A 57,160-nucleotide genomic window follows, 5' to 3' on the forward strand; every position below is an offset into this window, starting at 1 on the left:
GAACTATGCGCATGTTCTTGAATCAGTGCAATCCAATGCTGTTTTTCTTTTGATATATCGCCCTTGTCTTCTTTAACCTTAATCTCAGGTATAGTAGGCAGATTTTGTTTTATTGGGTTTGCGTCTCCTATTAAATCCTTCAAAGCAACTTTTCCAAAAATTCGGCCAAGGAACATTCGTTTAACGCTCATTTTTCCCAATAACATTTCTTCATACAAAGTACAATGTTTTAGCATCTGGTAAATATTCATTTTACCCCATTGAGCTTTACTGTTCACGGGAAGTTGATTAATCCTGGCAATCAATTCTTCTCTTGTTGTTTTGTCAAAGATTGTTTTCATGTTTCCTGGAAGTTTTTGAAATTAAAAAAGTTCACCTCTTTTGCGTTTAAAGTTGTTTACGCAAAGAACAGGTGTTAATTAAAATTTCATTACTCCAAAATTGCTGTTTTTTAGTCCACCCGCATTTTTTTAGCAAAAACAACCCGGAATAAAGGCGAAAAGTGATTGGCTAGGTCCGGCTTGGGGAATGGGGTAAATTTCGCTTGCAATTTAGTTGAATGATTGCCTGAATTTTAATGGAGATAAATTGGTTTTTCTTTTGAATAATTTATTAAAGGATTGCGGGTATTCGAATCCTAATTGATAGGATACTTCGGCAACCGATAAATTACTGGTGGACAACATTTCCTTGGCTATCTCAATCACCTTATTGTGAATGTGCTGTTGTGCATTTTGCCCGGTCAGGGAACGAAGCAAATCGCTTAAATAATGCGGCGAAACATTTAGTTGCTCTGCAAGGTATTGCACCGTAGGCAAGCCTTTGGTCAAAGCTTTATCTTTGTTAAAATAGTCATTCAGTAGGTCATCTGATTTCGACAACAAATCATTATTCACTGTCTTCCTGGTGATAAACTGGCGCTTATAAAAACGATTGCTATAATTCAGCAGCAGCTCGATTTGCGATATAATTACATCCTGGCTAAAATCATCTATGTTCGATTGTAATTCATCCTCGATATCCTTGAAAATATTAAGGATGGTAGCTTTTTCTTTTTCAGACAGGTGCAATGCTTCATTCGTATCGTACGAAAAGAATCCAAAATTTTTAATGTTTTTCCCTAACGGGTAATTCCTGATAAAATCGGGATGAATGAGTAAAGTATTTCCCAAATACTCCGTATCGTCGGTAGTGGCCAGAACCTGGTTGGGAGCCGTAAAGACAAGACCGCCTTCATCAAAATCATAATAGTTTTGACCATACCTAATTTTGCCACGAAGGTTCATTTTATACGAAATCTTATAAAAATTAAATAAGAAGGCCTCAGGCAATTTATTCTTATCTATTACTATCAGGGTATTATCCACCAGGCTTACCAACGGATGCAAAGGCTTTGGTAAACCCAGCATCCGGTGTAAGTCGGAGATAGAATTGATTTTTTGCGGAATATGGTCGTTTTTCACTTTAATAGTTGGTTGATTTAGCTTCCCAATAACGCCTGTTCCATTTGTTTCCTGAATCCTTCATCGCCCAATTGCAAACGTTGGGCATAGAATGCCTTCGCATCTTCGCCTGCAACATACCTTAATTTATCTTTACCGTCCGTAGCAGCTTCATAAACCACTTCGGCAATTTCTTCTGCCGGCGTAAAATGATCTTCATTAATACCTGCAAACATAAGCGATACCCATTTTTCGTAAGCAGGATGTGATGACATATCAGCGGACCGGCTCAGGAAATCCGTTTGAATGCCACCGGGAGAAACAGTTTTAATCCCAACGCCGATTTTCTTTAATTCAAAAGCCATGCTTTCACTCCAACCTTCCAAAGCCCATTTTGTAGCATGATATACCGAGCTGAATGGAAAGGTAATAAGCCCACCTATCGACGTGGTTGTTATAAAAAGTCCTTGTTTTTTTTCCCTGAAATAAGGAATGAATGCCTGTGTAACACGAATAACGCCTAAAATATTGGTGTCTAACTGGCGAACCAATTGTTCGTCGGTGGTCGATTCCAAAGGTCCCATCAATCCATAACCTGCATTATTAAACACGACATCAATATTGCCTGCTGCAATTGCCTTCTGTGTTGTTTCTTTAATCTGTTTAAGGTCGGTAACATCCAATGGCAACAGGGTAATGTTGTCAATCAAAGTTAACTCTTTTTCAATTTCAGGCTTACGCATGGTTGCAATAACCTTCCAACCCCTGGAAGCAAATAATTTTGCTGCTGCTTTTCCTAAGCCTGTGGAGGCTCCTGTGATAAAAATTGTCTTCATTTTTTCTAATTTGAAGTACAAAATTCTATTATTTGGGTTTCCGGTAAGTGTCCAAACCGGCGATTATTGTAGCCAAAATGACCCTTTGAAAATGACACCCTGGCTATGACAAAATGAGGGCAATTTTAAGCATTGCGTAGAATATGAAGCCATTTTCACCTTTTATTTCTTTTTTTTGCTATAAATAACCAAAAAAGGAAATAAAATGACATATGTTAAACTCAATAACATTTCCTATAAAAATTTGCCGGGGGGAGAGGTAACAACATAATTGCCTAAATTTATTAGGTTATAGACAATCAATATTCGCCTGAGGCGGTTTGACTATTTCTGGCGGGGTTTAGACATCCAAAACCTAGAATAATATATCATGATTTTCAGCATAAAAGAAAATTTCAATTTGGCCCTTTACGGAATTACCGGTGTGGCGACAAATAGAAATTGGGCTGCTACTGGCATGATGCTAATGAATAAAATGTGGCAGCAGGTAAAAGCCAATAATTTGGAACATAAAGGGATTAACATTTGGGTATATGAAGAGGGCGATAAAATGTTTGCGGGGGTTGAATTAATGACCCCTCCCCCACCGGGTACGGAGTTGGAGCTAAAGCAGGTCCGTATGACAGGATATGTCTACTACAAGCATATCGGCCCCTATAATAAAATTGCAGAAGCTTGTTCCCGCCTGCAGGAGGAACTGCGGCAGGAAGGAATAAAGACGCATCTACCCTACCTGGAGATCTATGGCCATTGGACGGAAAATCCTTCTCAACTGGAAACGGAAATATTGTGGAGCCTGAAGTAAATATATTATTCCGGTTTCAGAAATAAATGCTCCAAACGTTTGCCGATGAAAGGCTTTTTAACTGGCACGCCGCAATGTTTCCGACAGGACGAAGCGGGATGCACAAAATTGTTGTCGGCGACTATCGGGATAATTCTAAAGAAGACCCGATACAAGTCATGTCTGGCCCGATGGGCAGAGAAAAAGTACATTTTCAGGCTCCGGATTCCGAATTACTGAGAGAAGAAATGTCTGAATTGATAGGTTGGTTCAATAATGTTCAGTCCGGAACTGTAGCTTGGTTTGGTTTTAATAATGAAGCTAAATTAAAAACTGACCCGTGCTGAAAAGTCACCATTTAGAATAAGTAAGCGGCGGACCTACTCTTTTTAAACCATATTCATGAAAGAATTTGTCCTTGTCCTCGTCCGTCTTTATATTCTTGGCAGCGCCTTCGCTGATATCTTTAAACATCTTTTCCATTTTGCCGGCTGGCTGAAAAAACATCAATAGCTTGGATTCCCCTTCGCCGATCTTTGCAAAAGCGTGGGGAACATTCCTCGGCCCAAAAACCGTGTCACCCGCTTTGGCCGTAAAAGTTTCTTCGCCTATTTTAAATAAAAATTCCCCTTTTAGTATATACCAAAATTCATCTTGCTCGTAATGCAGATGAAATGAAGGGCCACCTTCTTTTACCCTTGTCGATTCAAATACATATGCATCACCATCAGTGTCGGTCGTGGACACCTTTGTGTAAAAGGTATCTCCTTCAAATAAAGAAATGGGTTTACCGAAGCGGTCTTTTCCGGAGTCAACTTTAATACCCTTATCTCCTCGTTTTTTCCTATTGTATTTTGCCATACCGGCAAAGGGGGCAGCCAGGGATGCGGCAGCAGCTAAAGAAATTTTCAAAAATAGATTGCGTTTCATAAAAAATGGTTTAAAGTATTTGTTTTTTGGGAGGAGAATGCCTGCTTGTGATATGACGCACAATTCCCAAATGTACACAATGATATAAAAAAAAATTTCGTAAATACCCCTTTTAAATCATCCCAAAAATACAAAAGCCTTGAAATTCGTTAGAATCAAGGCTTTTATTATATAACGGTGGTCCCGACAGGAAAACTCTATACTATTGAAGATCAGTATTTTGTCTTGTTTGTCGATAGTTTTGTCGATCTGCGCCAAAGAACTTAGGTATTTCTTACCTTAATTTATTCCGGTAAACTTGTCTGTATAAAAATAGGAGAAAAGCCACTATTGAGGAAATAACGATCTTTTGTAGCAATGGTTCGAATTCTGTCTTCCCGGCCAATGACTGGCAAGAGGCTGAATCAAAAGGTCGATACAGCCTCTTTTATTCGGGTCCCTGATGAAGGCAATTTCCGTTTAAGCGATTCTCAGGCCTCCTGGTATTGTCTGTAAAAAGTTACCCTGTATAAAAAGCTGAACGATACCGCAAGTCCTATTCCCAGGTACACATACTGGATAAGAGGAGTAAGATAGTGTATACCTTCACTTGAGGAAAATTCCGGCAGGCTGTATTTAACAATTCTATAATATTTATTTTGATCTGACTTGCCTCTGTTTTGGTATCCTTATCCGAAAATTCCCTGAAGTCGAATCGGATAAGGAAGCATTTATTGGATTTGATATTACAGGAAAAGAATGCGATGGCGGATTTCATGCTTTTCATTGCCATGATATCTCCAGCATCCTTAGTGAAAAATTCGGTTTAAAAACAAATGAATATGGGCTTTCCCAGGAAAGGGATGATTGGACTGCCGTCATAGATTTTATAAACGATCAGAAAAATGGGTATGAGCCTGTACCGTGGTTCTTTTGTAAATCTAAATTAATAATCAAAGCACACTATGACATTTGAAAAATATCAAAACTGCCTGTACAAGCCGGAAAATTTGTTAGAGGGATATAACTATCAAGTTAAACTCGGAATAGATCTATTTGAGAATTGTGCTGATATTGAGGCGTTCAAGCAATGCCTAAAGAAAGCATATCCGCGCTCTACGCCAGAATCAGTCACACTAATCAGATTATCACATACCGATTTTTGGAAAGAAATAAATATCGGAATGTTTTATCGTGGTGATTCTGCGGCGGGAGTGGAACTATCGGAAAAAAGCCAGGAGCAATTCGAAATATTGCACAAGGAATACATAGACTTTATCAGCGGATATATTGATCCCGACACCAATATATACAGCTACCCGGATGAAACCGGAATACCTGGGTATCCTGTATGGTGGGACTATCGGTTTATCCTTCTATCTCAAACGGGCAATAGTCTTTTCATTTATGGCTCAGCATCCGATTAAACTGTGGAACATCTAACATGCAAGCGTCTATATCTCCAATTTCTCTCCTTGTACGGTATTGAAGTGGTTTGACAAGTTCCATGAAAGTACTTAGGCAACGAAGTCGTATCCCTCCGGTGAAGCTCCATCTAGGGGAAATCGAAGTAACTTATGCGCTTGTGCAAAAAGTAAGATTTAATTCAATGGCTTCATCTTACTACCTTTTGATAATTTAGACAGCAGTTTCCGAGAACCTAATGCGAGATTGGTTTTTCCCCTATTATAATTGCGCAGCAGAATAGCCGCGTAAACGTTGTTCTTTTCTATTGAAAATTGTGCAAGGTACCCCCGAACGAGGCCGCCGTGACCTATAAAGTCCAACTTTTTATATCTTGCAAGCATAAAACCCAACCCATAATAACTGCCACCTGGGGGAGTAACTTGCATTTCCCGAAGGCTTTCCGGCTCGAGCAAGGTTGTCTTTCCCATCAGTGCTATTACAAATTTTGCCAGATCAAGGGAAGTTGAGTAAATACCACCACAGGGTACTGTGTAACCACCCAATGTGCTGTCTAACCCCCCCTGCGAGGAATGGTTTTTGTTTATTTTGTCTTTTAAATTCTTCTTGGAATTAACGAAACCCTCTGCAAGTTCGGCCATCTTATTTTCGGGCATCAAAAAAAAGGTTTTATCCATGTGTAGCGGCGTAAATATCCTTTGTTGCACCATTTGAATATATGGGACACCCGAAGCCCGTTCGAGGGCTAGCCCAAGCAGGGCATACCCTATGTTAGAATACTGATAACTGGTTCCGGGGCTACTGTTGAACGAAGTATAAGGAATACTGGATAATAATTTACTTTCCCATTGGTCCACCGGGCCCAAACTCGCACCGGGCATATCCGGCTCGCGTTTCAGCCCTGAAGTATGCGACGCCAATTGACGAAAGGTGATGATTGTCTTGTCTGAATAACCTTTCAGGGATTTTATTTCCGGCAGATATTTTTCGACAGGATCATCCAGCTTTACCTTTCTTTCTTCTACAAGTTGCATTAATATAGCAGCCGTAAATGTTTTGGTAATAGAGCCGATACGATAGATAGTGTTGGTGTCTGCAGCAATATCTTTGTCCCGGGTTGCGTAGCCAAACGCACCCGCCCATATGACCTTGCCGTTTTTTATTATCGCTGCGGATATACTGCCATGAACGTCGTCTTTCTTTGTAGCTCTACTTAGCCGATTAGCAAATTCTGTAATTACACGGGAATCTCGGGAACTCTCCTGACCAGTGCAAAATTGGTAAGGCGCAATTAAAGCACAAATAAACATGAACACGATAGATAAAGCTTTTCTTTTCATGATACTAAAATAATTAATTCTAAGAGAATTATTTACGATGGGTAAGGTAAAGTCGCTGATAGATTGGACGGAAAATCCTTCTCAATTGGAAACGGAAATATTGTGGAGCCTGAAGTAAATATATTATTCCGGTTTCAGAAATAAATGCTCCAAACGTTTGCCGGCGGAAGATTTGTGGTGCTAACCCGAGAATTATCTAACCAGTTACTAACTGATTTCGAGTCATTTACCACCCTTTCATTTGAAAGTCAGCGAAATATAGTAATATTGTATCCCACAATATTTGATCCCCTAAAGTCATGAGACTGTTACTGCTTTTGTTCTTAACACTGACGAGCTCCATGCTCTATTCACAACAAATAAAAATCCGTACTCCTGACAAAAGGCAAGTTGAAGTAGAAATTTTTAATAAAGCGGCAGTGAACCAACTCTTAGTACAATTCAATGGCAAACAGGATAACTCCCTTCGCAAGCAATGGACAGCAAGGACTTTTGTTCTTTCGAATGGAAAAATTCTTATCGAGTTCTATGACAGGCAAGCGGCCTTAATAGGTGATCTTAATGATTTTAAAAAGTTAGTGAGAGTGCGATTTGTAAAGAATAATATAAGTTTTCTCAAAAAGAATATCTCTTATAAAATTGAAATGAGTGTTAAAGAAGGGAATGATATCTTAAAAAATGAGCATCCTAAAAAACTTGACAGTTTGAAAAGTGACATGCCTGAATATTTTTATTTTGAAGTTTATGAGTTAGCGACAGGCCAAATTCTCCTTCTCGACAAATCTCAAAACCGGGAAAAAGCAACCATATACGAAAACTTAAAGGCTTTGTCTTCAGAAAACTCTACAATACAGGAGCAGGTTTACGGCTCAACGGATGACGAATATTTAATGAAGAGATTAGCATCTGGTGATGCCTTATTCGATTACGAGACCAATGGACAGATTCTATACCCAAAGTACATAAACGATTTGGTTAAGAACCATCGGCTGACTCTCTTCGAAAAGAAGGTTTATGTTGAACAGTTCTATGGAAATTTGTACAAATCTGAAAGAGGATATTATGTCCTTGTTAACGAAGTAGATCAAGAGAACGGAGCAGGAAGTAAAATGCAGATATTGACCGTGCGTATCTATAAAAAATTACAGCAAGTAAGAGATGCACAAAAGGCCTATGAACAATTCAAGGAGTTAGGTGTAAGATCGGAACATTTTTATCAGAAAGTTTCAGATAAGTATGGAGAAAAATTCCCGGATTTTGTTCCGCAACTAATCGACTCACTACCCTAATTATTAAACTTCGACAAAGCCCAGCTTTTATTTGACAGCGCCGGAATCGACTTAGTTGATGAAGCTATTGAATGGAACAGCGATAACTATAGATTGTTTGACACGCTATTTCCTTCAGTACTTGCATATTATGGCTATTGTTATATGACCGACAAAAAAGATGGTAAATGGTCGATGTACTTTGATAAAGAATCCAACGTTTGGGTGCCAGAAGTAAAACTTAATGACGGAAGCTCAGCATGGGATTGGATCGATTTTTATAAGGACTTGTCTGAAGGACCTATTCCGTTACGTTCGGTAGGAGACTGGGACGGGAAAAGGAAAGAAATGCGTAAACGCCTTAATGAAGAATCCAGCAACTAGAAAGATTATTTATAAATGGTTGCCGCAAAATATGCCATATAATGGCTTACAATCAAGTGTGGTCCCGGCAGGACCGACAACCCCTTAATTTGTTATTTCGTCTAACACCTACAGAGTCCCACCAAAGCCAATATAGATAACGGTTATACAAATTTCTCCTTTTATATTTCAGTTAAGTAGGGTTCCAATAAATTAAGATGGATTAAGAAAAAACGACAACAAAACCGACAACCGTATTATATATTAACTATCTTCAATATACAATTAAGATAATATGATACGGGTAAAGTTTAACCTTAGACGAATGAAAAGCGAAAAGCCGGAAGCAATTTATCTTATTGCCCGGTGGAATGGCAACCGGCTTGTTTACCCAACCCGGTTAAGCATAATACCTAAAAATTGGAATATTAAAGCCCAGGAAATCAGGAACGTAATACAAGAGCCAAACCGGGACAGTTTTAACCGTACCCTGAAAGACTTAAAAGCGGCTGTATCCCGGCTCTATGCCCTATCTATTGAATGCCAGGACCCTTTAACAGTTGAAGTATTAAGAGATCGGTTAAATGAACATACAGGCCGAAATGATGCCCCGGATAAACATTTTTGGGGATTCCTGGACAATTTCATTACTAATGCCGGTAAGCGCACAGGTAGGAGCGGCAAACTTTTAGCCATGCCTACCATACGCAAATATAAAACAACGGTTTCTGACCTTAGAGCCTTCGAAAAGGAAACCCGCCGCCGCATTGATTTTAATATCATCGACACGGATTTCTACACCGATTTTAAAGATTACCTGACCCAGGTAAAAAAGATGAAAACAAATTCAGTCGGCAAGACTATTGCCATTCTCAAAGTCTTTTTGAATGAGGCTGCAATAGCTGGAATAGGGGGAATGAATATTGAACGGATAAAAAGAAACTTTAAGGTTATTTCAGAAAGCGTGGCGTCCGTTTACCTGAGTGAAAGCGAATTAGAAGCCCTCTACAAACTGGACCTTTCAGAGAATAAACGGCTGGACCGGATACGTGATCTTTTTTTAATCGGATGCTACACCGGGCTAAGGGTAAGTGACTTTACAAACATTAAAATACACAATATTAAGAGTGGAAACCTGGATTTACATGAGACCAAAACAGGAGAACGGGTTGTAATTCCGATCCATGAGACGGTTGAAATGATATTGCAAAAATACAATGGCATTCCCCCGCCGAAAATATCAGATCAGAAATTGAATGAGTATGTTAAGGAACTATGCAAAGAGGCTAAAATAAGTGAACAGATGGAAATACAAGCCACTAAAGGAGGCCAGCGCATTACAGAGGTGTTTGAAAAATGGCAATTGGTAAGCAGCCATACTGCTCGCCGGTCCTTTGCTACCAATATGTATAAAGCCGGTATTCCGGCACAAACTATAATGAAAATTACCGGCCATAAGAAAGAAAGTACCTTCCTAAAATATATTAAGTTATCGGGAAGTGAACATGCCGAAATAATGCGCACACATTGGCATACAGCTACAGAAAAAAAACGGCAATTAACCGCTAGTAAATAGTATCCAAAATGATAGATATTGAAAAGATTGCCGATATCATAAGGCCAAAGGAGACGGTAATTAAGCTGATACCTGACACTGACCCCACGAAGGAAGCGCAAGGACCAATATTTCAAGATAAGCCATTTAATAAAAAAATATATCAGGCAAGAGATATAAGGGATTTTGCCAAACGAAAGGAGTATTTGTTATCGGTCATAGAGAAAGAAAAGGAAAAGGAAAATACCCCTCAATTTACATCCTTCCCACAAATTATAATTAATGGGGAAACCTTAAATTTTGAAAAATTCGGTCTTCCGAAAGAGATACGATTAAAACCAAACTTGGAGTTAATTAGCCAATGCGAAGTGGAAATTAAGCAGGTAAATGATTTAATTCGTATTAAGCAAATAGTTGCCGAATACAGTGCTATAGAGGGCGAAAATGAAAGGATTTATTATTTGCTACATGCTTCGGACGGAATTACAGATAATGGCTATTATCCGCCTCAATATTATTCGAAAAATGAATTTTCTCAAATCCTTGCGGCTGCAACCTACGACCTTAGACAAATTAATAGTAATAATATACAACTGCAGGTCGGTGAGCCACTCAAACCCGAAATCACAACACGGGGAATTGCTTTGTATTTCTATTATTTAGCCCGTTGTGGTGCGGGGCCGGTAACAACAAATAATGCCGGGCCATTGGCTGCAAAATTTGGAAAGACCTCACCCAATAGCGGAAAAGATTTATATAATCATTACTTAAAAATATTGAAAGATGAAAAGGCGAGAATGGGAATTTCAGGCAACGCGAACGCCGACAATTCCAAGGTGAATAATCTAAAAATTGCCATTGAATTACTTAGAACAGGCGATAATAAACAGGCCTTAAAACTTGCTATTAGTGAATTTGATAGTTTAAAAAATGGCTATGACAAAAGGCATTGACCCCTTTACTGCTAACTTAATTTATTATATGTATATCTCTGATAATCATTTATATAATACTCGTAAAAAGGTTTTACCCACTTGATGCCTCCTTACCATTTAACGCCCTTTGCATTTTGCAGCAGAAATAAAAATCATTTCAGCTATGCAAAATCAATCAAAAATTTTACATGTAGAAAGCGTCACCAGTAATTCACTGCTAGACGCCCTCAGTGACCTATTAGACCAAAAATTCTCAAAGTTTAACGGATCATCCACGCCAAAGAACCCGGACGCATTTATTACCCGCCAGGACGTAGCCGACCTATTTAAAATTTCCCTACCTACGGTCCATTCCTGGATGAATGTGGGTATCCTTACCCCGTACAAGATCGGCAACAAGACCCGGTTCCTGCTAAGTGAAGTAAAAGCCGCCGCCGTCCTTGCTGGCGGTAAAAGGGAGGTAAGTCATGTATAATTCAACCACGATTTTAACCCGGAAGGAAGGGGCTATTATCACCGCCCTAGATGAACTGTCCCTGTTCATAGCCCTTTCAAAAAGAAAACACCGTTCACAAGTAGCAACGGCAATAACATGCCTTCATACTTTCCCTACAAATCTAAGGGCATACGCGCCCTGCACAATTGGTAACGGTCGCCGGGAATGGGCCGCAGATTGTTATGTAACTATGGCGAAGGAAGTATTGGTATTGGCAATTCTGGGCCGTGGCAGCAAGCTAAACTCCGCCGCTTGTGCCCGGCGATACCTTGGCAATGCCTTGCAAGAGATACAAACCCTATTGAGCAAATAAAACCACCTGGACAAACAATAGGGCCATGATTGACGGTATCCAACTTACTTATTACGCTCCTTGTAATACCCATTTAACGGGCTTGTCATGCTGGGAGGTAACCGTAAATGAGCAGACCGGGGAAAAGGTAGACGATATACGCCGGACCTCCTTCCGGGGGCTGAACCTGGAACTAAAACCCGCGGCCACCGGCCACCGCCTTACTATTAATGGCAGTTTGCACAAGTACCACAACGGAGGAAGCCATAATACAAATGATTTCCCCTTTGCCGGTCTACAAAATGTAGTTAGCGGTCTTTCCTTTGCTCTTGGTCTACAGCCGGGAGAAATGGAGATACACGGTATCGAAATCGGGATAAACGTCCCTTTGCCCTTTCCACCGCTCAGGGTGTTAAATAATGCCGTTTGTTTTAAAAATAAAGCCTTTCGGCCTATTCATAAGCGGAACAAGCGTAAAGGGCTGGTTTGCTGTCTTTGGGACTATGAGGTAAAACTGTACGACAAGGCAGAACAAAGCGGGATGGATTGCGGCGATATTTTACGAGTCGAAGTGAAGGTTAACAAAATGCGATACCTACAGGGGTATGGCCTTTTTACCCTGAATGATTTAACCGATCAAAGTAAAGTATACCCGCTTGCCCAGGTGCTTACCGGTCTACTTGATGGGATAATTTGGACGGATAAGACCGCCGATTTAAACAGAATGAGCAACCGGGAACAAAAACAATGGCTTTATCTAGGTAACCCGATAAGCTGGGAAGGAATGAATAAATACCAGCTAAGGGATAATAGAAAGAAGCTGACCGGGTTGTTTACCCGTTATGCCGGTAACCCAGTTGCTGAGATCGTTTCCCCCCTTTTAGTTGACACCTGGAACCGGCAATTTATATACGGTTTTGAAGCGCATAACCCGCCACCTTTTCACCGGCAGGTAAATAATTCGGAAGCGGATAAAATCCCCACCTTTTCACCGCTTGAATGTATCAGGGAAAAAGTGATTGATCGACCTGCAAATTCTATTCAACGCCTTACAGGTTTTTGTATTGAAGAAAAGGGAATAAACAGTGAACGTATATTTTGTGCGAAAAATGCACAAACGGCTCATAGTTGTATTTCGTGTGGGCGGGATATATCCATTCAGCAAAACCATAGCCGTTTTTGTTCTGAACTACTTTACGGGCAAAGGGCAAAACAATGCCGTAATAAGGACAGCAATAGGCGGCGGGATTTGAAACGGATGATTACCCAGGCCATGAGGCGAAACTGCTTAGTTACGGTTTATCGTGGAATCAGTCACGCTACTTGTACCCTGCATCCCAGGGAGATAACTATTTGCCGGGAATGGTTGGATAGTGTACAGCGAATTGAAATCCTCCCAGGAAACCGGAAAGAAAGCACTTACCTAAAAATTAACCATTATTCAAAAAAACAAAATCATGAGAAATTACAAAGTTCACACCCCCCACGAAATTGAACGTTATAAAAAACAATTCGCCATTTTAAAAAGTCGGGGAATGTTACAAAGGGATATTGCTAAAGCGTTAGGCGTATCCATAACGACAATCAGCAAATGGGCAAATGATTTACCTATGGGACTATATTTTACCATTCGGAAGGGGATGCAAAAGAGATTGATTGCTTTAAATGAGGACAAAGGGACACCCGCAATGGACATTTATAATCTTGCTAATGCCCTGAGCGGAATCGAGAAAACGATAAGCAAGTTATCTAAAGATGAATAGCCTATTTGACCGTAAGGATATAGCCCGATCAAAGGGTTTTCCCTGAGCAGGAAGGCGCAAAGAACGATTTAACCCACCGGGGGTATGCTTCAAAAAGAGTTCAATAAAGTGCGCATTTTGGCGGTTCATATTTACGAAACAAAAAAGCTCATTTCAGTTAAATTTTGGTTTGAACACATGGCAAAGACAATACAAGTCTGTAAAGACGAAAAAATGCCTCCGGGCGTACTTAGAGCCTACCATTACTATTTGAAGGGCTTAACGGCCAAAGAAACCGGTAAATTGATTAACGTATCCCCCCGGACGGTCCAACGTTGGGCAAGTGAATACGAATTTAAGGAAAAGGCCTCCCCCGACACCTTACAACAAAAAACTGCCCGGTTATTTGAACAAGGATTTAGTTATAGGGAAATAGCGGAGACGATCAAAAAAAGTAAAACCACGGTTTATTATTATCTAAGGGAAGGCCGGAAAGGGTCCCAGGGCAAAAGGGGTTAAAAAAAACCAAATTGAAAGGGTCATTTTTTGTTCTCAAACTGGGATTGGTCAAACTGTTCATCTATTACCTCTAATAACCTAAAAAGATTTTTGAGGTCCTGAATATAGGAATCCAAAAAAGTATCTAGCCCCACCTTTAAGTTATCATTGAGGTAGGATAGAAATACATTTCGGGTGTTACGATTAAAACGGTTGGCCGGAACCACATTTACAAAATATTCAAATTCATCATGAAGGTTTTGGCTAATAGTATATTTGACTTTTGAGGTTTTCTTGCCTTCCTTGTTGAAATACTTTTCGTAAAATTCTTCATCAATAGTTTCTAACAGGCTCAAAAAATTTGATAGGTCCCGAATATGAGAACCGATAAATGAATCTACTCCCGTATTTAGTCGATTTTCAAGATAAGACAAGGAAACTTTCCGGGTAGTCCGAATAAATCGTTTTGCTGGGACCAGCCAAATGAAAATTCCAAACTCTTGTTTAAGAGTTTTATTGATTTCATCCTTTACCGGTTTTGCTTTTTCGAACTTGCCTCCCATTAATACATGCTTTTAGTAATTAGATTAAAAAACACCTCAGCCAGGAATAGCAAGAGGGGTTATTCCAAACCTTAATTCAAAAGGTTGTAGTGATAATATCCGTTATCACTATTTTTAAGAATCTACACCTGTGCAATTATGCACTGAAAGTAACCCGCCAATTAAGCCGGAAATTATTGCGATGTTTAGCATACTCCCTTATGTTTGGAGTCTGTGTAAGGAAGGACCTGGGAGGGAGAAAATAATAAAGGGCAGGCCCCGTCTTACGTTGGAAGGGCACGACCAAGCGCCCGAAGCAAGTAAGCTGATAGAGGCCCACCCCATATCCTGAAATAGTATGGTGTGGGCTTTGCTATCATCTGCGCTTCTTTTGCCGGAAAAATTTTCATTGTTCCGTGAAATTGGTCGTTTCTTCCAAGCCAGACTTATAGCGAAGCCTTCAATTATAGAAGGTCGCAAAAATACGATATTAGCACTATGCACGCCTAATCACGAGCATTACAGCCAATCAGAGCCTTAACCAGAAATTCAATAAATGAAATCTAAAAATATAGAAAAAAATAATATAACTATGATCATTTCACAGTTTTAAATGAAATAATCAAAGTTTACTTTGCTCATTTCACAGATAACCCTGAAAATGAATACATTAGTGATCCATATATTTGTTTGAGGAATTAATAAATGTATGGATCAAAAAATGACTTATAACCGAATCAAAGAGGTTTTGGCTAGGAAAGGGAGAACCGTAAAGTCATTGGCCGAACATTTACAGGTTCACGACACAACGGTAAGTACTTGGTGTTCGAACCGCAATCAACCTCCTATCCCGACTTTTTACAAAATCAGTCAGTTTTTGGACGTTGAAATTTTTGATCTCTTCAATGCAAAAAAGGAAATTAAGCCTATTCAAAAGCAGAAGTGATGTATTGACACCTGAAAGAATAGGGTAGGCTCAAACTAAATCACTACTTAGCTAAAAGCACACACCGGTCGTAATCTTCTCAAAGGGAGCAAATCAATTTTTTCGACAACAAAAACGACAACAAGGAGTAAATAAAAATACCTCAAACAATTGTAAATCAATTACTTGAGGCGGTCAGGTGGTGGTCCCGGCAGGAATCGAACCTGCATCTAAAGTTTAGGAAACTTCTATTCTATCCATTGAACTACGGGACCATTTGTTTTTGCCGGAAAGTCATAATTCGGAAATGTAATTCCTTTCAGGCAAACCATCTATTGTCGGGCCTTCAGCCTGGATGCCAAAGCATCAATAGTTTGGGGCGCAAAAATAATACATTATGCCGGTAATTCCTTACTTTCATCGACAGTAAATATTCCTTATGCACAGACCAGCAATGGCCCGCCTTTCAGCACTCCTCCTCGTATTGTCCGCTTCCGTAATGTGTTCCCTTTCAGCAAGTTCGCAGGGTCCCCATTTCAGCCATACCACTATATATGTGGTGGATCTGGCCAAAAGCGCGGATTTTTATGAAAATGTGCTGCAATTAAAAAAAATCGACGAACCCTTCCATGATAACAAACATGTCTGGTTTAAGGTGGGTGATCACTCCCAATTACATGTCGTTTCGGGAGCAAAAGAGCCTGTAGCTCACGATATCAATATACATCTTGCCTTTAGCGTGCCCTCGCTGGCGGTTTTTACCCGGCACCTGGATGAAGCCCATATCAAATACGGCAATTGGGCGGGAAATACCAAGGACCCCCAGGTCAGGCCGGATGGGATCAAACAGGTCTATCTGCAGGATCCGGAAGGGTACTGGATCGAGGTGAATGACGATAAATTCTGATGCATTGCCGGTATAAACCTATATTTGCACTCCTTATAATATTGGTTTATGAAGTTTTATAATATTGTCATTAAATACCGTCTTTATATAGCCATAGCCCTGTTGGCCCTTGGCATTTTTACCAACGTTTATGCAGGCTTCTGGCCCGCTTTCCTGCCTTACCTCATTACCCTGATCCTCTTGTTCGGCTACTTCTTTTTTGGCCCCCTGAGATTGATTCAGGAACATATGGAAAGTGGCAATCTCGAAGCCGCTGAAAAGGTTTTGGCTTCCGTCAAATTCCCCAACCTGCTGTACAAACCTATCCGTTCGGTTTATTTCACCCTGAAGGGCAATATTGCCATGATGAAACAGGATTTCGCAGGGGCTGAGTTGAATATGAAAAAAGGGCTGGATCTGGGAATGCCGATGAAAGAGGCAGAAGGAGCGAGCCTTTTACAAATGGGTATGCTCTTTATGCAGAAGAACGATATTCGTCAGGCAGAAAGTTATATCCGGCAAGCCCTCCGAAAAGGCCTTCCCGATAAGGAAAACCAAGCCGCTGCCTTTCTCCAGCTTTGTTCTATCATGATGACCAAAAGGGAGTTCCGCGCAGCCAAGGATTTTTTCAGAAAGGCCAAGGCCCTGAAAGCTACCACCCCTCAGATCGTCGACCAGATCAAACAGATCGAAAAATACATTTCCCGCATTCCGGGTTAATGGATTTTACTTCAGCGGGAAGAACTCCTCTACCTTTTGGTAACGGTACCCGGAGGATATGATCCGGAAATTCATATCCGGGGGAGTTATAAGGGGGAGTTTGGAAGGATCCGTAAAAAAATCCCAGACCTTGTCCAGTGAAGCGGGGATCCTTTGTATTTTCTGCAGGGAATGAACGGCCATGTCTTTTGAATAACCAGCCAGGCGAACAAAAGTTTAGGGTCAATTGACTGCTCTTCCGGACGAAGAGGTGACGCAATCGACCATCTGGCGCAATGTACGCAGGGACAAGCTGTTCTTTTCCAGGAAGTCAAAACTTCCGTATTGTAATAGGATCTCTTTGGTATTTAATCCCTTCTGACTGGAGAAAAGGATCACATATACATCGGGGTTAATATTGCGGACCTTTTGCAGGGTATCCAATCCATTCATTTCGCCATCAAGGTTGTAATCCAGGACGATAACAGCAGGATTCTTATCCAGCTCATCCAGGCAGGATTCTCCGTTCGTATAAAAATGTATTTCATTGCTGACAGATTCCAATTCCTTAGCGATAAGGCTTTGATAGATCAGGTTATCCTCGACAACAAAAATTACAGGCTGATGGGCTAATTCCATAGTAAAAGCTTAATGGTGCATCAACCATCCTGCAAAATAGTGCCAGAAAAAGAGCTAAAATAAAGAGCTGACTATCAATGAAATGGGCTTTGTTATCCGTTTAACACCCTCTCTTTTTGGGAAACTATCTGTCTTTTTTGGGAATTCCGGCCGATTATTCAAGGATTTCGGCCTGTAATTGCTCGATACAAAGACCGATCACCCATTCAACCCTTTCCACCAGAGCAGGAATTTCTCCTACGGATTGGCCCTGTTTGGAATTAGCTTCCACGGCTCTGACCTCTTGCCGGATGGTTTTAATGCCCATGGAGTCTACTGTGGATTTTAATTTATGGGCAGTTTTGCCGACCTGATCCCAATTTCCCGCCAACATAGCTCCTCTAAGATCAGCCAGGTTCTGAGGGACCGTTTCTATAAAAAGCAAAACCATTTTTTTGATAAAGCTTTGATCTCCTCCGGATACGGATTCAACCATAGAAAGATCGTATAATTTAGCGCCGGGGATTAAAGGTAACATGAGCGTTGGATTAGGTAAGGGTGTAGTTGGTCTTATTTCGTCCGGGGAAGGCGGAGAAGTCTGAGTAGCCTGCAAAGCCGCCCGTTTAAGGTTCCGGGATATGACAAGAAACAAACTTTCTTCGTCAAATGGTTTGGCCAGGTAATCGGACATCCCGGCAGCGATGTATTTTTCGCTATCGCCTTTAAGGGCGTTGGCCGTCAAGGCTATTATGGGGATGCCTGATTTTACGGGATCGGCCAGTTTCCGGATATGCTGGGTCGCTTCTATCCCATCCATTTCCGGCATTTGTACGTCCATAAGGACACAATCGAACTGCTCCTGCTGCAATAGTTCTACCGCATCCCGGCCGTTGGCTACAATTTTCACTTCAAAATCCCAGGACTCAAGAATATGCCTGGCCAGATACTGGTTGAGCTCCACATCCTCTGCGACTAATACCCTCTTGAATCCCAAGCTTTTAAAATCGATCTCCTCGTTTGGAACATTTTCCTGCATAGCTTCAATACTTATATAATAAGGAATCCGGATCGTAAAAGCCGATCCCTTGCCTTCTTCACTTTTTACCAGCAATTCTCCATCCTGCATTTCGATCATATTCTTACAGATGGTCAGGCCAAGGCCTGTACCACCGTATTTGCGGGAGATCGTTGCATCAGCCTGTTCGAAAGGCTCAAAAATGGTCTTGAGCCGGGCTTCGCTGATCCCGATACCCGTATCGCTGATCGTAATTTCGATGACCACCATATCCGACCCTTGTTCGGAGATCCTTGTGGAAATATTGATATGGCCCCGATCCGTAAATTTCAGCGCATTGCTCAGAATATTGTTCAGGACCTGGCTCAGCCTGTAAGGATCTCCCATTACGACTAAACCGCCCGGAATGGAATTCTGAAAGATCAGACCTAGTTCCTTTTCTTCTGCTTTATAAATAAAGGATTGGCTCGTCGTGGCTATTTTATCCACGATCTTAAAAGCGATCTTTTCCAATTGCAGCTTTCCGGCGATGATCTTTTCGAGATCCAGGATATCATTGACAATCACCAGCAGGTTGCCGGCAGCCTCCTGTATCAGCTGCAGATAGTTCCGTTGCTGGTTATCCAGTTTGGTCTTTCGCAATAAACTGGCGATCCCCAGGATACCACTCATCGGAGTCCTGATCTCATGGCTCATATGCGCCAGAAAGGACTCTTTTGCCTTCGCCCCTTCATCGGTTATTTGTTTGGCGAACCGCAGTTCCTTTTCCATCTTCACCCGGTTGGTAATATCCTGGGAAAATCCGATTACGTAGGGTTCAAGCCCGGGCTCTTCCACCCGGTAGTTCTTATACAGCAAATAGATCTTCTCACCATTCTTATTCAAAACACAAAATACCCCGCTGACGCCCCCCTCTTTATGCTTAATAGCTTTAACATACTCTTCTGCGAATTCCCGCTGATGGGCACGAGGAATGAATTCCTGGATCTTTCGTCCAAGCAGCTCTTCTTCCGTAAAACCCAATACCCTGGAAATTTCAGGATTGACGGCGAGCAATCTGCCTGTCATATCATGGGTACAGATCAGGGCCTGACTGTAATTGAACAGATCCCGGTACCTTTTTTCGCTGCGTCGCATCTGTTCCTCAAAAACCTTCCTTTCCGTGATCCTGAAGGCGTAAATGATCACATATAAAACCTCCCTCTTATCATCCAGCACGGGGTATATCTTCCGGAGATAATATTGTTTTTCCCCCCGGCCATCCACGATTTCCTCCTCCCAATCTATTACCTCGCGCAAAAGCAACGCTTTCTCAAATACAAACCTCCTGTCCCCGGCAATTTTCTCTCCCCTTCCGGCAAAGGCACAGAATTCTTCGTTGGTCTTGCCGATCATCCATGCCCGTAAGGCCGGGTCGGGGATGGCGCTGATATTCAGGTATAGATAACGGTATTGAGGGTCCGCGACAATGATATCGGCCGGAGTCTTATTTAAAATATCTTCAAAAAAAACACGCTGCTCCCGGTTTTTTTCCCCGGCTCCGCTCCTGTCGCCTGACAGGGAACGAAGATTCTCCAACTCGGATACCTTCTCCTCAAGCATATGCTCTGCCTTCAGCCGACCGAGCTTTTCAGCCTCCAGCTGCCCCCTCAAAATAGCCAATTCCTGTACCGGGTCCATAGAGCCAGATTGTTAAAAGAATGTGATTATTTCATCTTTAATTCACCGTTCTGGATCATGCGGTAAAGAGTGGATTTACCGACATCCAGTTTTTTTGCTACCAGCAAAACGTCCTTTTCATGTTTGTCCAAATGATGCTGAAGGATCTGTATTTCGTATTCCTTCAGCGTCATATCCTTATTCAGCAGATCGGCAATACTGGTGGAGGAGTTCAGGGTTATATGTTCCGGCTGGATCAACTCCTCATCCGCCATGACGACGGCCAGCTCTACCACAGACTTCAATTCACGCACATTCCCTGGAAAGGGATAGGTCATCAGTTTCTGCTGGGCATCGGCAGAAAGGGTCTTCTTTTCAATTTTGTTCTCTTTGCAGAACCCATCGATAAAGTGTTTGGCAAGGATCAAAATATCGTTGCCCCTTTCCCGTAATGGCGGCAGCAGGATCGGCAAACCGATCAAACGATAATAAAGGTCCTCCCTGAAATTCTTATTCTTTACTTCCTCCAGCAGGTTCTTATGGGTGGCCACCACGATGCGTACATCGATCTTGGTGACCGCATTACCACCGATCCGGGTTATCTCTCTTTCCTGAAGTACGCGCAATAATTTTGCCTGAAGATTGATATCGAGTTCTCCGATCTCATCCAGGAATAAAGTGCCTTTATCAGCCTCTTCGAATTTCCCGATCCGCCGGGTAACGGCACCCGTAAACGCCCCTTTTTCATGACCGAACAGTTCGCTTTCGATCAGATCTTTAGGAATAGCCGCCACATTCACGGCAACAAAGGGCTGTTTATGTCTTTCGGAATTATAATGAATAGCTTTGCCGATCATCTCCTTACCCGATCCTGTTTCTCCTGTAACGGACACGGTAATATTGGTCTTTGCCGCTTTTTCAATAAGGGAAAAGACTTTTTGTATGGGATCGCTCTTACCGATGATCATTTGGGAAAAATCGTATTTTCGGCCCACCTGGGTCTTTAGGGTTTCGACTTCCTGCTTCAGGTTGCTGATCTCCCGTAAATGCAAAATACTGTTCCACAGGCGGTCCTTGGTTTCATCATCTTTCACGATATATTCGAAAGCCCCGTTCTTTAACAGGTTGATCGCCGTAGCCACATCCTCCTGACCGGAAATGACAATCACCCGGATATCCGGGTTATGCTCCTTTATTTTTTTCAATACCTCTGCCCCATCACAGTCAGGAAGTGAATAATCCAGGGTCACCACATCGGGGTTCTCATGAAGTTGTGCAAAAAAATCACGGGGCGATTCAAAACGTTTGACTTCGTATTCCGGGTTGAGAGAGAGATAATGCTGAAGCATAGAGCCATACCATACATCATCTTCGACGATAAATACCTTAAAGGACTGATGGTTTTTCATTATTTCCAGTTTATAATAGGATATGGATTAAACGAAGAATGCGCTAATTTATTCCCATATTAAGACAATTTCCACATACCCGACCACCTTTTTAAAAATTAGTTGACGTCAAAAGACAGAAAATAGGGGTTTCCATGTATTTACCCGGAAAAAACGGGCACTGCTCAGGAGGGGAAAACTGCTTTTACGAATGCGGCAAAAGTCCTGCCAAATTCTTCAATAACCTGATTGAAAGTTATTTAGGTATTCATTTTTTTTATATTAACCAGGCCAGCCCCGGATGTCCTCTCACTAATCAGATAGCCTTATGACCAAAATAAGTATATTGCTTTATAGCCGGAGATCAGAAGCCGACCGATTGAAGCTCGGCCCCTGCAGCTTATCTTTACGCCCATGTCCATTAACCGGGAGAAACTCCAACAGCATTTCCGGGATGAATACCGGAAACTCAATGAACAACAACGTCTTGCCGTCAATACTACGGAAGGACCCGTTATGGTGATCGCCGGGCCGGGTACGGGAAAAACCCAGATCCTGGCGGCCCGGATCGGGAAAATACTCCTGGAAACGGACACCAGTCCCGAAAACATCCTTTGTCTTACTTACACGGATGCCGGCACGATTGCCATGCGCAGGCGTCTGCTTTCTTTTATAGGTCCGGATGCTTATAAGGTCAATATTCATACTTTTCACTCCTTTTGCAACGATATCATACAGGAGAACCTTCCTCTTTTTGAAAAGACGGCCCTCGATCCTATTTCTGACCTGGAAAAGATCCAGCTTTTCAAAACCCTGATCGACGGCTTTCCCAAGAACCATCCGCTTAAAAGATACCGTGGTGATGTGTATTTCGAGATCGGCAACCTGCAGAACCTGTTTTCTACCATGAAACGGGAAGGCTGGACCCCGGATTTTATAGAAGCCAAAGTTGAAGAATATCTTTCAACGCTTCCACAGAATGAAGAATATATCGCCAAACGGGCTACGAAGGAATTTAAGAAAGGAGATCTCCGGACCGATAAGATCGCAGAAGAAACGGAGAAAATGAACAAATTGCTGGCCGCCGTTAACGAATTCACGCCCTTCCAGGAATTGATGCGCCGCCGCAACCGCTATGATTTTGACGATATGATCAATTGGGTGATCCGGGTCTTTGAGGAAAACAAACAGCTTCTTTCCGGGTACCAGGAACGATATCAGTACATTTTAGTGGATGAATACCAGGATACCAGCGGAACCCAGAACAGGCTGGTCAGCCTGCTCATCAACTATTGGGACCAACCTAATGTATTTGTCGTAGGCGATGACGATCAAAGCATCTACCGGTTCCAGGGAGCTAACGTAGAGAATATGCTTGGTTTCGCCAACCATTATCAAAAGGACCTGCTCACTGTCGTTTTGACCCATAATTACCGGTCTACCCAGCCGATCCTGGATATTTCCAGGACCCTTATCGATAAGAACCGGGAAAGACTGGTCAACCAGATCCCCGGGCTTTCCAAACACCTTATATCCAGCCATCCTCTTATCAGCAGGTTCAAGGATCCGCCACGCCTCCTGGAATATCAAAGCCCAAGGCAGGAAATGACGGATATCACCCTGCAGATAGAAAGACTCGTAGGTGAAGGCGTCCCTCCCGGAAGGATCGCCGTTATCTATAAAGAAAATAAGTACGGTGAAGAATTATCGCTTTTTCTTCAATTGAAGAAAATACCCGTGTTCAGTAAACGAAGCCTGAATCTGCTGGAGATCCCTTTTGCCCGCAAGATCCTCCAGCTCCTTCGTTATCTCGCTGCCGAACACGATGCCCCTTATGGCGGTGATGAAATGCTGTTCGAGATACTGCATTTCGATTTTTTCGGCATCCCCCCCATCGAGATCGCCAAATTATCGGTGGAAGTGGCAGAACGGCAATTCAGCGACCAGCGCACCTCGCTCCGGCGTTTGCTCCTGGAGAAATCCACCCGCCCTGCCAGGGATCTTTTTGACAGCGGATTGCCGGAAGGGATGAAAAAAGCAAGCCATGTCCTGGAACAACTTATCAGCGATGCGTCGAATGTTACCCTGCAAACCCTTTTTGAAAACAGCATTCGGGATACTGGTATCCTGAGATCCATATTGGAGAGCCCTGATAAGATCTGGCTGATGCAGGTGCTCACCGCTCTTTTTGATTTTGTGAAAGAGGAATCGCGTCGCGATCCGGATCTGAACCTGGAAAAGCTGGTCCAGATGATCGATCTGATGAAGGACAATAACATCATCCTTCCCCTGGTAAAGGTCGCCGGCAGCGATAAAGCAGTCAATCTGCTTACCACCCATGGATCAAAAGGCCTGGAATTCGAATACGTTTTTTTTGCCGGCTGCAATGCCACGACCTGGGAAAAGAAACGCAAACCCGGCAGCGGCTATAAATACCCGGGAAATCTTTTCGCCTCCCGTGAAGGCATGGCAGGAGAGGCCAATTCGAAATCCGTGGAGGAAGAAGAACTGCGCCGTCTTTTTTATGTTGCCCTGACCAGGGTGGAGCAGCATCTGTTCATCTCCTATTCCCGTTACCGCAACGATGGCAAGGAATTGGAGCCGTCCATGTTCATCGCAGAGATCCTGGACCGTCATGAACTCCCCGTAGAAAAGATCCTGATCCCTGAAGAAACCCTGGCTACCTTTGAAGCCCTGCCCTTCAGCGAAACCATTGCGCCGGAGATCGGAAAAGCTGAAGAGGATTTTATCAGCCGCATGCTGGAAAAATTCGTGATGAACGTAACGGCCCTGAACAATTACCTCAAATGCCCCCTGGAGTTTTATTATAAGAACCTGGTACGGATCCCTTCTCCAAAGAATGAGGCTACCGAATTCGGGTCGGCCGTGCATTATGCCCTGCAAAAGCTATTCGAAAAAATGAAGGCGAACAGTCCCGAAAAGTTCTTGCCCAAACCTGAGCTTCTGCAGGATTTTCAGTGGTATATGCACCGTCACCGGGAAATCTTTACCAAAGAGGCCTTTTCCCGTCGGATGGAATATGGGCTGGAGGTATTATCGAATTATTATGACAAATACCTCCCCGTGTGGAATAAGATCGTAGCGGTAGAGAGAAATATCCGAAATGTAGTCATCCGGGGAGTTCCCCTGAAAGGCAAACTGGATAAACTGGAGTTCCAGGGTAAAGAAGTGAATGTGGTTGACTACAAGACCGGAGACGTGGATAAAGCAAGGGAAAAGCTGAATCCCCCCAATCAAAAAGAACCGAATGGGGGAGATTACTGGCGGCAGGCTGTCTTCTACAAAATATTGGTGGATAGTTATGAACAGAAGGATTGGAAGGTTACCAGTACTGAATTTGATTTTGTCGAACCCGACAAAAAAAAGGAATACCGGAAGATTAAAATACTGATCACCCCTGAGGACATCACCACCGTAACTGAACAGATCGTCATGGTCTGGAATAAGATACAGAACAGGGAATTCTATACCGGTTGCGGAAAGCCGGATTGCCATTGGTGTACTTTTGTAAAAACAAATAACCTCGCCATTGCCTTACACGAGATCAACCAGGATGAAGAAGTAGAGTGAGCAGCTCCGGGACAGATTTAAGGGATTATTAGGGAATCTCAAGGGACAGGTCCCTGAAAACGACCTAATATTGCAGATATTTATTTTGATAAGCTCCGATAAGTCAATTTATGAAGATCAAGAACGGCCTTCTTTTTTTTATCCTTTTTTCCCTCACGATAACCGGAGCCATTAATATTTCCGGCTGCGCCAATATCGTACCGCCGCTGGGCGGTCCCCGGGATACGCTGCCTCCCAGGTTACTGGTAGTGGCCCCGCGCGATTCCACCCGCCATTTCACCGGCAACAAAATCGTTTTCAACTTTAATGAATATATCGAGGCAAAGGAACTTTTGCAGAATCTCATCGTATCCCCTCTTCCAAAAGTGGATCCGATCGTGGATGCCAAGCTCCGAACCCTCACTGTCCGGATAAAAGATACCTTACAACCGAATACGACCTATTCACTGGACTTCGGCAATTCCATCCGGGATGTGAATGAGGGGAATATATTGAAGAATTTCACCTATGTCTTCACCACGGGTAATTATATAGATTCTTCTCAATTTTCCGGTAATGTGATCATTGCTTCCACCGGCAAGGTCGACAGCACCCTTATCGTTATGCTGCACCGCAGCCATGATGATTCCGCCGTCATTAAAGAACGCCCCCGCTATATCGCTAAGGTGGATACCACCGGCCGTTTCAGGTTTCATTTCCTGGAACCCGGGACTTATTACCTGTTTGCCTTAAAAGATGAAGGAAATACCCGACGTTATTTATCCAAGGGGCAGTTATTCGCCTTTGCCGACTCACCGGTCGTCATCAGCCGGCAAACGCCCCCGGTCACCCTGTATGCTTATACAGAAGCCGCGCCGGATATCAAAAAACCGTCGACCACCGCCAAAAACAGTACGGGCACAGGTAAACCCGCAACCTCCAAACCATCGGACAAAGAAAAAGAAAAGGACAAAAGATTGCAGTTCCAGGTGAACATCACCAATGGAGAATTCGATATTTTAGATACCTTTCGCCTTCAGTTTACCAGTTCCCTCAAAGTCTTCGATACCTCGAAGATCAGGTTCACAGATGGTGATTTCGTGGATATTGCTGCCGGAACATATCAATTCAGCGCAGATTCCACCAACAAACGATTTACCCTGGCCTATACCTGGCCAACTGATACCAAATTCCATCTGATCGCCGCCAAAGACTTCGCCCAGGATTCGGCAGGAAGAAAACTGCTGAAGATCGACACGATCAACTTTCAGACGAAAAAGGACATCGATTACGGAGAAGTGCGCGTGCGTATCTCCAATCTGGATCTTTCCAAAATCCCTGTCCTTCAGTTTGTAGTACAGGACGTCGTAAAATTCTCCTACCCTTTTGTTAATAAAAGGGAATTCAGGGTTCAGCTCTTCCCGCCGGGGGAATATGAATTGCGCGTCCTGTATGATGGCAATAAGAACGGAGTCTGGGATCCGGGGGAATTCTTCGATAAACATCTTCAGCCCGAAAAGGTAACTCCCTTACGAAAAAAATTCGTTGTCAAAGCCAATTGGGATAATGATGTAGACATTACCCTATAGCTGCAGCCCTTGTCGTATCTTTGCATCATGGAATTCTCCTCCGCGTTATTAGAGAACGCCGTCAATGAATTTGCCAAACTTCCGGGCATAGGAAAAAAGACGGCACTCAGACTGGTATTACACCTGCTGAAAATGGACCCGTCCGCCGTCCAGGGTTTTGGAGAGACCCTGATCCGTATGCGGCAGGATATTAAATTCTGCCAGCGCTGTTATAATGTATCCGATGCGGATATCTGTTCCATTTGCTCCAACTCCATGCGCAAACAAGAGCTCATCTGCGTGGTCGAAACCATCCGCGAAGTGATTGCTATTGAAAGCACCCAGCAATATAGCGGAACCTATCATGTGCTGGGTGGGGTCATCTCGCCGCTCGATGGGATCGGCCCCGATCAGTTGAATATAGAGGCCCTGGTCAGCCGGGTACAAAAAGAACATACGCAGGAACTTATTTTCGCGCTCAATCCAACTATTCAGGGAGATACCACCATCTATTATATCCAGAAAAAACTACAGGGTAACGGGGTCAAATCGACCACGATCGCCAGGGGTATCGCCTTTGGGGGTGAACTGGAATATGCCGATGAGATGACCCTGGCCCGTTCCATTACGAACCGGCTTCCGGTGGAAAACTACCGGACCAACCGTTAAAAGCCAGTCCCTTATAAGGAAATGACCGGTAACCGGTACTGTTGGCACACCGACCTGATAATTGTCCAACCAAGGTTTTTATGTATATTTGCCTATCGGACCAAGGCGGATTTGTTTATTGTTCAGCCTGGCCCGGTAAAACGCTTCGGAAGAAGTGAATAGCAAAAACTGAACTAATAAACGTCTGAAATAATCCTCTTATACGGTTCCTTCCGGTTATTTCCCTCGTTAATGGCAGTTTCCAAAATTTTTTTTCCACGCGGACGTTTGCAGGACACCAACAAGCAGGTAAGGATCTTGTCTGTTGATCTTACCGGAATTTATAAATAAAATCCCCGGTCCGGGGAGGAGGGTATTATGAAAACAATACAAGATTGTCTGAAAGAAAGGATACTGATCATAGATGGAGCAATGGGAACTATGATCCAACGGCATAAACTGGAAGAAAAGGATTACCGGGGTGAACGTTTTAAGGACTGGGCTTCCGATCTGAAAGGTAACAATGATCTTTTATGCCTGACCCAACCTGAGATCATCGAAGGGATCCACCGGCAATACCTGGAGGCTGGGGCCGACATCATCGAGACCAATACGTTCAACTCCCAGGTGATCTCTATGGCCGATTACCATATGGAAGCACTGGCCTTTGAAATAAATGTGGCCGCTGCCAGGATCGCCAAAAAGGCCGCTGCCGATTTTACCGCCCGTAACCCCGATAAACCCCGCTTCGTAGCAGGAGCAATCGGGCCCATGAATAAAACCTTATCTCTTTCGCCCGATGTGAATAACCCGGGATTCCGGGCAGTAAGCTTTGACGAAGTGGTTTCTGCCTATTATGAGCAGATCAAAGGATTGGTGGAAGGAGGAGCAGATTTGTTACTGATCGAAACCATCTTCGATACCCTGAATGCCAAAGCCGCCATCTTCGCCATTAAAAAGTTTTTCCGTGATTCAAAGCAGAAAGAATTGCCGATCCTTATCAGCGGAACGATTACCGACGCCAGCGGCCGCACGCTGAGCGGGCAGACCCTGGAAGCATTTTATGTTTCCGTCATGCATGCCCGCCCGCTGAGCATCGGTCTGAACTGTGCCCTGGGCGCCGCAGAAATGCGTTCCCATATCGAAGAGCTCAGCCAGATCTCTGCCTGTTTTACTTCCGCTTATCCCAATGCCGGTCTTCCGAATGCCATGGGAGAATACGACGAGCAACCGGAAGAAACCGCTCATTTTATCGAAGAATGGGCCGCCAACGGCTGGGTGAATATCGTGGGAGGATGCTGCGGTACCACTCCGGATCATATACAGCACATTGCTGAACATGTAGCTAAATTAAAACCCAGACAATTACCTGTCGTTGAAAAAGAACTGGTGGGATAAACCAAAACATAAAAAGAAGAGATTAATAAGATAAAGATGTCAGCACCAAATACGATTAAACCTTTTTTACGTTTAGCAGGCCTGGAACCGCTGGTCATACGACCGGAAACGAATTTTGTGAATGTAGGCGAACGTACTAATGTAACAGGCTCGAAGAAATTTGCCCGGCTTATCCGGGATAATAAATACGAAGAAGCGCTTAGTGTTGCCCGTCAACAGGTAGAGAGCGGAGCGCAGGTTCTCGATGTGAATATGGACGATGCCCTGCTGGATGGAGAAAAAGCTATGCAGACCTATCTTAATCTTCTGCAGGCCGAACCGGATATTGCGAAGATCCCCATCATGATCGACTCCTCCAAGTTCTCGATCATACAGGCAGGTCTCAAATGCGTTCAGGGTAAATGTATCGTCAACTCCATCTCCCTGAAAGAAGGGGAGGAAAAATTCATCGAACAGGCTATTCTTTGTAAGAGCTTCGGGGCTGCCGTCATTGTCATGGCCTTCGATGAGAACGGACAGGCGGATACCCTTCGCAAAAAAGTAGACATCAGCGAAAGGGCCTATAAGATCCTGACCGAACAGGTGGGCTACGATCCGGAAGACATCATTTTCGACCCGAATATCTTTGCCATAGCCACCGGGATCGAAGAACACAACAACTACGCCGTAGATTTCATCGAGGCGATCAAAGAGATCAAACAAAAAATGCCGTTAACGCGCATCAGCGGTGGCGTCAGTAATATGTCCTTTTCTTTCCGGGGCAATGACACGGTGCGGGAAGCCATGCACAGCGTTTTTCTGTATCATGCCATTAAAGCGGGTATGGATATGGGTATCGTGAATGCCGGACAACTGGTCGTTTATGATGAGATCGAACCCAATTTCAGGAATCTTTGCGAGGATGTCATCCTTAACCGTGATCCGGAAGGCACCGATAAATTGCTGGCTTTTGCAGAAACGGTTAAAGCCAAAGGAAAAGTAGAGGTAAAAGACGAGGCCTGGCGCAAAGGGCCAGTGGAAGACCGGCTGAAACATGCCCTGGTAAATGGTATTACGGATTATATCGATGCAGATACGGAAGAGGCCAGGATAAAATATCCCAAACCGCTGGATGTCATCGAAGGGCCTCTTATGGCCGGCATGAATGTGGTCGGGGATCTGTTCGGCAGCGGCAAGATGTTCCTGCCGCAGGTAGTAAAGAGCGCCCGGGTGATGAAAAAATCCGTAGCCGTCCTTACGCCTTTTATTGAAAAAGAAAAGGAAGAAAGGCGTCTTGCGCATGAAAAGGCAGGTACCAAAAATGAAGAAGGGGCCGGAGCCGCAAAAATATTACTGGCAACCGTAAAAGGAGATGTACATGATATCGGAAAAAATATTGTCGGTGTCGTATTGGGTTGTAATGGTTATGATATTATCGACCTCGGTGTAATGGTCCCCGCCGATAAGATCCTTGAAACAGCCAGACGGGAAAAGGTAGATATTATCGGGCTCAGCGGGTTGATCACCCCCTCCCTGGACGAAATGGTCCATGTGGCCCGGGAAATGAAACGGCAGGATTTTCATCTTCCCCTGATCATCGGAGGGGCTACCACCTCCCGTATGCATACGGCGGTAAAGATTGCGCAGGAGTTCGATCATGGTGTCGTACACGTGCTTGATGCATCCCGCAGTGTAACCGTAGCAGGGGCTCTGTTGAACAAAGAACAGAAACCCGGATTCCTGAAAGGAATCAAGGAAGAATACCGGAAGCTCAAGGAAGATTTTGCCAATAAAAAATCCGCCAAACAATACCTGTCCTTTCCGGCTGCACAAAAGAATAAGGTTTCCATAAACTGGGATTCTTTTTCGCCGGTTGCGCCAGGCTTTACCGGAACGAAAGCGTTTCAGGATTATGACCTGGCTGAAATAGTGCCCTATATCGACTGGGCGCCATTTTTCATCGCCTGGGAATTACATGGGAAATTCCCCCAGATCCTGAAGGATGAAAAAGTGGGGATCGAGGCTACTAAATTATACAATGATGCCCGGGCCCTGCTATCGCAGATCGTTCGTGAAAAATGGCTGACGCCACGCGCAGTAATCGGATTCTGGCCTGCCAATTCCGATGGAAAAGACACGGTGATCGTCCGGACCGGAGGAACTACCGGATCCTCCGATCTTACGGGCAGCGAGGGTGTCGTACATCTCGAATGCCTGCGTCAGCAGATCAAAAAAGCCCCTGGGCAACCGAATATATCGCTGGCAGACTTTATTGCTCCGGAAACTACCGGCAAGCAGGATCATATTGGCGCCTTTGCCGTTTCTATCCATGGTATCGAGCCGCATATCAAACGTTTCGAAGCCGGTTACGATGATTACAACAAGATCATGTTGCAGGCTCTGGCCGACAGGCTGGCCGAAGCCTTTACCGAACTGCTGCATGAAAAAGTGCGCAAAGAATATTGGGGCTATGTCTCGCAGGAGCATCTTACCAATGAACAGCTGATCGGGGAAGAATATATGGGGATACGTCCTGCACCGGGTTATCCGGCTTGCCCTGATCATACCGAAAAGTTCAAATTGTTCAGTATGCTCGATGCGACCAGGCAGACAGGCATTATCCTTACGGAATCTTTGGCTATGTTCCCGGCATCTGCCGTATCCGGCTGGTATTTTGCGCATCCGGAAAGCAAATATTTCGGGGTGGGTAAGATCGAAAAAGACCAGGTAGAAGACTATACCGTTCGCAAAAAGATGCCTATCGAAGAGGTGGAAAGATGGCTGAGACCTGTATTGGAGTATGATGTATAAATAAATGGGTTTTCTCCAATAACGAAGGCGTTTGGAAGGAATTTCCTTCTGAAATGTTAATGTAAGGGAGTTACTCCGATTTTAGCTAAATTTGCACCGCAAACGGAATTTATTTTTGAACAGTGCACAGGAATTTATGAGACATTTTCAGAACGGCATTCGTCATCGAACGATCTTAGCATTAACGGCAATTCTTTTCCTTCCCTTTTTTGCCTTTTCCCAAAAGAAAAAGAAGCCTTTTATAAAGGAGTTCTATTTTTCCTGGGGGTATAATACCGAATGGTATACCAGTAGCAATGTCCATATTTCCCAGCCATCCCTGGGAAATGATTATACCTTTAAAAGCATTAAAGGTCACGATCATCCAGGCTGGGATGAAGGCCTGTTCGGAAAACCGCTCACCATTCCTCAATATAATTACCGTCTTGGTTTCCTTTTTAATGAAGAAAAAGGATTGGGTTTCGAGATCAATTTCGACCACACCAAGTTCATCTTTTCCGATCAAAATGCCCGCATCAAAGGCACCCTCAATCATCGTCAGGTAGACAGCACCGTTGCCTTCAATGAAGCGAACGGGTTTTATTATTACCTGAATAACGGTGCAAATTTCCTGCTCTTCAATATCACCAAACGCTGGCATGTTTATAAGACCAACGATAAAAAGTTCAAGCTGGATTTCTATGGTAAGTTTGGGGTAGGTCCTGTTATTCCCCATGTGGATAACAGCTTTTTCGGCAAGGCCAATGACCCCGGTTTTCAATTCGGCGGTTGGAATACCGGAGCCGAAGGGGTGCTCAGAGCCACCTTCTTCAAATATGTATTCCTGGAATACAGCAACAAGCTTGATTATGCCCGTTATTCCAATCTGAATGTATATGAAGGCAAAGCTAAACAGGCTTTTGGTTCTTATCAGATGATCCTGAGTCTTGGTCTAAACTTTCCCACCTATAAGAAAAACTGATCCCGCCCGTAAGGCAAAGCAGGTTATTTCTTTTCAAATAACCACCAATCCCTTTTCGGAGGCCGTCGTTGGTAATTTTTGCTGATAAACGTATTGATATGTTCCATCGCTTCCGGGATACTATCTGTCAGCAAAACCAGGGACAGGTCTTCTTTGGAGATCGTTTCCTCCTTTGACATATATTCCATGTACTCCCATAATTCACGGTAGTATTCTTTTCCGAACAATACAATGGGGAACTGGGTCAATGTCTTGGTCTGCACCAGCGTCAAGGTCTCAAAAAATTCATCCATGGTCCCAAAGCCTCCCGGCATGATGATAAAGGCATAGGAATATTTTACCATCATTACCTTCCGGATAAAAAAATGTTCGAAGGTGATCGAAGTCTGTACATAGGGGTTGGGTTTCTGCTCAAAAGGTAGTTTGATATTACAACCGACAGATTGGCCGCCTTGTTCAAATGCTCCTCTGTTGGCCGCTTCCATGATCCCGGGGCCTCCCCCTGTCAGTGTGGTAAGACCCATGGCCGCAATTTGTCTTCCGAATTCCCGCGCCGATACGTAATGAGGGTGGTCCTCTTTAAAACGTGCCGAACCGAATACGGTGATACAGGGTCCGACAAAATGAAGGCTGCGGAATCCTTTAATAAACTCCCTGAACAGTTTCCAGGCGAAGCCCAGTTCATATAACCTGCTTCTTGGCCCTTCAAGGTATACCGGTTCCTTTGCGGGTACGATCTTCTCTGTTTTTTCCATAATTACATACGCTCGTATATTGACAAATTGTAACTTAGCTCTCGGTTACGGTTCCAAATTTAATATAAAGAAATTATGCCACCACTTCGAATTATCAGTTATAATGTTAACGGCATCCGCGCAGCGATGAATAAAGGCCTTATGGAATGGCTGCAAACCGACCCGGCCGATATCATATGTCTCCAGGAAACCAAGGCCGCAAAAGACAATGTCAATCACAAGCTATTTACCGATCTGGGTTTTCACGATTATTGGTTCTCCGCCCAGAAGAAGGGTTATAGTGGCGTGGCCGTATTTACCAAAATCAAACCGGATCACGTTGAATATGGCACCGGGCATAAAGTCAGCGACGATGAAGGAAGAGTGATCCAACTGGATTTCGGTGATATCCGATTGATCAATGCCTATTTTCCTTCCGGCAGTTCAGGAGACGAAAGACAGGCGTTTAAATATACCTGGCTCGATGAGTTATCCGTTTACCTGGAAAACCTGAAGAAAAAATATCCAAAAATTATTCTTTGCGGAGATTATAATATCGCACATAAGGAAATAGATATCCACGATCCTAAGGGGAATAAGAATTCCTCTGGTTTTCTGCCGGAGGAAAGGGCATGGATGGATAAATTCATCGCCAATGGCTGGGTGGACGCCTTTCGCCAGTTCCATCCGGAACCGCATCGGTATTCCTGGTGGACACAGCGTTTTCCCAGCGTCAGGTTACAGAATAAAGGCTGGCGCATCGATTATATAAACGTAACGGACAGCCTCAAAAATGACCTGTTGAGCGCCGATATATACCCGGATGTCAAACAAAGCGATCATTGCCCTATTTATCTGGAGCTGAAGACAAAATAAATGACCCCGGTCTTCCTGTTACCGATTTCGCCTTCTATCTTTATTACTTAACCAGGACAATCGGAATATGGAAACCCTAGTCGTATTATTTTTTATCGTCCTGATCTTTTTAATCGTTTCCTTTCGGACCAAAACCCTCGGGCGCATGGACGATCTGGAAAGGGAGATCAGAAACCTGAAACAGGTGATCAAGACACAAGGGCAGGTGCCGGTACAACCCCATGCATCGACGCCTTCCGGTCAGCCAGTTAAGCCAGAGCCTCCTGTTGAGCAGGTTCCGTCACTGCCATCTTTTGAATCTGTCCCAAAACCAACAACAGTTATTTCCAGACCTTCGGTTCCCCCTCCGCCGCCTGAGCCTGGTTTCTTCGAACGTCACCCCGACCTGGAAAAATTTATCGGGGAGAACCTGGTCAGCAAGATCGGGATCGCCATCCTGGTCCTCGCCATCGGATATTTTGTGAAGTATGCTATCGATAATGACTGGATCGGCCCCGTTGGCCGGGTCGCAGTCGGAATGTTATGCGGAGGCATCCTCGCCGGTATTGCCCACTATTTGCGAAATAGTTATAAAGCTTTCAGCTCTATATTGGTGGGTGGAGGCCTGGCCATTTTCTATTTTACCATTGCCCTGGCTTATCATCAATATCATTTGTTTGGGCAAACTCTTTCTTTTATCATCATGCTGGTCATTACGGTTTTCGCCGTACTGCTTTCTATTCTGTACGACCGGCAGGAACTGGCCATCATTGCCCTGGCAGGAGGCTTTTTAGCGCCTTTTCTGGTCAGCAATGGCAGCGGTAATTATAAAGTGTTATTCGGTTATTTGCTGATCCTCAACAGCGGCCTGCTGGCTATTGCTTATCATAAGGCCTGGCGATTGCTGAACTTGCTGGCATTTTTGTTAACATCTCTTCTTTTTGTTACCTGGATGTTCTTACTGCCCAATAATACTCCCGCCTCAACCCTCCGGGGCGGTTTTATATTCGCCACAATCTTTTATGCCTTATTCTTCCCGATCAATATTGCGCATAATATAAAAGAAAATAAAAAATTCATCGCTTCCGATTTCGGCATATTATTATTGAATACCTGTATTTATTTCGGTGTCGGTCTCTATCTGCTCAATGAAATGGGTCTGGGTCAGTACCGTGGATTGTTCAGCGCTTCCATGGCAGTGATCAATCTGCTGACCTCTTATATCCTCTTTCGAAAGAAAAAGGTAGATACAAATATCCTCTACCTGCTCATCGGCATCACTCTTAGTTTTGTCTCGCTGACAGCTCCGATTCAATTGCACGGCCATTATATCACCCTCTTCTGGGCTTCGGAGACAGTCCTGTTATATTGGCTATTCACCAAATCGCGCATTCCCATCATCAGGCTGGCTTCTTTCCTGATCTGGCTGGCTATGCTGGTAAGCCTGTTAATGGATTGGACGAGTGTTTATACCGGTGACGGGCAACTTCTCCTTCCCGGAGGAGGAAATCCTCACAGGACAATTCTTACGATACTGTTCAATAAAGGATTTATTACCGGCCTGTATACGGCCCTTGCCAGTTTTGCCTTGTTCCTGCTGCGAAAAAAAGACGCGCAGAAAAAAGTTAAGGTAGAAAAGGAAGAAGGAGTACACGACCGAGGGGGGTTCAAAGGCATTACTCCCCCTTTAGGGGGTTGGGAGGTGGCACCGTCTGTTTTCAGCGTAACCGGTATACTGCTTCTCTTTATCACCGGTGCACTGGAAATCAATTACCAGTTTACTACACATTATCCCGGAAGCGACTTACCCGCGCTGTACCTGTTACTCTATACTTTCACTTTCAGTTACACGATCACCATGTTGATCAGTCGCTTGAATTGGAAGTATCCCCATGAATTTACAGCCGGTTTGTCAGCGGCCTGTATCGTCATTTACCTGGTGTACCTGCCAGGTACGTTCGGAATTCAACGGGATATGCTGGAACAGGGTCATTACCACGTGCATTTTTTCGCTCATTGGATCTCGGCGCTGCTGATTGCAGGTTTCCTTTACCGTCTGATCGGGTTGCAGCGCACTGAAAAAATAAAAATCGATGACACCCTTGCTGCCTGGATCCTCTGCAGCCTGGCAGTGATCTTTCTCAGTGCAGAGATCCACCTGCTGACCGACCAGCTGTTTTATTCAGGATCGAATCCCCTGGAAAATATACAACGCGTTTATTTCAAAACAGGCCTTCCCATCTTATGGGGTCTCTGCTCTTTTGCCTTCATGTGGCTGGGCATGCGTCACAAATTCAAACCCCTGCGCATCATATCACTGGTATTATTTTCGGTTACTTTGTTAAAACTATTCCTGTTCGATATCGTTAACATTCCCGTCGCTGGAAAGATCGCTGCCTTTTTCTGCCTGGGGGTATTACTCCTGGTAGTTTCCTTTATGTATCAACGATTGAAAAAAATCATCATCGAGGATGAAGAAAAAAACAAACCATAAAAATACCGCTCTGAATCTTGGCCTGGTCCTTTGTCTGGCTGTGTTTCCATCAGTTCATGGCCATGCGCAGTCCAATTTTTCCTACCAGGCAAATCTGGATACCATCAGGCAGGCTGCTTTTTATAAGATCACCCTTCAGCCGGGATTGGTAGCCAAATCCAGGGCAGATCTGGCAGATCTGCGTATCGGTGACCAGCAGGGGCGATTTATCTCCTATGTATTAAAAAACGATCAGCCCGTTCTTTCAAAAGAAGGATTCAGGGAACTCCCCATCCTTTCCAATGAAAAATTCAAGGACAGCATTACGGAAATCGTCATCGCGAACGAGGCATCCCTTTCTGTCAGTTCTTTATTGTTCTTTATCCGTAATATAAGCGCCAGACGCACCTGCACTTTTAGCGGGAGCGATGATAAACAAAAATGGTTTGTGATCCGGGAACACATCGGATTGGAAGACGGTCCGTCACCGGAAATAAATAGTCTTTTTTATATTCAAACGATCTCTTTTCCGCCAAGCAATTACCGCTTTTTTAAAATGAGCCTGGATGACAAAGGATTGTTACCCATCAATGTCCTGAAAGCCGGTATTTCAACCCATAGTGTTACCAATGGAAAATACCTGGAGATCCCGGACCCTGTCCTATATCAAAAGGATAGCAATAATAAACACTCCTATATTACCCTTCAGTATGGAGATAATTACCGGATCGACAGACTCGGCCTTACCATTCAGGGGCCTGTCCTATACAAGCGGTATGTGCGGATCTATGACAGTACTATGTACGGAAGGGCGCCGATAAAAGAAATAAGCATCGATCCGTCAAACACGACTTTCCTTCTCCCTTTTGTTAAAACGAACCGGCTGCTGATCGATATAACCAACGAAGATGACACACCACTGCTTCTTAAAAAAGCAGCAACGGAACAATTGAACCTGTACCTACTCGCCTATCTCCAGCCTGGTTCCGGCTATCATGTACTGACCGGGGATCCGAAGGCAGTGCCGCCCGCATACGATCTGAAATATTTTGTGGACAGTCTTACCAGGGACCCTCAGGAGATCTTTTCCGGACCCATCCTGTCCTTGCTCAACCCGGTAAAACCAATAACCACGGCACCCAAAAATAATTCACAAACCCTGTTATGGTGTATCATTGCATTGGTCCTGGCATTGCTGATTTCCCTGAGTATTAAAATGGTGAAAGCTATTTCTCAAAAAGATTTACAAAAAGATAAAGATGGGAACGATCGTTTATAATGTCACGGTTAAAGTGCGCTGGAATATCCTGGAAGACTGGCTGGCCTGGGAGCTGGAGGAGAACATTCCTGCCGTAATAGCCACCAAACAATTCGATGATTATAAATTTTACCGTCTCCTGGAGCAGGATGAAGCGGAAGGGCCGACCTTTGTGGTGCAGTATGTTACCAGCACGCTCGAACGTTACGAGGACTATGTTGTTAGATTCGCCCCGGCCCTGGAACAGGGTTCCCGTGAAAAATGGGGTGACGGCTATATTGCTTTCCGTACAATAATGAGTCAGGTCTAGCTGAATGCTATGCCCAGGAAACCTGCGGGCAATTTTGTTAACCAGGTATTATTAACGGATTTGTTGTTAACGGATGACTTGTGCACTAATTGTGGAAAAGAATTAAAAAAATTTTGTCAGATTAAAATTTGTTGTAAATTCTTTCCAAAGCCTTCACTGGTAAGGATTCCAGCCTCCAAGGTGTGAAACATGCTACCGTTCTACGTTTCACGGATTTAACGTAAATTTTGCATCGGATAATTACGAGGGCCGTTTTGTTAAAATCCTTGTCCCACGCGGCTTGGCGCAACTTCTCCCATTTTTTAAAAAAACTAAAAAAATTTTGTCGGATTCAAAAAGCGGGTATATTTGTTGCTGCTAATAAAATAAAATATTACACTATGAACAAAGCTGAATTAATCGCAAAGATTGCCGATGATGCAGACATTACAAAAACTCAGGCAAACGCTTCCCTGGATTCTTTTGTTGAAGCAGTAACCAAAACATTAAAAGGTGGCGGTAAAGTTACCTTGGTAGGTTTCGGTACTTTTTCTGTATCTAAGAGAGCCGCCCGTAATGGACGTAATCCTCAGACAGGTGCTGTTATCAAGATCAAAGCCAAGAAAGTAGCTAAGTTCAAAGCAGGTAAAGAATTGTCTGCAAAATTATAACGCCAGGCCGCCGGCCCGATAATCGACATAAAGCTCCGCTACCGGGCATCCGTGCGCAGGTACCGGGGCTTTTTTAACCAGATACATTTAAAGCAACACATATGGGTAGAGGAGATAAGAAAACCAAGAAAGGAAAGATATTCAAAGGGTCATTCGGCAAGAGCCGCCCTGCTAATCCTGTCAAGCCCGCCACAAAAGCGGCTCCTGCAGCAGGTAAGAGCGAACCTAAGTAAAAGAAGTGACCGGACGGACGTATACGTTTGTCCGGTCATCTTTTTATTTGCTCTTTATTTTTATAAAGACGGCTTAAAAGGACAGCATTCCCTCAAAGGTAAAATCAAAATCTTTCGTAAGGCAAGGCTTTTCTTCCTAAGGGGCCAATCTTTGTACCCTCCAGGTACCATTTCCCTGCAGGCTGTAGAGAATTCTGTCATGTAATCGACTGGGTCTACCCTGCCAAAATTCGATCCGCGTAGGCTTAAGGCGATAACCTCCCCAATGCGGAGGCCGGTCAATCGTTCCCCCTGAAAAAGAGGATCGGATCTTTTCCTCGTTCAATTCCAGCCAGGTCCTGTTTTCGATCACTTCGCTCTGAGGCGAAGCCCAGGCCCCTATACGGCTGCCTTCCGGCCTGCTATGGTAATAGTCGTCGCTTTCCTTTTCGCTTACCAGTACGACCAGGCCGCTTATACGGACCTGTCTTTCCAGCTCCTTCCAGAAAAAGACCAAAGAGGCGCGGGGATTTTCCAGCATTTGACGACCCTTTGAACTATGATAATTGGTAAAAAAGGTAAATCCCCTTTCATCCATCCCCTTGAGGAGCACAATACGGGCGTCCGGCATTCCGTCACCGGAAGCGGTAGCCAGGGTCATAGCATTGACTTCATCAATCCCCGAGCGGGTAGCTTCTTCCCACCATTTTCCGAACTGACCGATGGGTTCGGCAGCGACGTCTTTTTCAGAAAGGGATTGCAGTTTGTAATCTTTGCGGATGTCTGCGATCGTATTCATGTCCTAAAATTACCAAAAAGAGTGACACCGGTCACTCATCCTGTGCATTGGCAGTTCCCGTTATTTTTTCCAGGAGGGTCTCCATATCACTTACGCGGCGCAATTGGCTCTCTATTTTCTTATTGTGTTCGGTTATTTCCTGCAAGTCATGATTCAACTCTTCCAGGAAAACAGACCTTTTCTGATACTGAACCCGCTGGAAATTCGACTCTTTCAGCTTCTCCTCCGTATCGGCCAATATTCTCGCCAACCGCTGATTTTCTTCCCGCATGGCAATTTGCCTCAATTTCATCTCATCGTGCTCTTTTCCCAGTTTAAAGTAGGTCTCCCTTAATTCTTCGTAATCGGCGCTTTTTTTATAGGGCTGGGTAAGATAAGCCTGCAGCTTCAGCAGCTTTTCCTGTAATCCATTGTATTCTTCATAGGCCTTATCGAGGCGCAGACTCATTTCTTCTGTGAGTTTTTGCTGGTGACGGAGATAACTGACCTCATTCTCTTTTTCGACCAGCATTTGGCCCGTAGTGCGAACCTGTTCGCCCAGATCCTCATTCAGCCGCTGCAATTCCTGATTTTTCCGTTCCGCCTCCCCTAATAGCTGGGTTTGTTCCAGCAGACGATAGATGCTGTTGTTGTGTTCCACCAGTTTTTCCTGGGCAAACTGTAATTGAGAAAGGTAATTGTTGGCAGGATGAGCAGCCGGCAACGGAACGGCAAGCACAGGATTTGTTTCTTCCCGGATCTCTGCTCTGACTGGCTGGGCACGCATGGCACTGTATTCCGCCTCTTCCAGCTTTATCTGGGTTTCTTCCAGCTCCCTGCGCAGGTCCTCTATCTCCTTGCGGGTCTCCTCCAGTTCGATGGTAAGGATCTGTTCATTCTCCTGCGCCAGACTCACTTTATCGCGCAATTGCTGCTGCGATCGTTCCTGCATGTCCATATCATTGTAATACTTCAGCTTCCAGTTATCATTCTCGCTGATACCGGTGGAAGGGGTGGGGTCGCTGATATGGAGCGCTTTTTTTGCGTTCCAGAAAAAGTGGATGGTAAATCCTAAAATAAGCGCCCCCAGCTCGCAGATGATGATCTCGGGCAGGCCCATGGTCAATTGAAATCCTAAAATTATTTCCAGATTGTTTAAGGTGTTCATAACGGTTCGGAACTGGTTTTACCAAATAACTATAAAATGGCTTTCCGGGATGATAGATAAAATAACCGTTTTTCAAGGGAATCGATACAGAGAGGGAAGCACTAAAAAACCACCGTTCAGGGTGGCAGGCAGATCATCAGATAAGAACCCAAACGGGGCTAATCTGATGTTAAGCCCCATTTGGGTTCTTATTGAGCCATTAAATTACTATGCTTTGGGCAGATATGCAAATTATTTGAAACGCTATGTGTAACCCTCAATCTTTCAATTCTTTACCAGGGTACCGACATTTTCCCCCTGTACAACCTTCATCAGGTTCCCGGGCTTGTTCATATTAAAAACAATAATGGGTAGTAAGTTTTCCATACAAAGCGTAAAGGCAGTCATGTCCATTACCCGGAGGTTTTTGGAGATACATTCCTGGAAAGTGATCGTATCGAACTTGGTAGCCGTAGGGTCTTTCTCCGGATCTGCGGTATAGATGCCGTCCACTCTTGTACCTTTCAGAATAACATCGGCGCTGATCTCGATGGCGCGTAAGGAGCCCGCCGTATCGGTCGTGAAATAAGGATTGCCCGTTCCTGCGCCAAAGATCACTACTCTTCCTTTTTCAACGTGCCGGATGGCCCTGCGGCGGATATAAGGTTCGGCGATCTGTTCCATCTTTATGGCGCTCTGAAGGCGGGTGAACACGCCGATCTTTTCGAGACCTGCCTGTAAGGCCATCCCGTTGATCACCGTGGCCAGCATTCCCATATAATCTCCATGGGCTCTTTCAATACCTGTCTCCGCCTCGTTCATGCCCCGGTAAATGTTACCTCCGCCAATCACGATCGCCACCTGGACCCCCAGATCGACGATTCCTTTAATGTCTTTCGCATATTGGGCAATAACCGCATTATCAAAACCAAAACTCTTATCTCCCATTAATGCTTCACCGGATAATTTGAGTAGGATCCTTTTGTACGTTGACGCCATGTTCAGATGTATAGTTTCTAATTGATTTGCAAAGAAAATGGTTTTTTCCCGGAAGAGGGCCGATTCGGCAGGAAAACTTAATAAGGCCTAAAAAAAGCGGGTCAGGAATATTCCTGACCCGCTCTATTTTACTATTGTTTACCCATTAGGGGTTGACCGTTCCGGTCTCCCACCTGCAGGAACTGCGTTCGATTATCCTAACTGAACCCTTCTGAATTGAATTACCTTGACGGCAGCATCCACGCTCTTCAGGTAATCCCCAACAGTTTTGGAAGCATCCTTTACATAAGGCTGCGCCGTTAAGGTATTTTCCTTGAAAAAGGCATTCAGCTTGCCAACGGCGATCTTATCGATCATTTCGTCAGGTTTGCCGGCCATCTTAGGGTCATTCTTGATCTGCTCGGTAACGATCGCCTTTTCACGGGCAACCACGTCGGCAGGAACGGCATCGGGATCAACCGCAACGGGATTCATGGCGGCAATCTGCATGGCCAGGTCCTTGCCGGCATCGAGAACAGCCGGCGAATTTTTGGTCAATCCAACCAGGACACCCATACGGTAGGAACCATGAATATAAGCAGAAACGCCTTCGGCATCGATCCTTTCAAAACGGGTCAGTTGAACCTTCTCGCCGATCTTGGCTACCTGGTCATTGATCTTGTCCGATACGGTTGCTCCATCCAATTGGGAAGCCAACAGCTCCTCCAGGGATTTCAGGTTGTTCTTCAGCGCTACGCCCACAATGCTCTGTGCAAAAGCAACGAAATCGGAGTTCTTGGCCACGAAATCAGTTTCGCAGGCCAGTGTTACGATATAACCGGTCTTATTATCGGGTGTGGTCGTTGCGATAATAACCCCTTCCTTTGCTTCACGGTCGCTACGTAAGGCAGCCACTTTCTGGCCTTTTTTACGCAGGTAGTCGATGGCTTTTTCAAAATCACCGTCACTTTCCACCAATGCCTTGCGGCAATCCATCATCCCGGCGCCGGTTGTCTGGCGCAGCTTGTTAATATCGGCTGCTGTTATAGTTGCAGTTGACATATAATATAAATTGAGGTATTAATAAATGATTAACGGCCACCCCCCGGACGCCTTGGGCCGGAATTCGGTACCCTGCGTTTCGGCTGGCTGGTTCCTTTCACCTTGTCTCCACGGGAACGATTTGCTTCACCCTCTGCCTCTGCCTGCAGACGGGCTGCTTTCTTCTCATTCTCGTCATTGCCTGTATCTTCTACATCATCTTCCTTCGCAGCTTGTCTTTCAGCCAGACCCTCTGCAATAGCGGCAGTGATGTAACCGGCTATGATCGCAATGGATTTGGTAGCGTCATCGTTGGAAGGAATAGCGAAATCCACTTTATTGGGATCGCAGTTGGTATCTACCATGCCGAAGGTAGTAACACCCAGGCGTTTGGCTTCGGCCAATGCAATATGTTCATGCCCGATATCCACGATGAACAAGGCAGCTGGAACACGTCCCAACTGAGCGATACCGCCCAAAACCTTTTCCATCTTATCCCTGTCACGGGCAAGTGTCAGACGTTCTTTTTTGGTAATGCTGTCGAAAGAGCCATCAGTCAACATCTTATCGATGTTCTGCATTTTCTTTACGCTCTTGCGGACCGTATTAAAATTGGTCAGCATGCCACCCAGCCAACGCTCGGTCACAAAAGGCATATTGACTTTTTTAGCACATTCGGTAACAATCTCTTTTGCCTGTTTCTTGGTACCGACAAACATGACCTTTTTACCGCTCTTGGCGATCTGTTTCAAGGCCGCAGCCGCTTCCTGCAGGCTCTCGGTGGTCTTGTTCAGATCTATGATATGAATGCCTTTCTTTTCAGCGAAGATATAAGGCAGCATTTTGGGGTTCCACTTCTTACGCAGGTGACCGAAATGTACACCGGCTTCGAGTAGTTGCTGTTGCAAGGAAGTGTTATTTTCCATTGTATGTATTTAAAAATTTATTCCGTGAATGATTAAAGCGAACCAACTGTTAACGTTTACTGAACTGGAAGCTTCTTCTTGCTTTCTTACGACCTGGTTTCTTACGTTCAACCTTTCTCGGATCGCGACGTAATACCCCGGCTGCTTTCAGCAAAGGACGAAACTCCGGATTTACTTCCAGCAGCGCACGGGCAATACCCAGCTTGGCCGCTTCGGCCTGGCCTTTCATACCGCCACCGGCTGCGTTGATCTTCACGTCATATTTATCCGACAGTTCTACCGTTTTTAAAGGCAGTTCCACCTGGTTCTGGAGATATACCAGGGAAAAATATTGTTTGTAGTCTTTATTGTTGATCGTGATCTTGCCTTCACCCTTGCTAAGAAACACCCGGGTTACAGCCTGTTTACGGCGACCAACTGCATTTTTTTGCTTTTCCATTTATAAGAAAATTAGAAGGTTAATGTTTTAGGTTGCTGTGCAGTGTGCGGATGCTCAGCACCGGCGTACACGAATAATTTTTTATACATCTTGCGGCCCAGGCGATTCTTTGGCAGCATGCCCTTGATAGCCCTTTCAATCAGTGCATCCGGACGACGTTTCAGAAGACTCTTCGCAGTTTCTTCTTTTTTACCGCCGGGATAACCGGAGAAATTGATGTAAATCTTGTCTTCCAGTTTGTTACCGGTAAACCTAACCTTATCGGCATTGATAAACACGATAAAGTCTCCGCAATCAACGTGCGGGGAATAATACGCTTTGTTCTTGCCACGCAATATCGCGGCGATCCTTGCACACACGCGGCCAACGGTTTGATTAGTACCGTCCACAACATACCAGTCGCGTTTAACGGTAGCCTCGTTCGCATGTTTGGTGGTGAAATGTAATTTGCTCATTGTCTAGTTTTTTTACATGAAACTGTTGCTATCCCAACAGTATTAAAATAAAATGGATGGCGAAGGTAGGCCGATTTAAAGGCAAGTAGCAAAAAAAAGGAAGATATTTTTACAGGTACCGTTGTAACGTGTTGATTTTCAATAAAAAATTTGATCGATGTTAAGTATGACCATATAAAACCCTGAATGAATAGTTGTTTTTAGGACTTTTCGTTATTTAGAATGCAATCCTTGGCGGGCTAAAATAACACAACAAATTTGTTGTATTGTTGGAATTTTTTCTTACTTTTACTTGTCCAATTTATCCCTGATAAAGACCGAAACCTTTTTAAAAAATTATTAAACTCGGCGAAATGCAAAACAACTCAATTAACCAAAACCATTATGGTGCGGAACATGCCCTAATGCGACAAAAATTCAAAACAAAGGCTTATGAACCTAAGTTTCAACTCAAAAGGCTATCTCTACCAGACCGAATCCCTGAACTATGATGAGTTTATAATTCTCTTTGGCACGAATCACGAAAGAATGCAGCAAATTAACAATGCATTGCACTTTTTTAAGATTTTTTATCGCTGTGGCTGTGGCACCGTCTATATAGACGGAAGTTTTGTGAGTAAAAAGAAATATCCGGAGGATATCGATATGTGTTTTGATATCTCTACTCTAAATGAAGAAAGACTAAAAAATGAATTTCCCCAGTTCTTTGACCCTAATGAATTAGGGAAAATTCACAAAAAGTTAAAGTGTCATATTTTTTACTTTACAGAAAAGAATACTTTTTTACTTGATATGCTAAAGGAAGACCGGGATGGCAACGGGAAAGGATTGATAAAATTAGACTTAAACAACCTGGACTATTATGATTAAAAATGAAAAACAATATAAGATCACCAAAAAAAAGATTCTCGGTATCAAGGAGAAAATAGCGCAAATGAGTACAGGAAACGAGCCGGCTCATTTGAAAGATCAGCTTATCCTGGCATCATTAATCAACTTCCAAAAAGATCTGGAAGAAGAAATTTCTGCATATGATCTTTTAAGCAAAAACAAATCAATTACCCTTGATGAAAGGATCATTGATGATCTCCCCCTTATGCTTATCGAGTTTAAACTCAGTTGCGGTCTGACACAAAAAGAGTTCTCTAAAAAAATAGGCATGAAGGAGCAACAGCTTCAACGTTATGAGGCTGAGAACTTTAAAAGTATATCCTTCAAGAACCTCATTAAAATACTTCATTCGGTAGGCCTGGAGATAAAAATAAAAGGAGCGGTCATTGGCAAAATGACAAAAGCAATCGCGTCATAATGGATCGATTACTTAAATTGCAGTTTGTTTCATAATTAATTTCTATGTCATTTCCCATCCTCGCGCTCGGACGCAACAGCTTTGGTAATCCCGCCAATAAGGGCAATTTATTACCCCTGGAAGAAGCGCATGCATTGCTCAACGAATGGGTTCCGAACGAACGTCTTCGCCTTCATATGCGCCAGGTTGGGGCCGTCATGAAGGCCTGGGCCCAGGAAAAAGAAGGAGCGGACGAAAAGACCGCCTTAAAATGGGAGTTATCCGGCTTATTGCATGATGCCGATTGGGAAATACATCCCGAGTCGCATTGCCGGGTCATCATTGAAAAACTGGAAGAGTTAAACATCGACCCGGAGGTCATTCATTGCATCGCCTCACATGGGCCCAAATACTTCGGAGTCGAACCCGAAAATACGATGGATAAAATGATCTATGTGTTCGATGAATTATCCGGTTTTATTCATGCGTCGGCCCTTATCCGGCCTACCCGTTATGAAGGAATGGACGTCAAAGGCATTTTAAAGAAATTAAAGACCTTGTCCTTTGCCGCCCAGGTAAGCAGGGATGATATCAGCGATGCGATCGGCCGCATCGATACTCCGCTGGAAGAGATCATCCAATTCATAATAGACCATCAAAAAGAAGTGCAATAAAATTAGTGCAGTGAAAGAAGTGCAGTAAGAAATGCGGTGAGGAAACGGTGGGGGGGGTGAAGATTGCCGGACAGACAAACTATTAATGGGCGGCACCAGAAGCCCTTATATACATATACCCAAACCCATCATATACATTATCCATTAAAGATAAAGTGTCATTTTTCAAGGCAATTACCTGCGGACTCATTCCGGTATTGCCGTTGAACGAAATAGCAGGCCCTTCTGATCCGAATATATTTTTAAGCACGGAAATGCTGTACGTTCCGGAATCAAATACATGCCCGTTCAGCGCCCTTTTATAGGTGTGATCATTTTTCAGGCTTAACAGATTTACGGAGTCGGGCGTTGACTTTTTGATAACTCCCGCAATTCCACCACTCCAGCCTGCCAATTGCCAATTACCTTGTAATGGAAGTTCAGAAGATCCGGTCTTTTTACACCCCTGCGGTATGGTGAACAATAATATCAGTCCTGAAAGCAGTATCGTTTTCATGGTTGCCTATTTACCCTTTGACAAATACCCCGTATTAAGCGTTGCACCGGAACCTTAAAGACATTTTTTATTAATTTGTTTTTTGGGGAGGATCCCCGGATTAAGCTAAAAATCAATACCGAACCATTTTTTCCTTTCCTTTTTCTGGTATTTATCGTAATTGAACTTGTATAATTTACCCGGGCGATGGGGAACATCGGTTTCAAGCTCCCCTGTATCTTCCAAAAGGTCCATAGAAAAAAACTTCTTTCTGAAATTGCGACGGTCCAGTTTGACATCCAGAATGGCTTCATAAAGATTCTGCAGTTCCCGTAAAGAAAACTTCTTGGGCAGCAGACTGAACCCTAACGGGTGTTCCTGTATCCTTTTCTGTAGCCATTCATAACAGACATTCAGGATCCTTTTATGATCAAAGGCCATTTCCGAAAGCATGTTGAGCCGGTGCCAGTGCAGCTCATTGTCATGGATCTTCAGCTTATGATGCTCGATATTGATCAGGGAACAATAGGCAAGCGTCACTACCCGGGCAGCCGGATGCCTGCCAACTTCCCCGAATGCCTTTACCTGTTCCAGGTAGACATCGTCCATTCCCGTCCTTTCCTTCAGGATCCTGTAGGCGGCCTGTTCCAGATCTTCATGGTTATTTACCAGGTCCCCCAGCAGAGACCATTTATTGTCAAACTTTTCCAGATCCGATTTAATCAGCAATACCTTTAACTCATTATCGTCAAACCCGAATATGACGCAATCCACGGAAATTCCGATAATCCCGTCGCTTTCCAGCTGTTTCAGAATGGTCTTTATATTCTTTTGACTGGCTACAGCACTTGCGGCGGCACTGTCAACCGTTAGTGTGCCCTCTTCAGGGTTTGAGCTCTCGTCCGGTTTTGAGGTATTGTCCAGATTCGTGTTAGGGTCCATAGAACTACGAAATTAATATACTGCTGAAATTTCCGGCACTAATTTTTTAGTCAACACTGCCGCAGCCCTTATTTTTCACTATTCCTTCGATTTTAGCATTCTGATTTTCGTCCCTCGACATACAGCCGTAATTTTACCTGACCAGACATAAAAAGGTTCACCAAAATCTCCAACATGTTTTCCGCCAATCAGACCCAAGAACTGCAAAAACTGACCACTACCCTGCTGAAGGCAGCCGGTAACCATTCGCTTAAAAAAGCGCAGCTGGAGGATCTGAGGGAAGCCCTTCGTTTTCATGAATACCGCTATGCTATCCTTAATGATCCGCTGATCGCAGACGTTGAGTACGATACATTATATAAGGAACTGGAAAAGATCGAAGCGGAACATCCGGAAATGATCATCCCTGATTCCCCCACCCAGCGGGTAGCCAAAGGCCTTACCAAAGACTTCCCGACGATGCAGCACCTGGTGCCTATGCTGTCCCTGGAAAACTCTTATAATGCGGAAGATCTCCTCGATTGGGACCGTAAGGCCCGGGAGCTCGCCGGTCTGGAAGAAGTGGAGTACTGCGTGGAACCAAAATTCGACGGAGCAAGCATCTCCCTTACTTATGAAAATGACCGGCTTCTTCGCGGGGTTACCCGGGGCGATGGGATTGCCGGCGACGAGATCACCACCAATATCCGCCAGATCCGTTCCGTACCGCTCTCTGCAGCCTTTTCCCGTTATGGCATCCAGCTGATCGAGATCCGGGGGGAAGTATTGATGAACAAAAGCAATTTTAAGAACTATAATGACCAGCTGGCGGAACAAAATCTCGCTCCCCTGGCCAACCCACGCAATGCTGCGGCTGGTTCCCTGCGCATAAAGGATTCCCGGGAGGTAAGCCGCCGGAACCTGGAAGCCTTCCTGTATCATGTAAGTTATTTTTCCACGATCCAGGGATGGCAAATGGCAGATGGTCATCTGTCCGGACCTCCGGTTAAAGGGGAGAAAGTTCAGCTCCACGATGCGCTGAAAACGCATAGCGGCTCTCTGGGGATGTTATGGGATCTCGGTTTCAGGAGCCCTCAAAAAGAAAAAAAGATCATTATAGGAATTCAGGGAGTGATCGATTTTTGCCTGAATTTTGAAAAGGGCAGAGACGACCTGCCCTATGAGATCGACGGACTGGTCATAAAGGTAAATTCGATCGCCTTGCAGGATAAAATGGGTATGACTACCCACCACCCGCGTTGGGCCATAGCCTTTAAATTTAAAGCCAGGCAGGCCACCAGCATCCTTCGTAAAGTGGAGTTCCAGGTGGGTCGTACCGGCAGCGTCACCCCGGTAGCCAAAATCGATCCGGTACCTCTGAGCGGGGTTACCGTTAGCTCGGTCTCCATATTTAATGAAGAGGTCGTACGCGAAAAAGATCTCCGGATCGGGGACCATGTCCTGGTCGAGCGTGCCGGGGATGTTATACCGTATATAGTAAAACCGCTTACCGAATTACGGACCGGTAACGAAACTGCCATTGTTTTTCCAACTCATTGCCCTGTCTGCGGGCATAAGTTGGTCAAACCGGAAGAAGAAGCCGTATGGCGCTGTGTAAATATCGACTGTAAAGCCCAGGTGGTAGAGCGTATTATCCATTTTGCCAGTAAAGACGCCATGGATATCCGCAGTTTCGGGGATGCCAATGTCCGCAAATTCTTTGAACTGGGGTTCCTCAAAAATGTACCCGGCGTTTACCAGCTTCCCTTCGATAAGATCAGAGAGCTGGAAGGCTTTGGCGAAAAAAGCGTAAATAATCTTCAATCGGCCATAGAAACCTCCAAACAGCAACCTCTCCACCGGCTCCTATTCGGCCTGGGGATCCGTTATGTTGGAGAGACTACGGCAAAGGTCCTGGCAGCTGCGATCGGCCACCTTTACGAACTTAAGGCATATACCATCGAAGAATTGCTAAACCTGGAGGATATAGGCCCCAAGGTGGCGAACAGCGTTTACCAATTCTTTCATGAACCCGCCAATATGGCTATGCTCCATCACCTGGAATCCCTGGGAATAAACCTGAAAAGCCATAAATCGGCCTTAAATCAATCAGGCAACCTGGATGGCCAAACGTTCTTATTTACGGGCACCCTGAACCGCCTTAAACGGTCGGATGCCGAAGAAATGGTCGAAAAGAACGGCGGAAAGCTGTTGAGCGGGGTAAGCAGCAAGCTTAATTTCCTCGTAGTAGGGGAGGATGCCGGTAGTAAGCTGGAAAAAGCAAAAAAGATCACTTCCATCCGCGTACTAACGGAAGACGAGTTTATTAAGCTCCTAACGGACCAAGGGTCCGTTGCATAACCGGGCAAAGCATAACTGAGTTCCGTTGGCAATCGCAAGAGAGCGGTCATATTTGCCAGGAACCGCTCTCTTGCGCAAAAAACATATAATAATATTTTCTTACGTTACTGGTAATTCGAAAATCTTTTTCGTAACTTTAAGAAAATTGTAGGCATGATTAGAAAACTCACCGGCGAAGTGTGGAAACCTTTGCAGTTTCCCGGCTGGAAACAACTCCGAAAAAAGTATGCACTATCATCTCTGGGTCGGGTAGCCAGTTACTCAGAAGATGTATTAGCCGATGGCAAATTGCTCAACGGCAGTCTCACAACAGGCTATAAAACGCTCAACCTTCACCGGCCAGGTAATAACGGAACACTGTATATCCATCGCGAGATTGCCCGTTTGTTCCTGTCCAAAGGTTCTGCGAAACACAAATACGTGATCCACGTAAATCACAACAAATTGGACAACGCGGCCAAAAATCTGAAATGGGCCACGCTCGAAGAAATGATCGATCATCAGCAGAAAAGCCCCGCTAAGATCGCTTACAAAAAAGTACAGGCTAACCGCACTGTTGGATTAAAACTAACGGCATCCCAGGTAAAGACCATCAAAAAGACATTGGCCAGCAAGAACCGCCAACTCACCATTAAGAAATTAGCCGAAAAGTACAATGTCAGTGAAATGACCATGTACCGTATCAAGAGCGGAGAAAATTGGGGAAGGATCTAAGCGAAGCATCGTAGGCATCGGGACCAGGTTCAGCCAACAATTCCACTGCGGCCAATTGCGGATAATGGCAGGAGGATTCACTATGGGCCTTCGTTTCCCCATGTAAAACTCAAAGCACGGACGATAAAATCAATACTACATAACAAAGAAAAAAGGATAGGGATATAGGGTATGTTGCAAGCAGCTACGGTCAAATTCCTGAAAGACCTGAAAAAAAATAATAATAAGCCCTGGTTTGAAAAGAACAAAATTGTTTACCTGGATGCGAAGGAAGATATCGAGCAATTCACACAACAGGTAATCGATGGCCTCGGCAAAACGGATCCTGACATCGGCCTGCTAAAGCCAAAAGATTGCCTGTTCCGCATCTACCGGGACGTTCGTTTCTCAAAAGACAAGACTCCTTACAAAACCAATATGGGCGCTTCCTTTAATAAAGGAGGCAAAAAGATCCCTACAGCGGGCTATTATTTTCATAGTGAAGCAGGACGTAGTTTCGCTGGAGGAGGACTATGGATGCCCATGGCTCCGGAATTAGCCAAGATACGCCAGGAGCTGGATTATAGTTTTGAAGAATGGAATAAGATCACCGGCGCAAAAGCATTCAGGAAAATCTTTCCGGCCGGAGTGGATGGGATTGAAACCCTTTCCAGGCCTCCGAAAGGATATGATGACCAAAACCCTGCCATCGAATTTCTGAAAATGAAAAGCTTTGTAGTAACTCGTCCTCTTTCAGATGCAGAACTTCAATCCAAATCGCTGTTAAAGGAAGTATTAAAAACATTTGAAGTAATGAAGGATTTTATCGGTTTCTTAAATCGGGGGATCGACTAGGCAAGGTGGACAAGGTGGACCACGGGTCCACCGCCCGAAGGGCAATCATGAACGATACTGTTTTGCACTTCAGTGCAAAACAAAAAAAGGATGATCCCGGCCCGCCGGGATCATCCCTTAAATCATCATCCAATTAAAAAAATTTTACGCTGGAAAGCTCTCCCCTCCATTTCAGACGTCACAATTTTATCAACCCGCTCTTCACTAAATATTCCGCGATCTGAACCGCATTCGTAGCCGCACCTTTGCGCAGGTTATCGCTGACGACCCACATATTCAAGGTCCTGGGCTGTGTCTCATCCCTTCTCAGTCTGCCAACGAATACATCGTCTTTTTCATGTGCATCCTTTGGCATCGGATACTGCTGTGCGGCAGGATCATCCACTACTACCACTCCGGGAGCCTTGCTCAAAAGAGCCTTAACCTCTGCCAGATCGAATTCCTGTTCAAATTCTACATTGACCGATTCGCTGTGCCCCCCCATGACCGGAATACGTACCGTCGTAGCTGTTACCCTGATGGTATCATCACGCATGATCTTCCGCGTTTCATTCACCATTTTCATTTCTTCCTTGGTATACCCGTTATCCAGGAATACATCGATCTGAGGGATCGCGTTCAGATCGATTGGATATTTATACGCCATTTCTCCCTGTATCCCTTTTCGTTCATTCATCAGCTGCGTTACCGCCTTTACTCCGGTTCCCGTCACACTCTGGTAGGTGGAGACCACGATCCTTTTCACTTTGTATTTTTGGTGCAGGGGATTCAACGCCACGACCATTTGAATCGTCGAACAATTGGGATTGGCAATGATCTTATCCTCACTGGTAAGCGCATCTGCATTTAATTCAGGAACGACCAGCTTCTTGGTTGGATCCATCCTCCAGGCCGAAGAATTGTCCACAACCGTGATCCCGGCGGCCGCAAATTTTGGCGCCCATTCCAGGGAAGTTCCACCGCCGGCGGAGAACAAGGCCAGGGCAGGCTTCGCTGCAATTGCATCCGTGGCGCTAACGATCTTATATTTTTTGCCCTTGAATTCCACCTCTTTGCCAATGGATCTTTCCGAGGCTACGGGAATCAATTCGGTGACCGGAAAATTTCTTTCCGCCAATACTTCTAACATTTTTGTGCCTACTAAACCGGTAGCGCCTACGACTGCAACTTTCATTTTTTTTGCCCTCCTGGTCTTTCCGCCTGGGCGAAAAGTGTTGTGTTTTTTTATTGTTAAGAATAATTATTCATCCCGTATGGACCACGGGTCCATTGGCCGAAGGCCCATTATTAGCCTTTTTTTGCCGGGGTTATTTTTTTCAAAAACCCCGGCAAAAAAAAACCTTCCCGATCCGGGAAGGCTTTTATTATCTTGGCATACAAAACAATTAAACCGCTTCCCGCTGTAGGAACTGCTTCTTGGTTTGCTTTGTATGTTTCATTATCATTTGCATAACGGGTCCAAAAGTAGGCAGGAATTAATTTTCCCCCAAATTTTTTATTAATTAAACCAGTTTTATATCAAAATTCACCAGGTCCACGAACTGACGGATCCGGTTATCGATATCAGCCTTGGTAATCTCTTTCAAACGGGTAGGTCCGAATTTTTCCACGCAGAAGGAAGCCATAGCGGAACCTACAATGATAGCCGTTTTCATATTTTCAAAAGAGATATCCCTGGTATGGGCGATATGACCGATAAAACCTCCGGCAAAAGAATCGCCTGCGCCGGTCGGATCAAAAACTTCTTCCAAAGGAAGTGCGGGTGCTACAAAGACCTGGTCGCGATGGAAAAGCAATGCTCCATGTTCTCCCTTCTTTATAATTACATATTTAGGCCCCATCTTCATGATCTCCTTTGCTGCCTTCACCAGGGAATACTGACCGCTAAGCTGACGGGCTTCGCTGTCATTGACCATCAGCACATCAACCAGGGTCAGCGCCTTTTCCAGTTCAGGAAGCGCTATTTCCATCCAGAAATTCATGGTATCCAGCACAATTAGTTTGGGACGTATCTTCATTTGCTCCACCACACTGATCTGCAGAGCGGGAGCGCCGTTCCCCAGCATCAGGAACTCACTGCCCTGGTAGCTTTCCGGAATAACGGGATTAAAGTCGGCCAGTACATTCAGATCGGTTACCAGGGTATCGCGGGTATTCATATCCAAATGATATTTACCGCTCCAGAAAAATGACTTTTTATCTTTTACCACTTCGACACCTTCCAGGTTTACTCCCCGGCTCTTCAGTGCATCCAGCTCCTCTTTTTCGAAATCATAGCCAACGATCGATACCTGATTGATGGGCTTTATGAAAAAACTGGCCGCATAGGCAGCATATGTAGCAGCTCCCCCGACGATACGATTGGTCTTTCCGAAAGGTGTTTCTATGGCATCATAAGCCATCGATCCTACAACAATTAGTGACATAGCGTGAATTTGGGAAGCAAACCTACATTATTTCTTACTAACACTCGTTAGTGTTTTTTATCTTTGCCCATCTTTAGGCATTATGGCAAAAATTCAAGGCAAGAAAAACAGTACCAAAAAAGAAATCATCATTGAAAAGGCTTCCAAACTTTTCCGTGAAAAGGGCTTTGGGGCCGCTTCTATGCGGGACCTGGCCGAAAATGTGGGGGTCGAAGCCGCCAGTCTGTACAATCATATTCAATCCAAATCGGAGATCCTGCAAACGATCTGCTTCAAGGTCGCCAATGAGTTCATGACGAACCTGGAAGCTGTGGAATTGAGCCAGCAGCCCACGATGAAGAAAATGGAAACGATCATCCGGCTTCATATACGTATGATGCTGGACCAATATGAATATGTATATATCGCCGATCACGAATGGAGGCATCTACCGGAGCCCTATCTCTCGAATTTTCTGAACCAGCGGAGGAACTACCGGAAGCGGCTGGGAATGATCATCGAAGAGGGAATCAGCAAGGATGAAATGAAGAACATCGAACCTTATGTTGCCGTCCTTACCATATTATCGGCTATCAGCGGGATCGATTCCTGGCAACGCTCCCGCAAAAGCACCAGCGCCGAAGCCCTGGAGACCAATATGGTGAAATACCTGATCGAAGGATTAAAAAAGTAACGGCCAATTCAACAAATTAAAAAAATGGCAAGTCATTTCAGGACTTTACAGATAGAAGATATCAGACGGGAAACTGCCGATTGCGTATCCATTTCCTTTACCATTCCTCCGGAATTCCGGGAAGAATTCCGGTTCAGGCAGGGACAAAATATTACCATTAAAATCCGCCAGGGAGGGGAAGAGATCCGCCGGTCCTATTCGATCTGCAGCAGTCCCCTGGATAATGAATTGAGGATCGCCGTAAAAAAAGTACCGGAAGGCCGGTTCTCCACCTTTGCCAATGACCAGCTACACATCGGGGAATCGCTGGAAGTACTGCCGCCAAGCGGTAAATTCTATACGGAACTCCACTCAGGTAACCGGAAACATTACCTGGCTTTTGCTGCAGGGAGCGGTATTACACCCGTCCTTTCCCTTATCAAAACTACATTGGCCGGTGAACCCGGAAGCCGGTTTACCCTGGTTTACGGGAACCGTCACCGGGGCTCTATTATTTTCAAGGAAGAACTGGAGGCATTGAAAAACCGTTATATGAGCCGTCTATCCCTGCATCATATTCTGAGCCGGGAAAAAATGGACAGCCCGCTCAACCAGGGAAGGATCGACGATCAAAAACTTCAGGAACTGACCGAAAAATTGATCCCCCTTCAGGAGACAGACGAGATCTTTATTTGCGGGCCCGGGGAAATGATCTTCACCGTTAAGGATTACCTCGAAAAAAAGGGAGTTGACAAAAAGAAGGTCCATTTTGAATTGTTCCATACCCAGGATCAAAGACCATCGGAGAGGAAACCGGAAAGTCCCGAGGTCAAACAATCAAGAGAAGGCAGGACCAGCAAGGTTACTATTCGTCTGGATGGCGCTCAATTCGACTTTAATCTGCCTTTCGATGGTGATTCCATCCTGGATGCTGCCCTTCGGGAAGGGGCAGACCTTCCTTTTGCCTGTAAAGGAGGCGTATGCTGCACCTGCCGTGCCCGGCTCACCGAAGGAGAAGTGGAAATGGAGGTAAATTATGCCCTGGAAACGGAAGAACTGGCAGCCGGTTTTATCCTGACCTGCCAGTCCCATCCCAGAACGGACAAAGTAATTATCGACTTTGACTCGAAATAATTTTGAGCCGCAACCTCTCTTTTTAACGCCAGCGCATATCTTCCAGACCGCCTACAGGCAAAAATGGATTACCCGCTATACGGTAAACAATAGTGGTAATCACCCAGTTAATTATAAATCCAATCAAAATGATAACCAGGGCGCTAACTATGATATATCCGATTTTTTTGTCCTCAGGCGTTTTCTTTAAAGCCGGGATACCCAGGTAAAAAAGGTAAATGGAATACAAACCCAGAATCCCTAAAATGCTCAGGGATGGGATGATATTAAATATACCGGCCACCCAAACTGCCGTATAAGAATAGGCCACCAACTGGGCCGATCTGCCCAAATTCTTTTCCGATCCAAAACTGGGAGCCAGCGCATCCACAACATACGTGCAGATAAAATAGCCTACCACAGAGGCCAGAAAACTATTTAAACCCATAATGACCCCCCATTTAATGCCGCTGATCTTAAAAAACACGGCATTAACCCCGATCAGTCCATAACCGATGAAAAGCGCTATGGCAGGGATTAAAGCCATCGGGATGACATATTTTCCCAACAGGGATTGCGGGGTTTCCGTTTCGTTTTGGATGACTGTCCATTCCGAGGCGGGGGACAACAGAATGTTTTTAGCTCTGGTAATAATTGACATATCGTTAGGATTTATATTATTGTAATATAAAAATTCATTTCCGGCCCTGCAACTATTTCGCAGTTAACTGTAATTTTAACGGTTAAATCCTCTAATTAATTAAGCCAATGCAAAAGATAAAAGCGGTAATCTTCGATCTTGACGGAACCCTGGCAGATACCCTACCCTTATGTATCGAAGCTTTCAGAAGATCGGTCGAGCCACTTATTCACCGTTCCGTTACCGATGAAGAG

General features: G+C 44.4%; 58 protein-coding genes and 1 tRNA gene (2 of these 59 only partly in view). 35 read left to right on the top strand and 24 right to left on the bottom strand.

Annotation, left to right across the window (positions count from 1 at the left end):
- The 3 genes from ACX0G9_RS20260 to ACX0G9_RS20270 form a co-directional block, all read right to left on the bottom strand.
- Positions 1–341 carry the 5' portion of a DinB family protein gene (locus tag ACX0G9_RS20260; RefSeq protein ID WP_459066772.1) on the bottom strand. The gene continues 106 nt to the left of window position 1, outside the view, so only the first 341 of its 447 coding nucleotides appear in the window; the start codon lies at positions 339–341; the stop codon falls past the left edge of the window.
- Between the two features lie 210 nt (positions 342–551).
- Positions 552–1,409 carry a helix-turn-helix domain-containing protein gene (locus ACX0G9_RS20265; RefSeq protein ID WP_459066827.1) on the bottom strand — a complete coding sequence of 286 codons (858 nt, stop codon included), beginning with the start codon at positions 1,407–1,409 and terminating at the stop codon, positions 552–554.
- A 71-nt stretch (positions 1,410–1,480) separates the two neighbouring features.
- Entirely contained in the window at positions 1,481–2,278 is a 798-nt protein-coding gene (locus ACX0G9_RS20270; protein ID WP_459066773.1) for an SDR family oxidoreductase, read from the bottom strand.
- 370 nt (positions 2,279–2,648) lie between these two features.
- Between ACX0G9_RS20270 and ACX0G9_RS20275 the strand changes: the two genes are divergently transcribed.
- The gene (locus ACX0G9_RS20275; RefSeq protein WP_459066774.1) at positions 2,649–3,083 is read left to right on the top strand and encodes a GyrI-like domain-containing protein; all 435 of its coding nucleotides are present in this window, start codon (positions 2,649–2,651) and stop codon (positions 3,081–3,083) included.
- A gap of 26 nt (positions 3,084–3,109) precedes the next feature.
- The gene (locus tag ACX0G9_RS20280; protein ID WP_459066775.1) at positions 3,110–3,409 is read left to right on the top strand and encodes a hypothetical protein; all 300 of its coding nucleotides are present in this window, start codon (positions 3,110–3,112) and stop codon (positions 3,407–3,409) included.
- Positions 3,410–3,413: 4 nt separating this feature from the next.
- Here ACX0G9_RS20280 and ACX0G9_RS20285 read toward each other — a convergent pair whose 3' ends face one another.
- Entirely contained in the window at positions 3,414–4,070 is a 657-nt protein-coding gene (locus tag ACX0G9_RS20285; RefSeq protein WP_459066776.1) for a cupin domain-containing protein, read from the bottom strand.
- 866 nt (positions 4,071–4,936) lie between these two features.
- Between ACX0G9_RS20285 and ACX0G9_RS20290 the strand changes: the two genes are divergently transcribed.
- On the top strand, positions 4,937–5,398 hold the full coding sequence (locus tag ACX0G9_RS20290; RefSeq protein ID WP_459066777.1) for a hypothetical protein: 462 nt from the start codon (positions 4,937–4,939) through the stop codon (positions 5,396–5,398).
- Between the two features lie 174 nt (positions 5,399–5,572).
- On the opposite strand, the gene ACX0G9_RS20295 is transcribed toward ACX0G9_RS20290, so the two are convergent.
- Positions 5,573–6,736: a serine hydrolase domain-containing protein gene (locus tag ACX0G9_RS20295; RefSeq protein ID WP_459066778.1), complete on the bottom strand. Its 1,164-nt coding sequence runs from the start codon at positions 6,734–6,736 to the stop codon at positions 5,573–5,575.
- Between the two features lie 341 nt (positions 6,737–7,077).
- On the opposite strand from ACX0G9_RS20295, the gene ACX0G9_RS20300 reads away from it, so the two are divergent.
- From ACX0G9_RS20300 to ACX0G9_RS20335, 8 genes are all read left to right on the top strand, one after another.
- Positions 7,078–8,025 (top strand): hypothetical protein, encoded by a 948-nt coding sequence (locus ACX0G9_RS20300; RefSeq protein ID WP_459066779.1) that lies wholly within the window; start codon positions 7,078–7,080, stop codon positions 8,023–8,025.
- A 144-nt stretch (positions 8,026–8,169) separates the two neighbouring features.
- On the top strand, positions 8,170–8,388 hold the full coding sequence (locus ACX0G9_RS20305) for a hypothetical protein (RefSeq protein WP_459066780.1): 219 nt from the start codon (positions 8,170–8,172) through the stop codon (positions 8,386–8,388).
- Positions 8,389–8,692: 304 nt separating this feature from the next.
- Positions 8,693–9,943, top strand: a complete 1,251-nt coding sequence (locus tag ACX0G9_RS20310) for a tyrosine-type recombinase/integrase (protein WP_459066781.1) — start codon at positions 8,693–8,695, stop codon at positions 9,941–9,943.
- An 8-nt stretch (positions 9,944–9,951) separates the two neighbouring features.
- Entirely contained in the window at positions 9,952–10,875 is a 924-nt protein-coding gene (locus ACX0G9_RS20315; protein ID WP_459066782.1) for a hypothetical protein, read from the top strand.
- A 145-nt stretch (positions 10,876–11,020) separates the two neighbouring features.
- Positions 11,021–11,332 (top strand): helix-turn-helix domain-containing protein, encoded by a 312-nt coding sequence (locus tag ACX0G9_RS20320; RefSeq protein WP_459066783.1) that lies wholly within the window; start codon positions 11,021–11,023, stop codon positions 11,330–11,332.
- Between the two features lie 359 nt (positions 11,333–11,691).
- Positions 11,692–13,140 carry a hypothetical protein gene (locus tag ACX0G9_RS20325; protein ID WP_459066784.1) on the top strand — a complete coding sequence of 483 codons (1,449 nt, stop codon included), beginning with the start codon at positions 11,692–11,694 and terminating at the stop codon, positions 13,138–13,140.
- Complete coding sequence (locus ACX0G9_RS20330) at positions 13,103–13,408, top strand: helix-turn-helix domain-containing protein (RefSeq protein ID WP_459066785.1); 306 nt, start codon at positions 13,103–13,105, stop codon at positions 13,406–13,408. The genes ACX0G9_RS20325 and ACX0G9_RS20330 overlap by 38 nt, the downstream gene beginning before the upstream one ends.
- Before the next feature lie 177 nt (positions 13,409–13,585).
- On the top strand, positions 13,586–13,906 hold the full coding sequence (locus ACX0G9_RS20335) for a terminase gpP N-terminus-related DNA-binding protein (protein WP_459066786.1): 321 nt from the start codon (positions 13,586–13,588) through the stop codon (positions 13,904–13,906).
- A 20-nt stretch (positions 13,907–13,926) separates the two neighbouring features.
- Here ACX0G9_RS20335 and ACX0G9_RS20340 read toward each other — a convergent pair whose 3' ends face one another.
- Positions 13,927–14,448 carry a hypothetical protein gene (locus ACX0G9_RS20340; RefSeq protein ID WP_459066787.1) on the bottom strand — a complete coding sequence of 174 codons (522 nt, stop codon included), beginning with the start codon at positions 14,446–14,448 and terminating at the stop codon, positions 13,927–13,929.
- 700 nt (positions 14,449–15,148) lie between these two features.
- Between ACX0G9_RS20340 and ACX0G9_RS20345 the strand changes: the two genes are divergently transcribed.
- A complete protein-coding gene (locus ACX0G9_RS20345; protein WP_459066828.1) occupies positions 15,149–15,373 on the top strand; it encodes a helix-turn-helix transcriptional regulator in 225 nt (74 codons plus the stop codon).
- 179 nt (positions 15,374–15,552) lie between these two features.
- Here the strand turns inward: ACX0G9_RS20345 and ACX0G9_RS20350 are convergent.
- A tRNA-Arg gene (locus ACX0G9_RS20350) sits at positions 15,553–15,627 on the bottom strand.
- A 164-nt stretch (positions 15,628–15,791) separates the two neighbouring features.
- On the opposite strand from ACX0G9_RS20350, the gene ACX0G9_RS20355 reads away from it, so the two are divergent.
- Positions 15,792–16,259: a VOC family protein gene (locus ACX0G9_RS20355; RefSeq protein WP_459066788.1), complete on the top strand. Its 468-nt coding sequence runs from the start codon at positions 15,792–15,794 to the stop codon at positions 16,257–16,259.
- Positions 16,260–16,307: 48 nt separating this feature from the next.
- Positions 16,308–16,958 (top strand): tetratricopeptide repeat protein, encoded by a 651-nt coding sequence (locus ACX0G9_RS20360; protein ID WP_459066789.1) that lies wholly within the window; start codon positions 16,308–16,310, stop codon positions 16,956–16,958.
- A 6-nt stretch (positions 16,959–16,964) separates the two neighbouring features.
- Here the strand turns inward: ACX0G9_RS20360 and ACX0G9_RS20365 are convergent, their stop codons facing one another.
- The 4 genes from ACX0G9_RS20365 to ACX0G9_RS20380 all read right to left on the bottom strand — a co-directional run bounded on the left by ACX0G9_RS20365 (position 16,965) and on the right by ACX0G9_RS20380 (position 21,638).
- The gene (locus ACX0G9_RS20365) at positions 16,965–17,141 is read right to left on the bottom strand and encodes a hypothetical protein (RefSeq protein ID WP_459066790.1); all 177 of its coding nucleotides are present in this window, start codon (positions 17,139–17,141) and stop codon (positions 16,965–16,967) included.
- 39 nt (positions 17,142–17,180) lie between these two features.
- Positions 17,181–17,576, bottom strand: a complete 396-nt coding sequence (locus tag ACX0G9_RS20370) for a response regulator (RefSeq protein ID WP_459066791.1) — start codon at positions 17,574–17,576, stop codon at positions 17,181–17,183.
- 154 nt (positions 17,577–17,730) lie between these two features.
- On the bottom strand, positions 17,731–20,250 hold the full coding sequence (locus ACX0G9_RS20375) for a response regulator (protein ID WP_459066792.1): 2,520 nt from the start codon (positions 20,248–20,250) through the stop codon (positions 17,731–17,733).
- Positions 20,251–20,276: 26 nt separating this feature from the next.
- On the bottom strand, positions 20,277–21,638 hold the full coding sequence (locus tag ACX0G9_RS20380) for a sigma-54-dependent transcriptional regulator (RefSeq protein WP_459066793.1): 1,362 nt from the start codon (positions 21,636–21,638) through the stop codon (positions 20,277–20,279).
- A gap of 393 nt (positions 21,639–22,031) precedes the next feature.
- Between ACX0G9_RS20380 and ACX0G9_RS20385 the strand changes: the two genes are divergently transcribed.
- The 6 genes from ACX0G9_RS20385 (at position 22,032) to ACX0G9_RS20410 (ending at position 32,552) form a co-directional block, all read left to right on the top strand.
- Positions 22,032–25,208 carry an ATP-dependent helicase gene (locus ACX0G9_RS20385; RefSeq protein ID WP_459066794.1) on the top strand — a complete coding sequence of 1,059 codons (3,177 nt, stop codon included), beginning with the start codon at positions 22,032–22,034 and terminating at the stop codon, positions 25,206–25,208.
- A gap of 110 nt (positions 25,209–25,318) precedes the next feature.
- On the top strand, positions 25,319–26,776 hold the full coding sequence (locus ACX0G9_RS20390) for an Ig-like domain-containing domain (protein WP_459066795.1): 1,458 nt from the start codon (positions 25,319–25,321) through the stop codon (positions 26,774–26,776).
- Between the two features lie 27 nt (positions 26,777–26,803).
- Complete coding sequence (recR, locus tag ACX0G9_RS20395) at positions 26,804–27,424, top strand: recombination mediator RecR (RefSeq protein WP_459066796.1); 621 nt, start codon at positions 26,804–26,806, stop codon at positions 27,422–27,424.
- A gap of 357 nt (positions 27,425–27,781) precedes the next feature.
- Positions 27,782–28,801 (top strand): homocysteine S-methyltransferase family protein, encoded by a 1,020-nt coding sequence (locus ACX0G9_RS20400; protein WP_459066797.1) that lies wholly within the window; start codon positions 27,782–27,784, stop codon positions 28,799–28,801.
- A 36-nt stretch (positions 28,802–28,837) separates the two neighbouring features.
- Positions 28,838–31,591 carry a methionine synthase gene (gene metH / locus ACX0G9_RS20405; protein ID WP_459066798.1) on the top strand — a complete coding sequence of 918 codons (2,754 nt, stop codon included), beginning with the start codon at positions 28,838–28,840 and terminating at the stop codon, positions 31,589–31,591.
- A gap of 136 nt (positions 31,592–31,727) precedes the next feature.
- Complete coding sequence (locus ACX0G9_RS20410; RefSeq protein ID WP_459066799.1) at positions 31,728–32,552, top strand: hypothetical protein; 825 nt, start codon at positions 31,728–31,730, stop codon at positions 32,550–32,552.
- A 23-nt stretch (positions 32,553–32,575) separates the two neighbouring features.
- Here the strand turns inward: ACX0G9_RS20410 and ACX0G9_RS20415 are convergent, their stop codons facing one another.
- Positions 32,576–33,307: an LOG family protein gene (locus ACX0G9_RS20415; protein ID WP_459066800.1), complete on the bottom strand. Its 732-nt coding sequence runs from the start codon at positions 33,305–33,307 to the stop codon at positions 32,576–32,578.
- 75 nt (positions 33,308–33,382) lie between these two features.
- Between ACX0G9_RS20415 and ACX0G9_RS20420 the strand changes: the two genes are divergently transcribed.
- The 6 genes from ACX0G9_RS20420 to ACX0G9_RS20445 all read left to right on the top strand — a co-directional run bounded on the left by ACX0G9_RS20420 (position 33,383) and on the right by ACX0G9_RS20445 (position 39,065).
- Positions 33,383–34,162 (top strand): exodeoxyribonuclease III, encoded by a 780-nt coding sequence (locus ACX0G9_RS20420; protein WP_459066801.1) that lies wholly within the window; start codon positions 33,383–33,385, stop codon positions 34,160–34,162.
- Between the two features lie 67 nt (positions 34,163–34,229).
- Positions 34,230–36,635 carry a DUF2339 domain-containing protein gene (locus ACX0G9_RS20425; RefSeq protein WP_459066802.1) on the top strand — a complete coding sequence of 802 codons (2,406 nt, stop codon included), beginning with the start codon at positions 34,230–34,232 and terminating at the stop codon, positions 36,633–36,635.
- Entirely contained in the window at positions 36,613–37,893 is a 1,281-nt protein-coding gene (locus tag ACX0G9_RS20430) for a hypothetical protein (RefSeq protein WP_459066803.1), read from the top strand. The genes ACX0G9_RS20425 and ACX0G9_RS20430 overlap by 23 nt, the downstream gene beginning before the upstream one ends.
- A complete protein-coding gene (locus ACX0G9_RS20435) occupies positions 37,874–38,182 on the top strand; it encodes a DUF4286 family protein (RefSeq protein WP_459066804.1) in 309 nt (102 codons plus the stop codon). Before ACX0G9_RS20430 ends, ACX0G9_RS20435 begins: the two co-directional genes overlap by 20 nt.
- A 266-nt stretch (positions 38,183–38,448) precedes the next feature.
- Positions 38,449–38,832, top strand: coding sequence for an HU family DNA-binding protein (locus ACX0G9_RS20440; protein ID WP_459066829.1), 384 nt, complete (start codon positions 38,449–38,451; stop codon positions 38,830–38,832).
- 101 nt (positions 38,833–38,933) lie between these two features.
- Positions 38,934–39,065, top strand: a complete 132-nt coding sequence (locus ACX0G9_RS20445; RefSeq protein WP_459066805.1) for a 30S ribosomal protein THX — start codon at positions 38,934–38,936, stop codon at positions 39,063–39,065.
- Between the two features lie 136 nt (positions 39,066–39,201).
- Here ACX0G9_RS20445 and pdxH read toward each other — a convergent pair whose 3' ends face one another.
- The 7 genes from pdxH to rplM form a co-directional block, all read right to left on the bottom strand.
- Entirely contained in the window at positions 39,202–39,843 is a 642-nt protein-coding gene (pdxH, locus tag ACX0G9_RS20450; protein ID WP_459066806.1) for a pyridoxamine 5'-phosphate oxidase, read from the bottom strand.
- Positions 39,844–39,874: 31 nt separating this feature from the next.
- The gene (locus ACX0G9_RS20455) at positions 39,875–40,990 is read right to left on the bottom strand and encodes a hypothetical protein (RefSeq protein WP_459066807.1); all 1,116 of its coding nucleotides are present in this window, start codon (positions 40,988–40,990) and stop codon (positions 39,875–39,877) included.
- A gap of 264 nt (positions 40,991–41,254) precedes the next feature.
- On the bottom strand, positions 41,255–41,968 hold the full coding sequence (gene pyrH, locus ACX0G9_RS20460; protein ID WP_459066808.1) for a UMP kinase: 714 nt from the start codon (positions 41,966–41,968) through the stop codon (positions 41,255–41,257).
- 192 nt (positions 41,969–42,160) lie between these two features.
- Positions 42,161–43,009 (bottom strand): translation elongation factor Ts, encoded by an 849-nt coding sequence (gene tsf, locus ACX0G9_RS20465; protein WP_459066809.1) that lies wholly within the window; start codon positions 43,007–43,009, stop codon positions 42,161–42,163.
- 29 nt (positions 43,010–43,038) lie between these two features.
- Positions 43,039–43,914: a 30S ribosomal protein S2 gene (gene rpsB / locus ACX0G9_RS20470; RefSeq protein ID WP_459066810.1), complete on the bottom strand. Its 876-nt coding sequence runs from the start codon at positions 43,912–43,914 to the stop codon at positions 43,039–43,041.
- A gap of 49 nt (positions 43,915–43,963) precedes the next feature.
- A complete protein-coding gene (rpsI, locus tag ACX0G9_RS20475) occupies positions 43,964–44,353 on the bottom strand; it encodes a 30S ribosomal protein S9 (protein ID WP_459066811.1) in 390 nt (129 codons plus the stop codon).
- 11 nt (positions 44,354–44,364) lie between these two features.
- Positions 44,365–44,808, bottom strand: coding sequence for a 50S ribosomal protein L13 (gene rplM, locus ACX0G9_RS20480; RefSeq protein ID WP_459066812.1), 444 nt, complete (start codon positions 44,806–44,808; stop codon positions 44,365–44,367).
- A gap of 432 nt (positions 44,809–45,240) precedes the next feature.
- Here rplM and ACX0G9_RS20485 point away from each other — a divergent pair, with 432 nt between their 5' ends.
- The 3 genes from ACX0G9_RS20485 to ACX0G9_RS20495 are packed head-to-tail and all read left to right on the top strand — an operon-like array spanning position 45,241 to position 46,770.
- Entirely contained in the window at positions 45,241–45,678 is a 438-nt protein-coding gene (locus ACX0G9_RS20485) for a DUF6932 family protein (protein WP_459066813.1), read from the top strand.
- Entirely contained in the window at positions 45,671–46,117 is a 447-nt protein-coding gene (locus ACX0G9_RS20490; RefSeq protein ID WP_459066814.1) for a helix-turn-helix domain-containing protein, read from the top strand. The genes ACX0G9_RS20485 and ACX0G9_RS20490 overlap by 8 nt, the downstream gene beginning before the upstream one ends.
- Positions 46,118–46,161: 44 nt before the next feature.
- A complete protein-coding gene (locus ACX0G9_RS20495; RefSeq protein ID WP_459066815.1) occupies positions 46,162–46,770 on the top strand; it encodes a hydrolase in 609 nt (202 codons plus the stop codon).
- A gap of 82 nt (positions 46,771–46,852) precedes the next feature.
- On the opposite strand, the gene ACX0G9_RS20500 is transcribed toward ACX0G9_RS20495, so the two are convergent.
- A complete protein-coding gene (locus ACX0G9_RS20500) occupies positions 46,853–47,266 on the bottom strand; it encodes a hypothetical protein (protein WP_459066816.1) in 414 nt (137 codons plus the stop codon).
- A gap of 105 nt (positions 47,267–47,371) precedes the next feature.
- Complete coding sequence (locus ACX0G9_RS20505) at positions 47,372–48,187, bottom strand: NUDIX hydrolase (protein ID WP_459066817.1); 816 nt, start codon at positions 48,185–48,187, stop codon at positions 47,372–47,374.
- A gap of 174 nt (positions 48,188–48,361) precedes the next feature.
- Between ACX0G9_RS20505 and ligA the strand changes: the two genes are divergently transcribed.
- From ligA to ACX0G9_RS20520, 3 genes are all read left to right on the top strand, one after another.
- Complete coding sequence (gene ligA / locus ACX0G9_RS20510; protein WP_459066818.1) at positions 48,362–50,527, top strand: NAD-dependent DNA ligase LigA; 2,166 nt, start codon at positions 48,362–48,364, stop codon at positions 50,525–50,527.
- Between the two features lie 153 nt (positions 50,528–50,680).
- Complete coding sequence (locus ACX0G9_RS20515) at positions 50,681–51,241, top strand: NUMOD4 domain-containing protein (RefSeq protein WP_459066819.1); 561 nt, start codon at positions 50,681–50,683, stop codon at positions 51,239–51,241.
- 171 nt (positions 51,242–51,412) lie between these two features.
- Positions 51,413–52,075 carry a DUF2461 domain-containing protein gene (locus tag ACX0G9_RS20520; RefSeq protein ID WP_459066820.1) on the top strand — a complete coding sequence of 221 codons (663 nt, stop codon included), beginning with the start codon at positions 51,413–51,415 and terminating at the stop codon, positions 52,073–52,075.
- Positions 52,076–52,253: 178 nt separating this feature from the next.
- On the opposite strand, the gene ACX0G9_RS20525 is transcribed toward ACX0G9_RS20520, so the two are convergent.
- Together ACX0G9_RS20525 and ACX0G9_RS20530 are read right to left on the bottom strand one after the other, a co-directional pair.
- The gene (locus ACX0G9_RS20525) at positions 52,254–53,249 is read right to left on the bottom strand and encodes an aspartate-semialdehyde dehydrogenase (protein WP_459066821.1); all 996 of its coding nucleotides are present in this window, start codon (positions 53,247–53,249) and stop codon (positions 52,254–52,256) included.
- Between the two features lie 328 nt (positions 53,250–53,577).
- Positions 53,578–54,501 (bottom strand): PfkB family carbohydrate kinase, encoded by a 924-nt coding sequence (locus ACX0G9_RS20530; RefSeq protein WP_459066822.1) that lies wholly within the window; start codon positions 54,499–54,501, stop codon positions 53,578–53,580.
- Positions 54,502–54,583: 82 nt separating this feature from the next.
- Between ACX0G9_RS20530 and ACX0G9_RS20535 the strand changes: the two genes are divergently transcribed.
- Positions 54,584–55,174 carry a TetR/AcrR family transcriptional regulator gene (locus ACX0G9_RS20535; protein ID WP_459066823.1) on the top strand — a complete coding sequence of 197 codons (591 nt, stop codon included), beginning with the start codon at positions 54,584–54,586 and terminating at the stop codon, positions 55,172–55,174.
- A 24-nt stretch (positions 55,175–55,198) separates the two neighbouring features.
- Entirely contained in the window at positions 55,199–56,287 is a 1,089-nt protein-coding gene (gene paaE / locus ACX0G9_RS20540) for a 1,2-phenylacetyl-CoA epoxidase subunit PaaE (RefSeq protein ID WP_459066824.1), read from the top strand.
- A gap of 22 nt (positions 56,288–56,309) precedes the next feature.
- Here the strand turns inward: paaE and ACX0G9_RS20545 are convergent, their stop codons facing one another.
- Complete coding sequence (locus ACX0G9_RS20545) at positions 56,310–56,927, bottom strand: Yip1 family protein (RefSeq protein ID WP_459066825.1); 618 nt, start codon at positions 56,925–56,927, stop codon at positions 56,310–56,312.
- Positions 56,928–57,034: 107 nt separating this feature from the next.
- Here ACX0G9_RS20545 and ACX0G9_RS20550 point away from each other — a divergent pair, with 107 nt between their 5' ends.
- On the top strand, positions 57,035–57,160 hold the start of the coding sequence (locus ACX0G9_RS20550) for an HAD family hydrolase (protein WP_459066826.1). The gene runs 522 nt beyond the window's last position; the window shows 126 of its 648 coding nt (coding positions 1–126); it begins with the start codon at positions 57,035–57,037; its stop codon lies off the right edge, out of view.

The organism is Flavitalea flava (genome assembly GCF_054461575.1).

Excerpts from the sequence above, each read along its gene's own strand:
- ACX0G9_RS20280 (WP_459066775.1), top strand. The coding sequence starts at position 3,110 with ATGCTCCAAACGTTTGCCGATGAAAGGCTTTTTAACTGGCACGCCGCA.
- ACX0G9_RS20445 (WP_459066805.1), top strand. The coding sequence starts at position 38,934 with ATGGGTAGAGGAGATAAGAAAACCAAGAAAGGAAAGATATTCAAAGGG.
- recR (WP_459066796.1), top strand. The coding sequence starts at position 26,804 with ATGGAATTCTCCTCCGCGTTATTAGAGAACGCCGTCAATGAATTTGCC.
- ACX0G9_RS20340 (WP_459066787.1), bottom strand. The coding sequence starts at position 14,448 with ATGGGAGGCAAGTTCGAAAAAGCAAAACCGGTAAAGGATGAAATCAAT.
- ligA (WP_459066818.1), top strand. The coding sequence starts at position 48,362 with ATGTTTTCCGCCAATCAGACCCAAGAACTGCAAAAACTGACCACTACC.
- rpsB (WP_459066810.1), bottom strand. The coding sequence starts at position 43,914 with ATGGAAAATAACACTTCCTTGCAACAGCAACTACTCGAAGCCGGTGTA.
- ACX0G9_RS20380 (WP_459066793.1), bottom strand. The coding sequence starts at position 21,638 with ATGAAAAACCATCAGTCCTTTAAGGTATTTATCGTCGAAGATGATGTA.
- ACX0G9_RS20455 (WP_459066807.1), bottom strand. The coding sequence starts at position 40,990 with ATGAACACCTTAAACAATCTGGAAATAATTTTAGGATTTCAATTGACC.
- ACX0G9_RS20415 (WP_459066800.1), bottom strand. The coding sequence starts at position 33,307 with ATGGAAAAAACAGAGAAGATCGTACCCGCAAAGGAACCGGTATACCTT.
- ACX0G9_RS20290 (WP_459066777.1), top strand. The coding sequence starts at position 4,937 with ATGACATTTGAAAAATATCAAAACTGCCTGTACAAGCCGGAAAATTTG.
- ACX0G9_RS20330 (WP_459066785.1), top strand. The coding sequence starts at position 13,103 with ATGAGAAATTACAAAGTTCACACCCCCCACGAAATTGAACGTTATAAA.
- ACX0G9_RS20505 (WP_459066817.1), bottom strand. The coding sequence starts at position 48,187 with ATGGACCCTAACACGAATCTGGACAATACCTCAAAACCGGACGAGAGC.
- ACX0G9_RS20345 (WP_459066828.1), top strand. The coding sequence starts at position 15,149 with ATGACTTATAACCGAATCAAAGAGGTTTTGGCTAGGAAAGGGAGAACC.
- ACX0G9_RS20525 (WP_459066821.1), bottom strand. The coding sequence starts at position 53,249 with ATGAAAGTTGCAGTCGTAGGCGCTACCGGTTTAGTAGGCACAAAAATG.
- ACX0G9_RS20265 (WP_459066827.1), bottom strand. The coding sequence starts at position 1,409 with ATGCTGGGTTTACCAAAGCCTTTGCATCCGTTGGTAAGCCTGGTGGAT.
- ACX0G9_RS20320 (WP_459066783.1), top strand. The coding sequence starts at position 11,021 with ATGCAAAATCAATCAAAAATTTTACATGTAGAAAGCGTCACCAGTAAT.
- ACX0G9_RS20400 (WP_459066797.1), top strand. The coding sequence starts at position 27,782 with ATGAAAACAATACAAGATTGTCTGAAAGAAAGGATACTGATCATAGAT.
- rplM (WP_459066812.1), bottom strand. The coding sequence starts at position 44,808 with ATGAGCAAATTACATTTCACCACCAAACATGCGAACGAGGCTACCGTT.
- ACX0G9_RS20520 (WP_459066820.1), top strand. The coding sequence starts at position 51,413 with ATGTTGCAAGCAGCTACGGTCAAATTCCTGAAAGACCTGAAAAAAAAT.
- ACX0G9_RS20355 (WP_459066788.1), top strand. The coding sequence starts at position 15,792 with ATGCACAGACCAGCAATGGCCCGCCTTTCAGCACTCCTCCTCGTATTG.
- ACX0G9_RS20490 (WP_459066814.1), top strand. The coding sequence starts at position 45,671 with ATGATTAAAAATGAAAAACAATATAAGATCACCAAAAAAAAGATTCTC.
- ACX0G9_RS20360 (WP_459066789.1), top strand. The coding sequence starts at position 16,308 with ATGAAGTTTTATAATATTGTCATTAAATACCGTCTTTATATAGCCATA.
- ACX0G9_RS20420 (WP_459066801.1), top strand. The coding sequence starts at position 33,383 with ATGCCACCACTTCGAATTATCAGTTATAATGTTAACGGCATCCGCGCA.
- ACX0G9_RS20305 (WP_459066780.1), top strand. The coding sequence starts at position 8,170 with ATGACCGACAAAAAAGATGGTAAATGGTCGATGTACTTTGATAAAGAA.
- ACX0G9_RS20485 (WP_459066813.1), top strand. The coding sequence starts at position 45,241 with ATGAACCTAAGTTTCAACTCAAAAGGCTATCTCTACCAGACCGAATCC.
- ACX0G9_RS20430 (WP_459066803.1), top strand. The coding sequence starts at position 36,613 with ATGAAGAAAAAAACAAACCATAAAAATACCGCTCTGAATCTTGGCCTG.
- ACX0G9_RS20495 (WP_459066815.1), top strand. The coding sequence starts at position 46,162 with ATGTCATTTCCCATCCTCGCGCTCGGACGCAACAGCTTTGGTAATCCC.
- ACX0G9_RS20390 (WP_459066795.1), top strand. The coding sequence starts at position 25,319 with ATGAAGATCAAGAACGGCCTTCTTTTTTTTATCCTTTTTTCCCTCACG.
- paaE (WP_459066824.1), top strand. The coding sequence starts at position 55,199 with ATGGCAAGTCATTTCAGGACTTTACAGATAGAAGATATCAGACGGGAA.
- pyrH (WP_459066808.1), bottom strand. The coding sequence starts at position 41,968 with ATGGCGTCAACGTACAAAAGGATCCTACTCAAATTATCCGGTGAAGCA.
- ACX0G9_RS20515 (WP_459066819.1), top strand. The coding sequence starts at position 50,681 with ATGATTAGAAAACTCACCGGCGAAGTGTGGAAACCTTTGCAGTTTCCC.
- pdxH (WP_459066806.1), bottom strand. The coding sequence starts at position 39,843 with ATGAATACGATCGCAGACATCCGCAAAGATTACAAACTGCAATCCCTT.
- ACX0G9_RS20500 (WP_459066816.1), bottom strand. The coding sequence starts at position 47,266 with ATGAAAACGATACTGCTTTCAGGACTGATATTATTGTTCACCATACCG.
- ACX0G9_RS20545 (WP_459066825.1), bottom strand. The coding sequence starts at position 56,927 with ATGTCAATTATTACCAGAGCTAAAAACATTCTGTTGTCCCCCGCCTCG.
- ACX0G9_RS20315 (WP_459066782.1), top strand. The coding sequence starts at position 9,952 with ATGATAGATATTGAAAAGATTGCCGATATCATAAGGCCAAAGGAGACG.
- ACX0G9_RS20535 (WP_459066823.1), top strand. The coding sequence starts at position 54,584 with ATGGCAAAAATTCAAGGCAAGAAAAACAGTACCAAAAAAGAAATCATC.
- ACX0G9_RS20300 (WP_459066779.1), top strand. The coding sequence starts at position 7,078 with ATGCTCTATTCACAACAAATAAAAATCCGTACTCCTGACAAAAGGCAA.
- ACX0G9_RS20385 (WP_459066794.1), top strand. The coding sequence starts at position 22,032 with ATGTCCATTAACCGGGAGAAACTCCAACAGCATTTCCGGGATGAATAC.
- ACX0G9_RS20275 (WP_459066774.1), top strand. The coding sequence starts at position 2,649 with ATGATTTTCAGCATAAAAGAAAATTTCAATTTGGCCCTTTACGGAATT.
- ACX0G9_RS20310 (WP_459066781.1), top strand. The coding sequence starts at position 8,693 with ATGAAAAGCGAAAAGCCGGAAGCAATTTATCTTATTGCCCGGTGGAAT.
- ACX0G9_RS20435 (WP_459066804.1), top strand. The coding sequence starts at position 37,874 with ATGGGAACGATCGTTTATAATGTCACGGTTAAAGTGCGCTGGAATATC.
- rpsI (WP_459066811.1), bottom strand. The coding sequence starts at position 44,353 with ATGGAAAAGCAAAAAAATGCAGTTGGTCGCCGTAAACAGGCTGTAACC.
- tsf (WP_459066809.1), bottom strand. The coding sequence starts at position 43,009 with ATGTCAACTGCAACTATAACAGCAGCCGATATTAACAAGCTGCGCCAG.
- ACX0G9_RS20530 (WP_459066822.1), bottom strand. The coding sequence starts at position 54,501 with ATGTCACTAATTGTTGTAGGATCGATGGCTTATGATGCCATAGAAACA.
- ACX0G9_RS20410 (WP_459066799.1), top strand. The coding sequence starts at position 31,728 with ATGAGACATTTTCAGAACGGCATTCGTCATCGAACGATCTTAGCATTA.
- ACX0G9_RS20335 (WP_459066786.1), top strand. The coding sequence starts at position 13,586 with ATGGCAAAGACAATACAAGTCTGTAAAGACGAAAAAATGCCTCCGGGC.
- ACX0G9_RS20375 (WP_459066792.1), bottom strand. The coding sequence starts at position 20,250 with ATGGACCCGGTACAGGAATTGGCTATTTTGAGGGGGCAGCTGGAGGCT.
- ACX0G9_RS20295 (WP_459066778.1), bottom strand. The coding sequence starts at position 6,736 with ATGAAAAGAAAAGCTTTATCTATCGTGTTCATGTTTATTTGTGCTTTA.
- ACX0G9_RS20365 (WP_459066790.1), bottom strand. The coding sequence starts at position 17,141 with ATGGCCGTTCATTCCCTGCAGAAAATACAAAGGATCCCCGCTTCACTG.
- ACX0G9_RS20370 (WP_459066791.1), bottom strand. The coding sequence starts at position 17,576 with ATGGAATTAGCCCATCAGCCTGTAATTTTTGTTGTCGAGGATAACCTG.
- metH (WP_459066798.1), top strand. The coding sequence starts at position 28,838 with ATGTCAGCACCAAATACGATTAAACCTTTTTTACGTTTAGCAGGCCTG.
- ACX0G9_RS20425 (WP_459066802.1), top strand. The coding sequence starts at position 34,230 with ATGGAAACCCTAGTCGTATTATTTTTTATCGTCCTGATCTTTTTAATC.
- ACX0G9_RS20325 (WP_459066784.1), top strand. The coding sequence starts at position 11,692 with ATGATTGACGGTATCCAACTTACTTATTACGCTCCTTGTAATACCCAT.
- ACX0G9_RS20270 (WP_459066773.1), bottom strand. The coding sequence starts at position 2,278 with ATGAAGACAATTTTTATCACAGGAGCCTCCACAGGCTTAGGAAAAGCA.